This is a genomic window from Arthrobacter sp. NPDC057009, assembly GCF_042673905.1.
GTDB lineage: Bacteria > Actinomycetota > Actinomycetes > Actinomycetales > Micrococcaceae > Arthrobacter.
On sequence record NZ_JBHUSB010000002.1, the window covers coordinates 235,682 to 291,086 of the forward strand.

Genomic DNA, 55,405 nt, shown 5'->3' on the forward strand with positions numbered 1-55,405 from the left:
TCCGAGGCCATCAGGAAACTGGAGACTGAGCTGGCGCCCCGCTTTGCCGCCCACCAGGATGCGGTGTACCTCAACCGGGCCCTCTACGAGCGGTTCGCCGCCGTGGACACCGCGGGACTGGACGCCGAGCCGGCCAGGCTGGTGGAGGAGTACCTCAAGGAGTTCCGCCAGTCCGGAATTCAGCTGGACGACGCCGGACAGGACCGGCTCAGGTCCCTGAACGCCGAGCTGTCCCGGCTGGGCACGGAGTTCGGGCAGCGCGTCAAGGAAGGGATGAAGTCCGCCGCCCTGCTGCTGGACAGCGCCGACGAGCTCGCAGGCCTTCCCGACGACGAGATCGCCAGCGCCGCGGAGGCAGCGCGCGTGGCCGGGCATGACGGCAAGTTCCTGCTGACGCTCATCCAGCCAAGCAACCAGCCCGCGCTGGCGGCACTGGACAACCGGGATGTGCGCCGGCGGCTCTTCGAGGCGTCCGTGGCCCGCGGCAGCGCCGGGGGCGATCTCGACGTACTGGACCTCGTGAAATCCATGGTCAGGCTCCGGGGTGAGAAAGCGGCCCTGCTGGGCTTCGCCAACTACGCGGAACTGGTGGTGGACCGGCAGACTGCCCCGGATTTCGGTGCTGTCCGGTCCATGCTGAACCGGCTGGCGCCCGCCGCCGTCCGGAACGCCGATGCCGAGGCAGCAGCCCTGGCCGAAAGTGCCGGCCACCCGCTGGAAGCTTGGGACTGGGCCTACTACTCCGCAAAGGTGCGGCGGGAACGGTACACCGTGGACGAACAGGCCCTCAGGCCGTACTTCGAGCTGGACCGGGTACTGACAGACGGTGTGTTTTTCGCCGCGACCTCGCTCTTCGGCGTCACCTTCCATGAGCGCAAGGACCTCGCCGGCTACCACGCGGACGTCCGGATCTGGGAGGTGCGGGAAGCGGACGGAACAGAGCTGGGGCTGTTCCTGGGCGACTACTACACCCGCGAAACCAAACGGGGAGGCGCGTGGATGAATTCGCTGGTGGACCAGTCCGCGCTGCTTGGCACCAGGCCCGTGGTCATCAACAACCTGAACATCTCGAAGCCGCCCGCCGGTGAACCCACGCTCCTCACGCTCGATGAGGTCCGCACGGCCTTCCACGAGTTCGGCCACGCCCTGCACGGACTGTTCTCCAGCGTCACCTACCCCCGTTTCTCCGGCACGTCCGTGCCGCGGGACTTCGTGGAGTACCCGTCCCAGGTCAATGAAATGTGGATCATGTGGCCGGAGGTACTGGCCAATTACGCCCGCCACCACGCCACCGGGGAGCCGCTGGCCCAGGACGTCGTCGACCGGCTCAACGAGTCCCGCCTGTGGGGCGAAGGGTTTGCCACCACGGAATACCTCGGGGCGGCGCTGCTGGACCTGGCCTGGCATGTCCTGGAAGCCGACGGCGTACCGGAGGATGCCTCCGAGTTCGAGGCCAGGGCTCTGGCTGCGGCAGGGATGGCCCACCCCCTGATTCCCCCGCGGTACCGGACGGGCTACTTCCAGCACATCTTCGCCGGCGACGGCTACGCCGCGGGCTACTACTCCTACATCTGGAGCGAGGTGCTCGACGCCGAGACCGTGGACTGGTTCACGGAGAACGGCGGGCTGACCCGGGCCAACGGCGACCGCTTCCGTGCCGAGCTCCTCTCCCGCGGCAACAGCCGGGACCCGCTCGAGTCGTTCCGCACCCTCCGGGGACGCGACGCCGCCCTGGAGCCCCTCCTCAAGCGCCGCGGCCTCGAGTAGGGCTTAGTCGATTGCTCCGTAGATGCCCTTATGAGCGGCGAAAACGGCAGTTACGGAGCAACCGATGTGAAGTTAAACCACGACGACGGCCGGTCACCCAAAAAGGAGACCGGCCGTCGTCGTCGTTCTGAATAGGAACGCAGAGGATGGCGCCGACCGGCGCCCCCGAAGCGAGTTACCAGCCGCGCTCGGCGAGGCGGTGCGGCTGCGGGATCTCGTCGACGTTGATGCCGACCATGGCCTCGCCCAGGCCGCGGGAGGCCTTGGCGATGACGTCCGGGTCGTCGAAGAAGGTGGTGGCCTTCACGACGGCGGCGGCACGCTGGGCCGGGTTGCCGGACTTGAAGATGCCGGAACCGACGAACACGCCGTCGGCGCCGAGCTGCATCATCATCGCGGCGTCAGCCGGGGTGGCGATGCCGCCGGCGGTGAACAGCACCACCGGGAGCTTCCCGGTGGCGGCGACTTCCTTGACCAGTTCGTACGGGGCCTGCAGTTCCTTGGCCGCGACGTACAGCTCATCCTCGGGCAGGGAGGTCAGCTTCTTGATCTCGGCGCGGATCTGGCGCATGTGCGTGGTGGCGTTGGAGACGTCGCCGGTGCCGGCCTCGCCCTTGGAGCGGATCATGGCCGCGCCCTCGTTGATGCGGCGCAGCGCCTCCCCGAGGTTGGTGGCACCGCAGACGAAGGGAACGGTGAAGTTCCACTTGTCGATGTGGTTGGTGTAGTCGGCCGGGGTCAGGACCTCGGACTCGTCGATGTAGTCGACGCCGAGGGACTGCAGGACCTGGGCTTCGACGAAGTGGCCGATCCGGGCCTTGGCCATGACCGGGATGGACACGGCGTCGATGATCTGGTCGATCATGTCCGGATCGGACATGCGGGACACGCCGCCCTGGGCGCGGATGTCGGCCGGGACGCGCTCGAGAGCCATAACGGCAACGGCACCGGCGTCTTCGGCGATGCGGGCCTGCTCGACGTTGACGACGTCCATGATGACGCCGCCCTTGAGCATCTCGGCCATGCCGCGCTTCACACGGCTGCTGCCCGTCACGCTGTTGGCGGACGAGCCGGCTTCGTTGCTTACATCAGGTGTAGACACAAAAACCCCTATGGGTAGCTAGATGACCTTCGCCGGCAGTGCAGGCGGCAAGGACATGCCCTTTTGCACACACCGGAATACCGGATCCATTGACCGGCAGTCCTAATATACTAGTCCTACCGCGGCGGCGCGGCTTAATCAGTTTTGTTCGGAGTCTTCCAGCGACTGGACGCGTACCGCCAGGACACGCTGGATCACCGTAATAAGGCTCGCCGCCGCCAGCAGCACCAGGGTGGCCAGCAGCACGACGGGCGGCAGGCCGATCCCGGTGAGGCCGGTGACCACCAGGACGGAGACCAGCCGTTCGGCACGTTCGGCAATGCCCACGTTCGCCTTGAATCCCAGCGATTCGGCTTTCGCCCGGACGTAGGAGACCACCATGCCCAGGACTAGGCAGACGACGGCGGCAATGGCTATCGCGGTGTCCGCGCCGCCCGTGAAAAACCAGATGGCCACGCCGGCAAAGAGGGCACCGTCCGCCAGCCGGTCCAGTGTGGAGTCCAGGAAGTTGCCCCAGCGCCCGCCGACGTTCTGCATCCGCGCCATGATGCCGTCAAGGACGTCGGAAAAAATGAACGCCGTAATGAAGACGGTTCCCCAGAACAGCTGTCCCAGCGGATAGAAGACCAGGGCACCCAACACCACGCCGGCGGTTCCGACAATGGTGATGGCGTCCGGCGAGACACCCATTTTTAACAGCCAGCGGGCGATCGGGGTAAACAGCGCGGTGAAGAACCCGCGCGCATGCCTATTCAGCATGCGTCTCCCCGGGCCAGGCGTCGGCGACCTGCTGGCGGACTTCATCCAGCGTCTGCGTGATCGCCTTGGTCTGCGCGATGATGGGGAAGAAGTTTCCATCCCCGCCCCAGCGCGGAACGATGTGCTGGTGCAGGTGGCCCGCGATGCCGGCCCCGCCCACAACGCCCTGGTTCATGCCGAGATTGAAGCCGCCGGGATTCGCCACCTTCCGCAGCACCCGCATGGCGGTCTGCGTCAGGTCCGCGAATTCGGCGGTTTCCTCCACCGTCAGGTCCGTGTAGTCGGGGACATGGCGGTACGGGCACACCAGCAGGTGGCCTGGGTTGTACGGGAACAGGTTGAGCACCACGTAGCTCGTGCGGCCTCGGTACACGATGAGCGACTCCTCATCGGTACGCGCCGGCGCGATGCAGAACGGGCAGTCGTCCTGGTTCTTGAACTGGTGCTGCCCGCCCTTGATGTAGGCCATGCGGTGCGGAGTCCACAGCCGCTGGAAGGCATCCGGAACGCCGGCAAGGCCAAAATCGTCCGTCACCTCCGCGTCGCCCGGATAGCCCGACCCTGTGTTCTCCTGCACGTGTGCCCCCTCCGCCGCGGCTAGCTGGTCCGGTTGCGGACGGCGTCCACGATCCGCTGGACGGCCTCGGCCACGGGCACGCCGTTGTCCTGGCTGCCGTCGCGGAAACGGAACGAGACAGCGCCCGCCTCGGCGTCCTCACCGCCGGCGATCAGCACGAACGGGATCTTGTCCTTGCTCGCCGTGCGGATCTTCTTCGGGAAGCGGTCCGAGGAGATGTCCACCTCGGCGCGGATGCCGGCAGCCTTGAGCTTGTCGACGACGTCGAACATGTAATCGTTGAAGGCCTCCGCCACCGGGATGCCCACCACCTGCACGGGGGCCAGCCAGGCCGGGAACGCGCCTGCATAGTGCTCGGTGAGCACACCCATGAACCGTTCCACCGATCCGAACAGGGCCCGGTGGATCATGACGGGACGCTGGCGGGTGCCGTCAGCGGCCTGGAACTCGAGTTCAAAGCGCTCAGGGAGGTTGAAGTCGAGCTGGATCGTGGACATCTGCCAGGTGCGGCCCAGGGCGTCCTTGGCCTGGACGGAGATCTTCGGTCCGTAGAACGCCGCTCCGCCCGGGTCCGGGATCAGTTCCAGCCCGGACGCCTCGGCCACTTCGGCGAGAGTGCGGGTGGCTTCCTCCCAGGTTGCGTCGTCGCCGACGAACTTGTCCTCGTTCTTGGTGGACAGTTCGAGATAGAAGTCGTCCAGGCCGTAGTCCTTGAGCAGGCCGAGGACGAAGTTCAGCGTGGTGGTGAGCTCGTCCTTCATCTGCTCGCGGGTGCAGTAGATGTGGGCGTCGTCCTGTGTCATGCCACGCACACGGGTCAGGCCGTGGACCACGCCGGATTTCTCGTAGCGGTAGACCGAGCCGAATTCGAACAGCCGCAGCGGCAGTTCGCGGTAGGACCGGCCGCGCGAACGGAAGATGAGGTTGTGCATGGGGCAGTTCATCGGCTTCAGGTAGTAGTCCTGGCCGGGTTTGCGGACCGTGCCGTCCTCGTTGTGCTCCGCGTCGATGTGCATCGCCGGGAACATGCCGTCCCGGTACCAGTCCAGGTGGCCGGATACCTCGTAGAGGTGCCCCTTGGTGATGTGCGGGGTGTAGACGAACTCGTAGCCGGCGTCCACGTGGCGCTGCCGGGAGTAGTCCTCCATGGCCTTGCGGATGATGCCGCCCTTGGGGTGGAAGACCGGCAGCCCGGACCCCAGCTCGTCGGGGAAGGAGAACAGGTCCAGCTCGGCGCCAAGCTTCCGGTGGTCGCGGCGCTCGGCCTCGGCGATGCGTTCCTGGTAGGCCTTCAGGGCGTCCTTGGTGGGCCACGCGGTGCCGTAGATGCGCTGCAGCTGCTGGTTGTTCTGGTTTCCCAGCCAGTACGCGGCCGAGGACCGGGTCAGCGCGAAGGCGTTGGAGATGAGCTTGGTGTTGGGCAGGTGGGGGCCGCGGCAGAGGTCGCACCAGACGCTGTCCCCGCTCTTGCGGTCCACGTTGTCATAGATGGTGATGTCGCCGGCGCCCACCTCGACGTTCACGCCTTCCCCGGCGTCGGCGGCGTCGTTCTTCTTGCCCAGCAGTTCGAGCTTGTAGGGCTCATCCTTCATCGCCTCGCGGGCCTCGTCCTCGGAGACGACGCGGCGGACGAACTTCTGGTTCTGGTTGACGATCTTGAGCATCATCTTTTCCAGCTGGCGCAGGTCTTCGGGGGTGAAGGGCTCGGCGACGTCAAAGTCGAAGTAGAACCCGTCGGTGATGTAGGGACCGATGCCCAGTTTGGCGTCCGGACGCAGCTGCTGCACGGCTTGGGCCATGACGTGGGCGGTGGAGTGGCGCAGGACGTTGAGGCCGTCGGGGGAATCGATGGTGACGCCTTCAACCTCTGCGCCCTCGGGAAGGGGCTGGTCCAGGTCCTTGAGTTCGCCGTCGACCCGGGCCACGACGACATCGCGGCGCTCAAAGAAGAGTTCCGCGCCGGTGGTCCCGGTAGTCACCTTCATTTCTTCGCCATCGACGATGAGGGTGATCTGCTGGGCATCTGACACGGGTGTCTCCTATTCAAAGTTCAGGCTTCGTAGCTTGTGGCGTACGGGGACCACAGCCAGCCTCGTCAATGTTATCTGTTGCTGAAGTGGCGAGCCAAAGCGCCGCGGCGGCGGCGATGAGTGAATAGGAGGCACGGGTCAGCTTCCCAGCCCGGTGATGGCCAGGTTTCTGCTGATGCCGTCCAGCGGTCCCGGCTGCCTGACTTTCTCAGGAACGGCGGTCTGTCCGGCTTCAGGGAACGGCAGGGTGTCCACCTGGCTGAGGTCCCAGGCCATGCTGGCGCTGAGGCTGATGCCGCGCGGGCCGGTCCGCCGGGTGGTGCCCCGGATCAGCAGCAGCCTGGTGCCGAACAGCAGCGGGCCGGCGTGCTCCTGGGCCTCATGGAAGAACACCGAGTCAACGCACCCGGTGCCGTCGTCGATGCTGATGAAGACCACCCTCCTTCCCCCGCGCATGGGCGGGGTCTGGGTGGCGATCCTGACGCCGGCCACCAGGACCTCTGTGCCGTTGCGCAGCCCCAGGAGCTTGTCCGCGGTGGTGACCCCAAGCCGGTCCAGGAGCGGCCGGTGGCTGGACATCAGGTGTTCGCTGACATCAACAGCCATCAGGTCAAGTTCTGCCCGGACATTCTCCACCATGGTGGGCTCCGGCAGCCCTGCCTTGACGTTCCGCAGCTCGACATCGCCGAGGGGCAGCGCGAGCTGCCCGTCAATGACGTCCGCGCCTTTCTTCGATGGCTTGCCCTGCAGGCTTTGCAGGTGGTGGACGAGGTCTGCCCGGTTGGCTGTCCCGCCGGATTCCCGGTGCAGGGAATCGAAGGCGCCCAGCTGGGCGAGCCGTTTGATGCTGGGCTTACTCAGCCTGGAGCGGTCCCGCAGATCAGCCAGGGAATCATAGGGCTGTCCGGCGACGATCCGCTTCAGCTCGGAACCGGAAAGCCCGAAGATGCCGTTGAGGCTCAACCGGATGCCCAGCTTCCCCGTGTCCGGTCCTTCCGCGACACGCTCCACCCGGTATTCCGCACCGCTGCGGTTGATGTCCAGCGGCAGGATGGGGATGCCCATCCGCCGCGCCTCGGCAACAAGAAGACGCTTGGGGTACATCCCGGGATCGTGTTCCCACAGGCCCGCGAGGAAAGCTTCCGGGTGATGGGCCTTCAGCCAGGCCGACTGGTAGGTGGGCACGGCAAAGGCGGCGCCGTGGGCTTTGCAGAACCCGAAGCTCGCGAACGATTTCAGGGTTCCCCAGACCTTGTCCACGACGTCCGGCCGGTACCCCTTGGCCTTGGCCTCGCGGCGGAAAAACTCCTCAACCTGGGCTTCCCCGACCTCATTGCTGAGCGCCCTGCGGAACTCGTCCGCCTTGGCCAGCCCGCAGCCGGTCATCACGTCAAAGGTCCGCAGGATCTGCTCATGGAAGACCGTCACGCCGTGGGTTTCCTGCAGCACCGGTTTCAAGTCAGGGTGCGGGTAGGTCTCCGGCGCGAAACCGTGCCGGTGTTCGAGGAAGGGCCGGACCATGTCCGATTTCATGGGCCCGGGACGGAACAGCGAGATGTCGATGATGAGGTCGTTGAACTCACGCGGCGCCATCTTCCCCACCAGCTCCCGCTGGCCCGGTGATTCGATCTGGAAGCACCCGAGCGTGTGGGTGCTCCTGATCAGCTCATACGTCGGCTCGTCATCCAGGGGCACCGCATTGAGGTCGATGAGGCCGTCCTCCCTGATGTAATCCGGCCCGTTGCCGGCAGGGCCCACCGGATGCGCACCGGCAGCCACCACTTCAGCCTTCGAGGGATGGATGCGGATGATCTCCCGCACGGCAAAGGCCATGGCGCTTTGCATCCGGACCCCCAGGACATCAAGCTTCAGCATGCCCATGGGGTCCATGTCATGTTTGTCGAACTGGCTCATGGGCAGGCCAAGGCCGCTGGGCTGGACGGGGGTCCGGTCCAGCAGGGTGGCATCACCGAGGATCACACCGCAGGGATGCATGGAGATGTGGCGCGGAAGCCGGTCCAGCCGTTCGGTGAGATCCACCAGCAGGTCAAGCTGCTGGTTCTCGGAAAAGTTCCGCTGCTCCACCCTCCCGGCGAATTCTCGGAGTTCAGGTTTCTCCTCCAGCGCTTCCCGGAATTTCCGGGCGGAAAAGCGCCACAGCTGCTTGGCGATCTCCCCGACATCACCGTCGTCCATGCCCAAGGCCAGGCCGGCGTCCCGCACCGCACCGCGGGCGCGGTACCCGTTCTGCATGCTCATCAGCGTGACGCGCTGGGCGCCGAACCGGTCAAAGATCTTCCGGTAGACGTTGTGCCGTTCTGCGCTTTCGACGTCGATGTCGATGTCCGGCAACGTGGACCGGTCGCCGGAGAGGAACCGTTCGAAGATCAGGTCATGCTGGAGCGGGTTCACCTGGCTGATGTCGATCAGGTAATTGACCAGGCTGGAAGCCCCCGATCCCCGCGCTGCCGCCCTTACTCCCATGTCCAGGATCATGCGGGAAACCTCGGCGACGGTGAGGAAGTAGGAGGCAAAACCGAGCCGGGCAATGATCTTCAGCTCATGCCGGAGCCGGGCGCGCATGTCGGCTTCCGCCTGACCGGAGATTCCGGGGAACCGCCGAGCAATTCCGGCTTCGCAGCGCTGGGTGAGTTCCGCCAGCGGATCCCCCTCAATACCGATGACTGCCGCCTCGGGCACCACCGGCTGCTTCCAGCCCATGTCAGACACGGGATCCATGCGGCACCGGTCCGCGAGCGCCTCAGTCTGCGCAAGCAGAACATGGAGATCCGCGGTTCCGTATCCGGCGGCGTGGATGACTTCCTTGCCCAGCTCCACCATTTGGTCCGGCGATTTCAGCCATCCCTGCCCGTTAGGCTGGAGCAGCGGAGCATCGGAGAGTTCGGGAAGCGACTTGAGCGTGCGGGCAGAATCCAGGACGTCGGCGGTGGCTGCCCCGTCCTCCTCGCAGTAACGGACCGCATTGGTGAGCACGGCCGGTACGCGGTACTCCTGCGCCAGCTTGAGCATGCGGACAGCATGGGCCGTGCTCAACGGCTCACCCGGTGGGCTGAGGTGCGTGACGATCTCAGCGGCGATGCTTCCGGCCGGCATGGCGTCCAGCCAGCTCTTGAAAAGGGTGCGGGGGCGAAGGTAACGGCGCCCGCCCAGCGCGACGCCGACGTCGGAATCCGGCCCCAGCAGCACGGTGAGCACCGGTTTCAGGGTTTCCGGGTCCAGGACGCGCGAGGCGAGTTCCGCCCTGGTGACGGCAACGGGCACTGTTCCCCCGGCCTTGCCGGATGTGCGGGCATGAGCGTCGGAGATCAGCCGGCAGAGCGCTTTGTATCCCGCACCGTTGTTGTGCCCGTGGGCCAGGACCACAACTCGCCCTGTGACCCGGGCTGCGGCAAACCGGGCTTTGGATGACCGGGCTCCTGATGTCTGCTGGCCGGGCAGCCCTGCCTCATGGTCCGCCTCGTCGTCGAACACTGACAGATCGACGCCGACCACCGGGTCAATCCCGGCGGCCATGCACGCCTTGAGGTGCTTGACGGTGCCGTACAGGCCGTCCCTGTCAGTGCAGCCAAGGGCTGTGGCTCCCTGGGCAGCTGCCGCCTGGGCGAGTTCCTCGGGCCAGGAAACACCGTAGTGGGCGCTGAAGGCGGTGGAAACGTGAAGGTGAGTAAAGCTCATGCTGATTTGGGTCGGAGTGCGTCTTTGGGCCGGAGGGCATCGTGGATCCGGAGCAGCCGCCAGCGTCCGCTGCCGGCATGCCGGACCAGGTCGAGGGTCAGGGGTTCCTGTGGTTCTGCTGCCGGGGTTTCCGGCTGGTGGTTTTTGCCGCCGGGCAGAACCTGCACCCGCCAGATCTCATGGTCCACAAGGCCGGGGCCGCTTCCCAGCGGGGCACGGCGTTCTTCTGCCCACCACTGGCGGCGTTCGTACCAGCGCACCGGCTCAGCACAGACCCGGTAATCCCTGCCGCCCCACCGCAGCTCCGCAGGCTCCCCGGTAGGTGCGCAGACGACGTCGACAGACTCGCTGAACATGCCCATGGGTACCTCCGGAAACCAATCTCGCCCTGCAGAAAATACACGGTATTTTTTCACAGATTCGAATATGTATTCGAATGGTTCCAGTCTACGCCGGGCCACGGACAAAACCTAGATGGGTGTGGACGGACGGCGGCTCACAGGGCAGGATGGTCCCATGAGTTCCAATGACGCGCTCCTGAAGCAGGTAAGCATCGCCGCCAAAGAAAGCACATTGGTGGCCAAGTTTGATATCGACGGCAGCATTCCAGCATCGGGAGCCTTTGTTGTGGGGCTCGTGGCTGCCACTCCGGATTATTCGCATCAACGGAGGCTGGGAATCGAGTTCATGAACGGCGAGGCCGTCTCGATCTACTCCTTCAGCCATGACGGCACGGAGGAGAACTTCGATCTGAGCAGCGTCGAGCACTCGGGCAGCACCATCACGGGCAACTTCCCGATGAGCACGGTCCTGGGACTCGAAAAGAGTCACCTCATGTCCGCGTTCAGTGAGGCCGACGGGCGGGAATTCCAGTCCGGCGTTCCTGTCGAGGAGAAGCTCTAGAGGGCCAACGCCTTCGCGTGCGGCACCGGAACCAGCCCGGACCTGCCGCTACCGCGCCCCGGCGTGCCCGTCTGCGGACTGAACCTGCCGGCTGGCAGAAGCAGCAGCTCAGCTGTTGTCGTTGTGGATTTTCATCTCAAGCTCGATGAACTTCGAGATCATGGCCCGGTACGTGGTTTCCACGATGTCCGGGTCGATTTCTTTTTTCTCCGCGGCTGAGCGTACGTGTTCGATGACCCGCTCCACGCGCCCCGGGGCCCGCACTTCGGCGTCGTCACCCTTCAGTGTTCCGGCGATGCGGATCAGGCGCTCACGGCGGGCGATCAGCGTGACGATCTGTTCGTCCACCTCATCCACTGCGACCCGCACGGCGGCGAGCTGTTCCCGGTCAGCCTGGGCGGTTTTCTCGTCTCCGTGATTTGTGGGCATGTTCATGACAGTATCGAACCATGCAGCCCAGAGTCGATTTTATTTCATTGGGAGTGCGCAGCGTGGCCGCCTCCCGGCGCTTCTACGTGGACGGGCTGGGCTGGCCGGTCCACCGCGAGGTCCCCGACGAGGTGGTGTTCATCCAGGCCAACCACGGCCTGATTCTGTCCCTGTGGGATGCCGGGCAGATGCAGGCCGAGGCCGCCGTCGATGCGCCTGCGGCAGTACCCTGCATTACGCTCAGCCACAACGTCGGCAGCTCCGAGCAGGTGGACCAAGTGATGGCACAGGCAGAGTCTGCCGGCGCCGCCGTGGTGGCACCTCCCAAGACCCAGCCCTGGGGCGGGTACACCGGATACTTCGCTGATCCGGACGGCTTCCGGTGGGAGATCGCGTTCAACCCCACCTGGGCAGTGGACGACGGCGGCCAGGTCACCGTCTGACTGCGGGCAGCCCTAGAAGAGAGCCTCCACGGGTTCAATAAGGTCCGGGGAGTTGTTGCGGACGTTTCCCACCGCTTTGCCCACGGAATCCACCCGCCAGCCGGCGGCAACGTCCTTCACGCCGGACCGGACCAGGTCCACCAGGCTGGCAGCGTCATCAACCTGCGGATCAAGCCACGCAGCCATGGTGTCCCGGCTCATGGGCAGCGGGACGCGGTCGTGCAGCGCGGTCAGCTCGGCAAACACAGTGCCCTCGGTTCCCGCCGGCGGCGAGTCCGCCGTCATGATGGACATCGAGAGCATCCACTGGCCGGGTTCACCCGGCGGCACGGACGGGTCCTTCCACCACTCATACAGGCCGGCGAATGCCATGGCGGAGTCGTCCCGGGGGTGGACGTAGTACGGCTGCTTGCTGCGCCCCTCGCCCTGCTTCCACTCGTAGTAGCCGTCGGCCGGGACTGCGCAGCGCCTCGACTGCACGGCCTTGCGGAACGCCGGCTTCTCCAGGACGGACTCGCTCCTGGCATTGATCATCTTCGCGCCGATTCCGGGGCTTTTCGCCCAGGACGGCACCAGCCCCCAGCGCGCGACATGCAACTGGCGGACAGTGGCGCCGTCGATGAGCCGTTCCAGCACGATGGGAGCGCCGTCCGTCGGCGCCACGTTCCACGAGGGCGGGATTTCGGTTTCGTTCTCAAGTTCGGCATCGAATTCGGCCAGCAGATCCCCCACTGCCCGGGCCATGACGTAACGTCCACACATGGCACCAGCATGCCATCGCAACAGAGACGGGGGAATACCGGCGCCCGGGTTACGGTTGAGGAGAAGGAAACCGACAGGACCACATCAAATCTGAGGAGAGCCCGTGGACTTTACCCCCGAAGACGGCACCATCACCATGTTCTCGACCACCTGGTGCGGCTACTGCAACCGGCTGAAGAAGCAGCTGGACGCGCAGGGCATCGGCTACACCGAGATCAACATCGAAGAGGTGGAGGGCACGGCCGAACTCGTGGAGCAGATCAACGGCGGCAACCGCACCGTCCCCACCGTCCTTTTCCCGGACGGCACCGCTGCCACGAACCCGTCCGCAGCCGAGGTCAAGAGCCGGCTCGCCGCGTAGGGCCCGCCCGCAGGCATCAGTAAAGGCACCGGTTTGACCGGTGCCTTTACTATTTCCATCTGCCGTTGCACACGCCACCGGCGGGTCAGACTTTTTCGCCGATCCGGTCCTGTGTGCGGGTGTGCACTTCCGAACGGCGGGGCTCCTTGCGGCGGGCCAGGAACGCCCACAGCCTGGTGTCGTCCGGATGGGTCCGGGTTTCCGGATGGTCCACCGGCACCGGCTTCCCCGGCGCGGCTTCCGGCGGCGCCGGCTCACGGTGCGCCTCAGGCTTCCGGGCGGCATCCTTTCGGGTGTCCCAGCCAAAATCCGCCCGCGATGAATAGCACATCACCGACCTCCTTTTCAGCGGCTGTTCCTTAATCGTCCTCTTCTCCGCGTTTGAAAGCGACAGGCCTGGGTACGAAAAATCCGGGGCCGCCCCGCCCCTGGCGACGGCCAGTCCAGCGCGTCACCGGCCGAAGCTCTTCCCGCGTTCCAAAAGGATTGCTGTGAATCCAGTTTCCCCGCAGATCGGCACCGTCTTTGTCCCCGTCAGCGATATAGAGGAAGCCCACGACTGGTACTGCGGCATATTGGGCGTGCCCGCCGATGACAAGGTCCTGCTGGACCATCTCTACATACTCCCCATGGAGGGGGCGGGTCTCGTCCTGGACAGCGGGATCTACTCCCCCGGCGCCGTCTTCCAGGTTCCCGCGTTCCACTTCAACACCGCCGACATCCATGCCGCCCACGCGTTCATGAAAACCAGGGGCGTGGAGCTCACGGACGTCAAGGATGACCAATGGTTCAACTTCCGGGATCCGGACGGGAATGCCCTGATGATCTGCCAGATTCCCGCGACCACTGAATAGACACTTAAGAACGGATCGGTTTCATCGGACAGACCGCCGGCCCAGGGTGCCACCGCTAGGCGCGAAGGCTGCTGAAGTCCGCGTGCCCCATGGTGGCGTAATCCGCGTAGGTGCGGATCACGGCGTCCTCGACGGCCTGCACGTCGACACCGGGTACCAGGTCATTGACCGCACCGGCGGTTGCCGGATCCCAGTCCAGGCCCAGGGCCGCGTAACTGGCCGTGAGCACCTCGCGGATGGGTGCCGAGTTTTCCACCACGACGACGGAGCTGAACAGCCAGGCGCCGGACACCACACGCTGGGCTGTCCCAACCAGCTTGATCCTGTGGGCGGGGGCAGCCGGCGCGAAGCCGTGCACGCTGTATTCACCCGGGCAGTACTCCCCCGGGATCTCCCCGACGGCGGCGTGCACGCCCACGCTTTGCAGGGCCTCCGCCAGCATCTCCCCGAAAAATGCGAAACGGCCCTTGGCGCCGGCGATGGCGTCGCTGTGCGGCTCCACATGGTCGATGATGAGGGTGCCTTCGTGGTAGGCGGCAGCGCGGCCTCCCGCCTTGCGGATCAGCGGCTCGAATCCCAGTTCTCGGCACGCCTGGGCGGCGGCACCGAAGCCGGGCAGGCGGGTGTCGCGCTGGCCGAAGGCGACGGTGGGTGCGGGCCGGTACAGCCGAAGAGTGGGTCCGATGTCCCCCGCCCTGGCCATGCCGAGGAGTTCGATCCCGAAATCAAGGTCCCGGACGGCGCCGAGGGACTGCTCCTGCCGGACGAGGGTCAGAGTCCGTGAATCAGCCCCGGCCTGCTGCATTTTGCTAGCTCCCTTATGGTCGTGTTGCATCGGTGGATTGCTGGCCGGCAGGCCCCATCTAGGGTACGCCGCAGCCTTCTGTTTGATTACATTGCCGGGCCAGTCTGCCGCAGCGTGAGGATCTGTTCCGCCCGGCCGAAGGGGCCGGACAGGTCATGAAGCACCGTCGAGGTGAGCCCGATGCCGTCGGCACCAAAGGAGACGGCATTGTCCAGTCCCAGCCATTCGCCCTGCGGCTGCCGGTACATGTGGATCTGGAGGTCCAGGTTCGGGAAGGCGTAGCTGTCCTTGCCCGGGGGCACCCGCGCGGCAATGCCGTTGGCGGTGTCCACAAGTCCCAGCAGCCGGGCCATGTCCGAGCTGTCGTTTCCGTCCGTCAGCGGATGGTCTGTGCGGAGCCATACCTTCCCGGCACCGGGCCGGTGACCGTCCGCCACCCGCATCTCCAGGGAGCGGATATAGCCTCCCGGCCACACACTCGCACCGTCATAGGGTTTGCAGTCTTCCGGCAAGGGAATGGGGCCGTCCTCGACGGCGGCAACTGCGGACGTATCGCTGGTGATCATCCGCCAGGCAGTCGCCCTGATGGCCACCCGGCCGGCAGCCACCAGTTCGGCCTGCAGCAGCTCGATGGTCCGTCCCGGGCGCAGTGTCGTGGTAACGATTTCAAATTCGCCGCCGGGGATCAGGCCCAGGATTTCGTAGCTGAGCCGGGCCATCCGCATGTCGTCCCGGGGTTCGTGCCGGTCCAGCCGGTCCGCCATGAGCCCGGATGCCGGGGCCATGTGCTGTTCATGCGCGTTCCAGGCCCCCTGGGCGTGGATGGTGGAGCGGAAGCGGCCGCCGCCGAGGTCCTGATAGTAGAAGTCGCCGGCAGCCAGTTCCGGGAGTTCAGCAGTCAACGTTGACTCCTTTAAAGCGTGATGGGTAATCCCGGATTACCCTATCGCTTCACAGCTTCCTCAAATGCCCGGCTCACGGCCGGCATAAGTGCGGTTCATACAAATGATGCATGACCTCACAGCAGAACTGCCCCGCCGAAGACATTCACCACAGCGAGCGCAGGAAGGCCAGGCCGACGCGCCGCGCCATCCTCGCCGGAGCCCTGGCGCTGACACTGTCCGCGGGCGGGGCCACCGCATGGGCACTGGACAGGTTCGTGGTCCAGCACATCGAAATCGCCGACGTGTCGGCCTACGAGGCAGCGCAGGGCGTGTCCTCCGGCACCACGGCGGCGGACTCCACGGCCTCCGTCACGGACACCTCCTATGCGGACGACGGAACCAACATCAGGATCTCCACGGTGACCACCGGCAGCGGTGACAGCACCGTCACCTACTACGTTGCCGACGTCGTGCTTGACGACGCGACGACGCTCAAGTCCGCCTTTGCCAACGACAGCTTCGGCGAGAACATCACCCAGACCACCTCGGAAATAGCTGCCGCCCACAACGCCATCTTCGCCGTCAACGGCGACTACTACGGGTTCCGGGACACGGGCATCGTCATCCGCAACGGCGTTGTCTACCGGGACGAGGGCGCCCGCCAGGGGCTGGCGTTCTACCGGGACGGAACCGTGAAGGTCTACGACGAAACGTCCGCAACCGCAGAACAGCTGGTCGCGGACGGCGTCTGGAACACCCTCTCTTTCGGGCCGGCAATTGTCCAGGACAGCCGGATCGTGGACGGCATCGAGGACGTCGAGGTGGACACCAACTTCGGCAACCACTCCATCCAGGGCGAGCAGCCGCGGACCGCCGTGGGGCTCATCGGCACCAACCACCTGGTCTTCGTGGTGGTCGACGGCCGCAGCCCGGGATACAGCGCGGGCGTGACGATGACGGGTTTGGCGCAGATCATGAAGGATCTCGGCGCCCAGACGGCGTACAACCTCGACGGCGGCGGCTCCTCCACCATGTATTTCAACGGCTCCCTGGTCAACAACCCGCTTGGCGCCAACCGCGAGCGCGGCACCTCGGACATCCTCTACATCGGCGAGTGAGGTCCCGCCATGATCATCCTGATCCCCGCCTATGAACCGGACGCCCAGCTCCTTGAAGTGCTCGGCGCGATCCGGGCAGCCGACCCCTCCCTCAGCGTCGTCGTCGTGGATGACGGCAGTGGTCCGGCTTACCGCCAGATTTTCGACGGCGCCCGCCGGGCGGGTGCGCACGTCATCAGCCATCCGGCAAACCAGGGAAAGGGCTCCGCCCTGAAAACGGGTTTCAGCTTCATCCTGGACCGCTTCCCCGGGCGGGACGTGGTGTGCGCCGACAGCGACGGCCAGCACAGCGTCGTGGACATACTCCGTGTGGCGGAGCTCGCCGGCAGGGACCCCGCCTGCATGATGCTGGGAGCGCGCACGTTCGCCGGCGACGTTCCCGCACGCAGCCGCATCGGCAACGCCGCCACCAGGCTGCTGTTCCGGCTGGCCACCGGCGAGCGCATCGCCGACACCCAAACGGGGCTGCGCGGCTACCCGGCCGCCATGCTGCCCTGGCTCCTGACCGTGGACGGCGAGCGCTACGAATACGAACTGAACCTTCTGCTCGAGGCCAAGGCTGCCGGATACAGGATTGCCGGCGTGGGCATCGCCACCATCTATCTGGATCGCAACTCCGGATCCCACTTCCGGCCGCTCGCGGACTCGGTGCGGATCTATGCCCCGCTGCTGAAGTTCCTGCTGGCGTCCTTCGCCGGCTTCCTCATCGATACGGCCGCTTTTCTCGCCCTTAGTGCTGCCACCGGCTCTGTCCTGGCAGCCGTCGTCGGAGCACGCTGCCTGAGCGCGACTGCCAACTTCCTGATCAACCGCAGGCTGGTGTTCCAGCACGGCCGCGAGAAGCCGGCAGGAGCCACTGCCGCCCGGTATTGCGCCCTCGCTGTGGCCCTGTTGGCGGCCAATTACGCACTCATTGCAGCGCTCGCAGGGGCGGGCGTCGCGGACCTTCCGGCGAAGCTGCTCACCGAAACCGCGCTGTTGGCCGTGAGCTACGCCGTCCAGCAGCGGTTCCTGTTCGCCGCAGGTCATAAACCAGACCTTGTTCCGGCACAGCCCCCGCACAGCTTGGCCGTGAATCGTAACAGGTAGCCCACTACGAAACCCGGAGAATTCCCATGAACCACCTGATCCTCATCGGCGCAGACGTCATCGCCATCTGCGTCCTCACCTTCGCCCTTTACGTCCGCCGCCACCGGCGCCGGGACCTGGCCGTGTCCTACCTCGGGATGAACATCGGTGTCCTGGCCGTGGCCACAGCGCTCTCCGGCTCTGCCGCCGGCCTGGGACTGGGGCTGGGCCTCTTCGGGGTCCTTTCGATCATCCGGCTCCGTTCCACCGAACTGGCCCAGCACGAGGTGGCCTACTACTTCTCGGCGCTCGCCTTGGGCCTGATCTCGGGCGTCGGCGTCGAACCGGTCTGGCTGCCCCTCTCCCTCATGGGCCTGGTCCTTGGGGTGATGTTCGTGGGCGACCACAAGCGGGTCCTGCCGGCCTACCGGCACCAGACGGTTGTCCTGGACCGCGCTATCTCCCGCGAGGACGAGCTCACCGCCCGGCTGGAGGAACTGCTCGCCGCGAAGGTCCATACGGTCACCGTGCAGGAACTGGATCTGGTGAACGACAAGACCACTGTGGACGTCCGCTACGCCGGCCTCCCCGCCCGCGGGACCCGCCCAGGACAGCGGCGGCCGGGACAGCGGCACCGGAAATCCTGCAGGGTGGCACGAGGCACTCCCCGCCCCCGCTCCCCAGACTTACGGTCCCCAGGCCTACGCACCGCAGGTTCCCGCCGCCCAGCACGCTCCGGCACCGCAGTCCACTCCAGCCGTGGCAGGTGCAGCATGAACGCAGCACACCTGACCGCCGAAGCCGGAATCATCGATGTATCCGCTCTTCCACCGATCGGCCTCGCGGAGCTGAACGCCGAAGCCGCCCTGCAGACCCGCGTGGACCGGAAGTACGTGGTTCCTGTTGCAACTGCCCGGCAGGTGCTGGCGGACTTCGGTGGGCAGCCCCGCGTCCTGGAAATGGACGGCCTCCGGTCCTTCGCCTACGACTCCGTCTATTTCGATACCCCGGGACTGGACAGCTACCTGCTGGCGGCACGCGGCCGGCGTCGCCGCTACAAGATCCGCACCCGGACCTACACGGACACCGGCACCAGTTTCCTCGAGGTCAAGACCGAGGGGGCGCGGGCGGCCACCGTCAAGGAACGCGTTCCCTACGACATAGCGGACCGGTCCCGGCTCACTACTGAAGGCCTCGAGTACGTCAAGGAAACCCTGGCCACAGCCGTTGGAGATGTTCCGGCCGGCGCCCTCGGTCCTGTTCTGGAATCCCGGTACCGCCGGACCACCCTGTACCTCCCGGAGTCCGGCAGCCGGGCAACGATCGATTCGCACGTCACCTGGCAGGGCAGCGACGGCCAGCCGTGGGTATTGGAGGGCAGCGTGGTTCTCGAGACCAAATCCGGATCGGCAGCCGGACCGCTCGACAGGCACCTGTGGCAGCACGGTGTGCGGCCGTGCAGGATCTCCAAGTTCGCCACCGGGATGGCCGCGCTGCACCCGCACCTGCCCGCCAACCGCTGGAACCGGACGCTCAGGCACAGCCTGCGGCTGGCACCCGTTGCCTGACGTGCCCGTCTGATCCGCCCCTCCCTCTGCCCCCATCCCGGGACCCCGAAAGTCCCCAGTTCTCCAAGTCCCCGTTCTTCAAGTCCCCAGTCCTCCAAAGGAACCACCATGCGCAAATTCAGCAAGACCTTTTCCGTGGCCGCCTTCGCCCTGGCGCTGACCCTCGCCGGCTGCTCGGCGCCGGGCACCACGGCCTCCACCGGAAGTGCCGGCGCGGCATCGAGCACCCAGATGGTGACGGCAGCCTCCATTTCCGAGGACACGCATTACGACGCCGACGACCTCGCCTGGGACGCTGCCACGGAAGTTGCCGTCACGCTCAAGGACGCCGCCACTGCGGCGGACAATGCCGCCGGGGTAAAGGTCGACGGCGAGACCGTCACCATCACGGCGGCCGGAACCTACCGGCTTTCCGGCACCCTCAGCGACGGCGAGGTGGTCATCGCTGCCGGCGAAGAGGACGTGGTCCGGGTGATCCTCGACGGCGTGACCCTCACCAGTTCAACGGGCTCACCCTTCATCGTCCAAAGCGCCAACGAAGCTGTCGTGTTCCTTGAGGAGGGCACCACCAACACCGTCACCGACGCGGCCACCTACGCGGACCAGGGCACTGATTCGCCGAACGCGGCCCTCTACTCGATGGCGGACCTGACCGTGGCCGGGGCAGGCTCACTGGAGGTCAACGGCCAGTACAACGACGGCATCGTGTCCAAGGACGGACTGGTCCTCGCCGCCGGAAACGTCACGGTGAAGGCCACCGACGACGGCATCCGCGGCAAGGACTACGCCGTGCTGCTGGACGGCACCTACCAGGTCACCGCCGGCGGTGACGGCTTCAAATCGGACAACGACACCGACGACGGCCGCGGCTGGCTGCTCGTCAACGGCGGCAAACTGGCCGTCAGCGCCGGGGATGACGGCGTCAAGGCGCAGAACCAACTCGTAATCGCAAACGGTTCTGTGACGGTGTCGGAATCGTCTGAAGGCCTCGAATCCCAGCACATTGCCATCAGCGGTGGCACGGTGACGGTGACGGCGTGAACGCCTCCGGCGGGGCAGCAACCGCAACGCAGGGAGGCGGCGGCATGGGCGGCGGGCCCGGCGGCGGGGAAACCGTGGGCGACGACTCCGTGGACGTCTCCGGCGGCTCCCTCACCATCAACTCGGAGGGTGACGGCCTGGACTCCAATGGCAACGCCGCTATTTCGGGCGGCACCGTGGTGGTCAACGGTCCGGAGAGCAACGGCAACGGTGCCCTGGACGTCAACGGCGAGCTGGCAGTCAGCGGGGGAACCGTGGCCGCGGCTGGAAGCGCCGGCATGGCGGTCGCCCCGGGAACGTCCTCCACCCAGTCCGGCGTACAGGTCACTTTCGCCTCCATAGTGCCGGCCGGGAGCACCGTGCAACTGGCCGGCGCCGACGGAAAGCTTGTGGCCACCTTCGTGACCACCAAACCTACGGGCTCGCTCGTCCTTTCGTCGCCGGGCATCGAAGCGGGCCAGCAGTACACCGTGTACACCGGCGGTACGGCAACAGTGGAGTCAGGACTGGGCGAAGGCTCCCTCGAGGGTGCCACCGAGCTCGGCACGGTTACCGCCGGAGAGTACACCCAGGGACACGGCCCCGGCGGAAGGTAAACGGACCGAAAAACACAGGCCCCGGGTTGCCAGGAGCACGTACTGGTCCCGGCATACGTCCGGCGCGGCATATTTTTGCCGCGCCGGACGCGCGCTTAACGTGCCGACCTCCATATGATGATCTGGGTAGACTCGGAGACCGGTCCTTCTAGCAGCCCTCGGAAGAGGTGTTCCAAACTGATGCGAGTTATTAGCTACAACCTCCGCAAGCACAAGGCGAGTGGCGAACTGATGAGTCTGGCCCGCAATTTCGGGATAGACGTCCTCTGCCTTCAGGAATGCGACTCATCCGATCTGCCTGAGACGCTCGGCCCGCTCCACCTGGCCGACTACACCAAGGGCAACCGGCTCGGCCTGGCCATCTACTACCGGACAGACCGCTTCACGGCCCTGGATACCCAGACCTTCGCCCTGAAGAAGTCCATGCACGACCGCGTGATGGCGCCGGCACACGAGCGGCTGATCGGCACGCGGATGGTCGACAACGAAACCGACCATGAACTGGTGGTGGGCTCGTTCCATGCCGCCCCGCTCACTGCATCAAACTCACTGCGGCGCAAGCAGATCCACGCGGCGCATGCCGAGCTCCTGAGCATGGGCACCGGGCTCATGACACTGATGGTGGGCGACTTCAATTACCCGTTCTTCACCAAGAGCCTGCACACGCACATGAAGAACTCCGGCTACGCCCTGTCGCTGAGCAACCGCCGGACATACACCCGCTACAAGGTATTCAAGGGCCACTTCGACTTTGCGACGTCGTTGGGCCTGGACATTGAAAGCGTGGAAACCCTCCCCCGCGGGAAGTCGGACCACTTGCCCATCCTGGTGACAGCGGAGTACGGCGTGGACCGGGCTCCGATCAAGGGACAGCCCGTTTCCTGAAGCTTGTGTCGTCGGGTTCCGGCCCCGGGGCGGCGTTCTCCCGTACCGCGCTGTCCTGTTCCGTGATCTCCCGCGCTGTGTTCTCCCATACTGGGATGGCATCGATCCGGGCGCCGGGTCCGATGACGACCAGCACCCGCTCACCAGCCACGCCCTCCAGCGCCGCCACGAGGGCTGAAGCGTCCGGCCCGCTTCCGCCGGGCTCTCCGGGTTCCGAAGATGAGCCGGACCGCAGCCAGACCGTTACGTCCGCCCCAGTGGCATTCCGGATGGCGTCTGCCAGCAAACCCGGATCGGAACCGGTCACCAGAACCACCTGGCCGATGGCGCGCTCCGGAGCGGCGGGGGCCGCCGGCGGTACCCCGCGCTCCCGTCGCCAGACGCTGTAGTGATAGCCGGCCACAAGCGCCGTGGCCGCCAACAGTCCGAGCGGTGCCCGGATCCGTCCTACCAGGCTTCCGGAGCGCGCCGGGTCCAGCAGGTACTCAAAGGCCTGGTAGCCGACAACCAGCAGGGCAATCAGGGCCACGAGGGCGCTGATCCCGAAAACGGCCACCAGGTAGATTCGCCGTGCACCACCGCCGCGGGACGGCGCGCCGGGCGGATCACCGGCGCTCGCCGGACCGCTGCGGCCTGCCGGCTGCCAGGTCCTCCACCACGCAGCCCCGCCCACGGCCAGGGCACCGAGACCGCCCAGCAGCAGTGTGCGCGTTCCGGTTCCTGCGAGCGTTGTTTCGGCAAAGCCGAGGGCTGCGTTGACAACAACTCCCACCCCTGAGGCCGCAGCGGCCAGCGCCACCCCGGATGCCAGCAGCCGCGCCGTCTCCCGCATTTTGTCCGACCGATCGGCTGTCAGCACCGAGTGGTAGCGCCAGATCAGTGATCCGACGGCGGCCGCGGCCAGGCCCGGGCCAAGGGGATCCACCAGCCGGACCGTCTCTTCAGTGCGGTCAAGGACCAGCCGCAGGAGGACGAACACGGCCGTGACGGTGCCGGCCAGTGCCGTGATACAGCCGCCGAGCACACCGAAGACAGCCGCCGCCACGTTGGCCAGCGGTGAGGACAGGTGCCGGGCGCCGCCGCGGACCCAATGCCACCACCAAACCAGGAATCCACCGCCGGCCCAGATGAGTGACTGCAGTATGGGGATCCACCACGGCTGTCCGACCTCGGGTGCATTCGCCAGCCCCTGCAGGGCCGCGCCGAGAAGGCTGCCCAGCGCGGTCACTGCCCCGCCGGCGCCTATCAGCAAGCCGAACACGGTCCCCGCGAGCGCCGGGACGGTGTCCAGCCGCCGCGGTCCCTTGCCGCGGTGCTGCCACATCCACCTGTGCCACGCCCAGATTGCAGCCCACACCAGTGCGGTGGCGAGGGACGAGCGCCATTCCATGCCTTCAGTCCCCCGGGGCGCGCCGCCCGTACCGGATGCGGCACGAAGCAGCAGTCCCGCCAGCTGGGATGCGGCGCCGAGCAACGCCGTGGCAGCGGCGACCAGCGAGACGGTGTAGACGCCGGCGACGTACAGGCCCCAGGCAACCGCGGACCGCTCGGCTTCCGCGCCCTGCCGGCGCCAGACCAGCCACCACAGGACCGCGGCGAGCGTTCCGCCCACCAGACCAAATGCGAGGGACCGGGCGAGGCTGCCGACGTCGTTCCCTGCCACCGGGGTGCCGGAGGCAAAAAGCCGCTCAAGCAGGCCGCCCACGCCGGATGTGCCGATCAGCACGAGGACAAACAGGAGCGAAAATACCACCAGCCGCCGCACAGCCGTAAGGGCGGACGGCACCGCCCGGGCGTGGCCGGTCCGAACTGTGCTCACGGCTTCGCCGCCGGAACGGGGCAAATGGTGAACTGCCAGGGGGCAGTGGCAACGAGCCAGTTGCCATTCACCCGTTCGAGGCCAAACACGGCCTCGGACTCGTATTCCGAATTCCCGAACGGCCCGCTCCCGTTGGACGTGGCCAGGACGACGTGCACCTCCGCTGTGTCGGCACGCTCGACCGTGGAAACCAGCGTGACCCGCAGTGCGCCCGCCGGAGGACGTTCCGCCCGTGTGCAGGGTGCGCCCGGCTGACCGGTGCCGAAGCGGCCGTCAGTCGAGTAGCGGCGAGCCGCCGCCTCGTCGCCGTCGATGACGGCAGCCGCGTACCGCTGGACCACCCCCGCGGGCGTGCTTTCGGGAAGCGGGTCCGGCTGCCCGCGGAAAAAGACCACAGCGAGCGCCACGGCCACGAGACCGGCGATGATGGCAAGGACTGCCATCAGGGTTCGGTCGGGCCGTGGACGTGTGGTCATCCGGGCAGCTAGGTGGTGTGGTGCTCTACAGTGAAGTCGCCGCCGGGATAGAGGATGGTCTCGTGGCCATCGTCAAAACGGACGTGGTACGGCGGTGTTCCGTTGGGGCCTTTGACCTCCAGAATCTCACCGTGCCGGTCCGAGGACTCCACTGTCCTGCCCCGGATGATGATGCGGTCTCCCTGGGTTGCCTGCATGGCAATCACCTCCCAGCCCTAGAGTACGATGCTCTTCCCTCCGGCGGAACAGGCGCTGGCTGAGGTTCCGTGACGGAGGCCGATTATGCCTTGCCGCCCGTGTGACGGATGCAGTAGGGGGTCCAGGGACGGGCCTCCAGCCGGCCCTCGGCGATCTGTTCGCCGCACACCGTGCATATCCCGTAACTGCCCGCCGCGATCCGCTCAAGCGCTGCATCCACTTCCGCCAGGCCGGACCGGCTTTGGTCCAGGAGTGCCGACGCCTGCGACAGTTCGAAGGCGATCGTTGCACCTTCGGGGTCGTGCTCGTCATCGACGTTGGAGTTCTGCCGGGCGGCGTTGGCCGAGGCAATGTCTGCGCGGAGGGCAGGCAGGAGGGCGACCTTCCTCGCCCGCTCCTCCTCCAGCAGCAGCCGGAACTTCTCAGTGTCGATCATGGCTAGACCTCACCGGCGCCGGAGCCGTTCAGCAGCCTGCCGCGCAGCTCCGGCCAGGAGGCGGCAAAGGAAGGATGCAGGTCAACGCCTGCCACCTCGTCGAGGGGAATCCACCGCAGTTCAATACTCTCGGGGTCGCTGATGGCCGGCTCGAAGGGCTCCAGCACCCGGGCCGCCACAGTGGTGTAGGACCAGTAGCCGACGTCGAACACGGACGTGAAGAGCACCTTGACGTTTTGTTCGGGAACGGCCGCCTCCTCAAACGCCTCCCGCAGGGCGCCCGTCACGGCGTCCTCGCCCTGGTGCAGTGCGCCGCCGGGGAGTCCCCAGGTTCCGCCGTGATCACTCCAGGTGGCCCGGTGCTGCAGCAGGACGCCCTTCTGCTCATCATGGACCAGGAGCCCGGCCGATCCGAACCGGCCCCAGAAGCGGCCGCGCTCGCCCTCCACCCACGCGTCGCCCGGGTCACGGGGGCCAAGCGGACGACGGGGCTCACCGGCTGAGGGCGGAACTATTTTCTCCATCGTCCCAGTCTGCCTCATGGGAAGATGCTTCGATGAGCCTTCGCCTGGTCCTTGTTGCCGACACCCACGTCCCGAAGCGCGCCCGGGTGCTCCCTGACCAGGTGTGGTCCGCCGTCGACGGCGCCGACGTGGTGTTCCATGCCGGTGACTGGGTCAGCGAGGGGCTGCTCGACGAGTTCGAACAGCGCAGCCGGCGGCTGATCGGCGTGTACGGCAACAACGACGGCGATGAACTCCGGAAGCGTCTGCCCGAAACGGCCAGTGTGACGCTCGACGGACTCCGCTTCAGCATGATCCACGAGACCGGACAGGCCAAGGGCCGCGAGCAGCGCTGCGAAGCGCTGTTCCCGGACACCGACGTGCTCGTTTTCGGCCATTCCCACATTCCCTGGGACACAGTGGCGCCCGGCGGAATGCGCCTGCTGAACCCCGGCTCCCCCACCGACCGCCGCCGGCAACCTGCGTGCACGTACATGACCGCCGCCGTCGTAAGCGGCCGTTTGGAGGACGTCCGGCTGGTGGAGCTGTGAACGGGCTTTCGCAGGCCGGGCCCCCGCGCTCCCGCTAGCCGTTGGCCATGCTCAGGAGAAGTGCCTTGAAGGCCTGGCCCTCGGCGCCGGCGAGCCAGGCCTTTGCGGCGTCGTCGCTGGCGAAGGGTTTCTTGAAGTGGGCTTCTGCCACGAGATCGTCCTCCCCAACGCGGATGGTTCCGTCAAGCGCGGTGGAGTTACCGGGGGCGGGCGCGCCGGCCGTCAGGTGCATGCGGTAGGTCGGCTTGCCGTCCGTCCGGTCCACATAGAAGGAGTAATTGGGGGCGGGAGCAGGCTGCCCGCTAAGACCCGGCACCGGCTCTGACTCGAAGACGGTCCTGCTCACCGGAACGCTGACTGTGTCTGCCGCCTGGCCCAGGTTCACGGTGACGTTATTGGTGCTCTGCGGGTCAGAGAAGGTCGCAGTGCCCGCCCCTGTCGGCATCCCGGCCCCAGTGCGATAGTCGGCATGCCATTCGACCGGGTACTGGACGGAAAGCGGGCGGTCAGGGAACGTGAACGGGATCAGCTGACCGGAGTAGCCGGGAGCGGCATTGCCGGAATCTGTTGGGGCGACGGCGGACGGCGGGGCCTCGCCCCCAGCGCCCGGCGTGGCACCGGAACCGCAGCCAGCCAGCGTAACGGCGGCGGCCGCCGCGAGGGAAACGATCAGGTGGGGGCGGCGGGCTCGGCGCACAATGGTGCCTTTCGATCCTGGAGAGTCTGTGACCCCACTTTGCACCCTGGCAACTATCCCCGGCTAGGGACGGACACGTAAATCCATCGATTTGTTATGTGTGGGCAAAGAGAAAGGGAGTCCTGCCGGGTTCGGCGGGACTCCCCTTCGAATCTCCGCTGCAGACGGAGGTTCAGGCGTGGTGATCGTGAGTGGTCAGTCCCTCTTGAAGGCGTCCTTGACCTTTTCACCGGCCTGCTTCAGGTCGGCCTTGGACTGGTCAGCTTTACCCTCGGCTTCAAGCCCCGGATCGTCGCTGGCCCTGCCCGCCCCTTCTTTGGCCTTGCCGCCAAGTTTCTCTGCTGCATTGTCGATTTTGTCGTCCAGACCCATGCCACTGTCCTTCCGTCTGCGCAGCCCGCTGGGTGCAGGCCGGCTCGTGCTCCCAGTCTAGAACCGCCGACAATCAGGGTGAAGGGCAACCCCGACTCACGCGCGAGGGCCTTCCAGCAGCCTGTCGGTGGCGGGGTCGGCTTCGCCGTCGAAGTAGTGGTCCAAAACGCGACGGAACACCTGTTCGTCCGGGGCCGCGCGCAGGAACAATGTCATGGACGACTGCAGCTTCCGGGCATCGATGCCGCCGAAAATCTCCGCGGCTCCGCGGTTGCGCACGTTGTCCACTGCGGTGGCGCATTCAATCAGCCGTGGCCCCAGAACGGGATGCTGCAGGTAGGCCCGCGCTTCGTCCAGGGATGCGATGGCGTACCTCCTGGAGGTGGCACTTTGCCCCAGACCGGAAATCTGGGGAAAGACGAACCACATCCAGTGGCTGCGCTTGCTGCCGGCGCGCAGCTCGTCCAAAGCCTGATCGTAGGTTCCGCCCCCATTCTGCGCGGTGACAAACCGTTCCAGATCATGCGGGTCATTCATGGCAGGCCCTAGCTGGAGACGTCCCGCTCGATGTCCTCGGCGAGGTCGTCCACATCTTCAGGGCGCATGCTGATGCCGGCGCCGTCCAGCCGCTCCTCGAGGACGTGGCTCACCTCGTCGTCCACGTGGCCCAGCCGGATCTCGTCGCGCACTTCCTCGGCGATATCGTCGACGGTGTCGGGGCTCTGCGCGTCTGCCGGGGATTCCGGCGCAACATCCGCGTGGGGATTCTCAGTGAAGTAGTCGTCGCCAGTTGCTGCTGATTCAGTCATACCCCATGGTGACGGGGCGCTCGCACGCGGTCAACAGGTCCGGCAGCGGAACCAGACGTCCGGGCGTTGCGGACAAGGAGCCGGCGCATTGCGGGACAAGGAGCCCGGGCATGGATATGTTTCATTCATGCGCTTGTAACGCGGCCCGGCACCGGCCGCCTTCACGGTGCCGTTCCGGACTTTCCCCGCTACTTCAGCCAACCGGGCGCGCCGTCCGCAGAAACCGCCCCCGGCGAACAGGCGCCGTTAACAAATCCGAAACACGGAAGTCATGCGGGCTTTACGTGAACACGATTTTTGAAACTCCTGTGTAACTTGCCACGCCCAGACCCGAAACATACGGCCACCAATATCAATGAGGGGCGTGGCGCCGGCATCAGCGGTCCGCGGAGAGGAAGAGTTCCTGGGAAGGGAAAGCGCGTGGAAATCACTGCGGCCAACGTTTGGATGATGGTCTCGGCGGCAATGGTGCTGCTCATGACCCCGGCACTGGGCCTCTTCTATGGCGGCATGACCCGGGCCAAGGCTTCCCTCAACATGATCATGATGAGCTTCGTGTCCGTCGGTATCGGCGGCGTCGTCTGGGTCCTCTGGGGCTACTCCATGAGCGCCGGTGAAGGCGTTCTGGGCCTGTTCGGCAACCCGTTCGCCAACTTCGGCCTGAGCGGACTCACGGGCAGCCCGGACCTGATCAAGGCCGGCTTCGCCGGAACCTTCGCGATCCTGACCGTTGCCCTCATCAGCGGCGCTGTGGCCGACCGCGCCAAATTCACCGCCTGGGTTCTCTTCGTACCGCTCTGGCTCACCGCCGTCTACTGCCCGCTCGCCTTCATGATCTGGGGCGGGGGCCTCATGAGCCAGGGCGGCGCAGTGACCGCGATGTTCGGCCAGGTCATCGACTTCGCCGGGGGCGCCGTCGTCGAAATCAGTTCCGGCATCGCCGCGCTGGTACTCGCCCTCATCGTCGGCAAGCGGCACGGCTTTGGAAAGGACCCGGGGCACCGCCCCCACAACGTCCCGTTCATCATGCTCGGCGCCGCACTCCTCTGGTTCGGCTGGTTCGGCTTCAACGCCGGCGCTGCCACCACCGCCGAGCAGGCCGGACTCATCTGGGTGAACACGCTGGTGACACCCTGCGCGGCCATGCTGAGCTGGCTCCTCACGGAGAAGGTCCGCCACGGCCACCCCACCTCCCTGGGCGCAGCGTCCGGTGCCGTCGCCGGCCTCGTGGCCATCACGCCGTCGTGCGCCAACATCAGCCCAGTGGCCGCCATCGGCCTGGGCCTGGTGTCCGGCGTGGCATCGGCGCTGTTCGTCGAGCTGAAGTTCAAGTACGGCTTCGATGACTCCCTGGACGTCGTCGGCGTGCACCTGGGCTCCGGCCTCGTCGGCACACTCGCCCTCGGTTTCATCGCGCTCCCGGTCAACGGCGAAGGCGGAGGCCTGTTCTACGGCGGCGGTGTCCAGCAGCTCATCGCCCAGACCGTGGCAGTTCTCATCACGCTTGCACTCTCGGGACTGATGACGGCGGTCATCGGTCTCGCGATCCACAAGACCATCGGCTTCCGGGTCAGCCATGAGGCCGAAGTGGCCGGGGTTGACCGGTCCGAGCACGCCGAGAGCGCGTACGAATTCGGCGGCATGGGCCAGAGCCAGTTCCACCCGCTCCGCCAGCACGTCCACGCTGACCCGGCTGTTACGGTTGTCCGCCCGGCAGGCGCCGCGGGCAACCCGGGCGCGGAAGACGCCGTCGGAACCGTCCCGTCAGAGGCGGCGGAAGAGCTGCAGCCGGCGCCGGCTTCCGTCTAGCCGGTCCCCCGGATCTTAGCGGGGAAAGGAGAGCCGGAGCTCCGGGCGCCGCTCCGCCACAGCCTCCAGCACGGCGGTTATGGCTTCCCGGTCCGGGCTGCTGTCCGCTGTTGACGGCAGGTCCGCCACGGTCCTGGCGCGGCGGACGAAGCCATCCCAGTCACCGCCACCGGTTCTCAATGCCCGCAGGGGCGCCAGCAGCGCCGCACGGCGCAGCCAGACGTCCGGGTCTCCCGCCCACCGGTCCAGCACGGCGCCGGCACGCATCCGCGCCTGGCCGGCAAGCCCGTCCAGCAACGGACCAACGACGTCGACGGCGATCGGGTCGACGAGCGTCGGCAGGTGCGCCTCCCGCACAAAGCCCTCGATGCGCGTCAGGTCGGAGTTGGTCAGCAGTCCCACCTTGGACTGTAAAAGGACGACGGCGGCCAGGCGCCGCTCGTATACAGGCACCTCCCAAAGTTCTGAACTGAGGGCGGTGATTTCGTCGTGGGTCAGTCCGGCATGGCGGCGGAGCGCGTCCCGGACTGTGCCGCGCACGGCGCCGACGGACGCGCCGTAGTACTCCATCCCGGCGCCGAACCGGTGCCGCATCTCCTCGGCCCGGTACCAGGAGGCCTCACGCTGCAACGTGTCATCCACAAAGTCGCTGGCAGCAGTCACCCGCCCATTCTTTCGGTCCGGGCGCCACACAGTCCAACTCCTGCCCTTGGCCATAAACGCCTGTTGGCTGAGCTTCCGCCGCTGGCTGAGTCTTCCGCCGTTGGTCAGCCTTCCACCCCTGGTTGAGCCTTCCGCCGTTGGTCGAGCCTGTCGAGACCCAGGCTTGCCGAACTGGCTGCCCCTCTGCGTGCCGGCAGGCCCAACTAGGTAGCAGATCAGGGTGTTTTTTCATGGCTGGAAACCCCCTGTGCTGCTGCCCAGTTTTCGTTCCGGGACGGCTCCAAAAAAAAGTTTTTTAGATCCGTCTCCATCTGGGTCCTAACGGCCCCTTTAATGTCAGTCCCCCACGGCAGACTGTGTGCATGGAAGTTCCCGGGAATTCAGCACTGACAGGAGCAGCGCCGCGCGGCGGCGACCTGCATGCTGCCGCTGTTCCCGAGGTCCTTGTTCCGGACGCAGTCTTACCGAGTGACCCGGTTGGCGACGGGTGGTTCACTGGCGAGGTTTTCCCCTTTGATGAGTTTGCGGACGGCGGGTTGCAGTATGACGATGACCCCAGGTTCGTGGATGCCGAGGATTTTTTCCCGGAGGACCCTTTCCTCGATACCCTGCTTGATGACGACAATCTCCCGGAGGACCCGTTTCCCGAGGCCCTGTTTTACGACTCCGTGTTCACCGGGACCGCCGCCTCCGGCGCTGCCGGGCCCGGGCCGGCTGCCGGGGAGCGGATATTGGCGGCCCCTGTCCTTCTAGAGGCCGATCTCACGGCTGACGGTCCCGGGCTGATGGACCAGAACCGGGCGCTGGAGAAGGTCAAGTGCATGATTGCCGGGCAACAGGCGAGGCTCGCCGTCGAGTTCGAAGCCAGACAGCGGCAGGAACAAACCGAACCAGGAATGGAGAGCAGCCCGGGGATGGCCGATCCCGGGCAGACTGCTCCCGCGCTGGCCAAAAGCAGCTCACTGCCGGCTGGGGATCTGGGCAGGAAACGCCCCAAGGAACACACCCTGGGCGTGGCTGAGCAGATCGCCCTGTCCCGGGGCGAGTCCCCGCACCGCGGTGGCCGGCTGCTCGGGATGGCCAAGGCCCTGGTCATCGAAATGCCCCACACCCTCGCGGCCCTGGATGCCGGCCAGCTCAATGAAGAGCGCGCGATGTATTTCGTGAAGGAAACAGCCGTCCTGACCGTCGAAGACCGGGCCGCTGTCGATGAGGAACTCGCCGCCGACACCGGAACCCTTGACGGGGTCGGGACCCGCGGAGTTATCGCCGCGGTCAAAGCCGCCGCGACCCGGCGTGACCCGCGCTCGGTCACCCAGCGCGTCAGCCATGCCGCGTCCGAGCGGGGCGTGAGCCTGCGCCCGGCCCCGGACTGCATGACCTACCTGACAGCCCTGTTGCCCGCCCACGAGGGCGTCGCAGTGTACGCCGCCCTCACCCGGAAAGCCGATGCCCTCCGCTCCGCCGGGGACCCGCGCTCACTCGGTCAGATCAAGGCCGACACTCTGGTTGAGTGGACCACAGGCACGCCCGGCGGAATCAGCGGCATAGACGTTAACCTCGTCATGACTGACCGCACGCTCCTCCAAGGTGACAGCGAACCAGCCCGCCTCACCGGCTACGGCATCGTCCCCGCCGCCTGGGCCCGGGAACTTCTCAACCAGGAAGAAGGAGCGCAGCAGCCCGTCCAGCCAAACAGTGGCAGCACAAACGCGTCCGGCTCGAATACAGGCAAGAACGAGGCGGTGACCGGCCGCAAGGACGCCGTGAAAGACCTGAAAGTCTGGCTCCGCCGGCTCTACACCGCCCCGGACACCGGCGACCTCGTGGCCATGGACTCCAAACGGCGGCTCTTCCCGCCACCGCTACGCCGCTTCATCCAGGTCCGCGACGACACCTGCCGGACGCCCTACTGCGACGCCCCCATCCGCCACCACGACCACATCGTTCCCTGGCACAACGATGGCCCAACCAGCCTGTCCAACGGCGCCGGACTGTGCGAAGCCTGCAACCACACCAAAGAACTCCCGGGCTGGAAAGCCCAACCCCGACCGGGGCCGCGGCACACCATCGAAATCACCACTCCAACCGGCCACACCTACCGCTCAACTGCACCGCCGCTGCCGGGAACGAACCGGCCGGCCGCGGTGTGCCTGTGAGACACTCGGTGTCATGCGTGAATTCGTTGTCCTCGGAACCGCATCGCAGGTCCCGACTCGGACGCGCAACCACAATGGGTACCTGCTCCGGTGGGACGGCGAGGGTCTGCTCTTCGACCCCGGTGAGGGCACCCAGCGGCAGATGATCCATGCAGGTGTTTCGGCCAACCAGATCACCAGGATCTGCCTCACCCATGTTCACGGAGACCACTGTTACGGGCTTCCCGGCGTGCTCTCACGCATGGCCCTGGACGGCGTGAAGCACCCGGTGCACCTGCACTACCCAGCCTCTGGAGAGGACGTTGTCCGTGCACTCGTATCGGTCGCCTCGCCCGGCATCGACCTTCGTCTGCAACCCCACTCGGGCCCCGGAGAAATCGCAACCGGGCTGGAGGTGAAACCACTGCGTCACCGCATCGAGGCCTACGGCTACCGGCTGACCGAGCCGGACAGCCGCACCATGCTGCCTGAGCGGCTGGCGGCGGCGGGTATTTCCGGACCGGACGCCGGGCGGCTGCAGCGCGAGGGAGAGCTCCACGGCGTGCGGCTGGAGGACGTCAGCGTGCCGCGCAAGGGCCAGGGTTTCGCCTTCATCATGGACACCGCCCCGTGTGAGGGCGCCGAGGGGCTCGCCGACGGCGTCGACCTCCTCGTCACCGAATCAACGTTTAGCGACGACGACGTCGCTTTGGCTGCGCAGTATGCGCACCTGACGGCGGGCCAGGCCGGGGATTTAGCCGCCAATGGCGGCGCCGGGAAGCTGGTTCTCACCCACTTCTCCGCACGGTACGGCGACGTGACCATCCTGGCCGAGCAGGCCCGCGCTCGCTCAGGAGGAACCGCCGTCGTGCCCGCCAACGACCTGGACCGGATCAGCCTTCCCAAACGGGAGCGGCCGTCCTCCTGACCGGCGGCCAAACGAAGCCGGCAGAAAAAGTAGAATTAACCAGACATGCAATGTTCCTACTTCGATGCCGCCCGCTGCCTCTCCTGCACCCACATGGGCAAGCCGTACGGCGACCAGCTCGCCGGCAAGCAGCTGCACTGCCAGACGCTGCTCTCCGACCACACCTCCCTGGAGTGGCTGCCGCCTGTCGCGAGCCGCGAGTCCGGCTTCCGCAACAAGGCCAAAATGGTGGTGGGCGGAACGGCCAGGAACCCCACCATCGGGATCCTTGACGCCGAGGGCCGGGGCGTTGACCTTCGCGAGTGCGGCGTCTGCTCGCCCGGACTGCTCGCCTGCTTTCCCGTCCTGGCGGCCTTCATCACCCGCGCCCATCTCACGCCCTATGATGTCCCGCGGCGCAGCGGCGAGCTCAAGCACCTGATCATCACCGAGTCCCCCGACGGCGAGATCATGCTGCGCCTGGTTCTGCGCTCGGAAAAGCTGTTGCCGCGCATCCGGCAGCACCTCCCCGCGCTCCTGGCCGCCCTGCCGCAGGTGAAGGTGGTCTCAGTCAACCTGCATCCGGAACACAAGGCAGTCCTGGAGGGCGACCGCGAGATACTCCTCACCGAGCAGTCCACGCTGCGGATGCGCGTCAATGACCTCGACCTCCACCTTCGGCCGCAGAGCTTCTTCCAGACGAACAGCGACATGGCAGCGGCCCTGTACCGGCAGGGGCGCGAGTGGGTTAACGAACTGGCGCCGGCGTCCGTCTGGGACCTGTACTGCGGCGTGGGCGGCTTCGCCCTGCACTGCGCCGACCCGTCACGTGAGGTCACCGGCATTGAAACCAGCAGTGAAGCCATCGTTTCGGCAAGGCTCAGCAGCGACGAGGCCGGCCTGCAGCGCATGAGCTTCCAGGCCGGAGATGCCACGGCGTTTGCCCTCGCCGCGGAGCAGACGCCCGAGTTGGTGATCGTTAATCCGCCACGGCGGGGCATCGGCAAGGAGCTGTGCGGCTGGCTGGAATCGTCCTCCGTGCAGCATGTGGTCTACTCCAGCTGCAACGCGCAGTCACTGGCCCGGGACCTGGCTGCACTCCCCTCGTTCACGGCGCGGCGGGCGCGGGTCCTGGACATGTTCCCGCAAACCACGCACTACGAAGTGATGGTGCTGCTCGAACGGGCCTGACCGGCCAGCATTTCTTGATCCGAACATCGGCAAAAGTTTCTTCTGTCTTGAGGTCCCCGCGCGAAAGTGTCCGGTAAGCCGCACAACGAGGTCGCGGCCCGACCGATGGGCGAGGCATGCAGGGGACAGCAGCAGGCGGTGCGAAGTGAACAGCACAGAAGACACACCCGTGCTGGACACCGGCCCGCTGCAGGTCCTTGCCACGGAAGTGGGTCCCGCCTTCGCAGAGGCCTTCATGGACGACTACCTTCAGATGTTGCCCGAGCGGGCGTCGAAAATCCTCCGCGCCCTGGCCAGCGGTGACCCGCGGATGGCGGCCGACGCCGTCGTGAGCCTGAGGGCGACCTCCGCCATGGCGGGAGCCCTGCGGCTGGAGCGGTGCTGCAGCGAGCTGGAAGCACGCATCCGAAGGGGCCAGCGGCTGGAACCGGATGCCATCAGGGCGGTGCTGTACGCAAACATCCGCCTGCTGGTGCGTGAAGCCGGCCGCCAGGGGCATCTGCCGCGGCCCAGGCCGAAGGGCCAGGACCCAAATTAAGCAGGCCGGACTAGACACGGGCCGGACTAGAATCGTCGGACAAGATCGCCTGAAGAGCAGCCGCATGGCTGAACCGTTCACAGGAGGATTCACATGAGCCGCACGAGCACCAGCCCAGTCGCCCCGGTGGCCGCCACAGCTGCACAGACCATTTTCCGCGTCGGCCTGGGCAGCGTCCTTTTCGCCCACGGCACCCAGAAGCTTTTCGGCTGGTTCGGCGGCGGCGGGATCGAAGGCACCAGCAAGGGAATGCACGCCATGGGGTTCCGGCCCGCAAAGCCAAGCGCAGTCCTGGCCGGCCTCGGCGAAGCGGGAGCCGGCCTCGCCCTGGCCCTCGGGTTTGGGACTCCGGCGGCCGGTGCGGCGGCCGCCACCACCATGGGCGTTGCGGCCAGCGTGCACGCCCCCAACGGCTTCTTTGCCACCGAAGGCGGCCTTGAATACCCGGCTGTCCTCGGCCTTGCGGCAGCCTCCTTCACGATCGGCGGCCCGGGCAGCTTCTCGCTCGACTCCGTCACGGGCCACGTCCTGGACCGCCCCTGGATGCGGGCCGTTGCCCTGGCTGTCATTCCGACGGCGATCGCCATCCAGGTCTTCCGCCGCCGGCAGGCGCTGGCCGGCGACGCGTCGGGCACGGACGCCGCGAGCGCCGCAGCCCCGGACAGCGCCGCGGGGACGGACACCGCGGTTTAGCAAAGGCTAGACGTACTTCTTGAACCACGCCAACGTGTCGTTCCAGGCCGCCGTTGCCTGTTGCTCGTTGTAGCGGTCACCTGTGTCGTTGTGGAACGCGTGGTCGACGCCGGGATAGACCTTGAGCTGGTTGCGCACACTGGTAGCCGCGAGGGCATCCCGCAACTGCGGCATGGGACCGGTAATCCGGTCGTCCTGTTCAGCGTAGACGCCGAACACCGCAGGCTTGATAGAGGGCACCTTGTCCAGATCAGGCGCGGGTCCGTAGAAGGCCGAAGTGGCTTTGAGGCCGGTGATCTCCACCGCGGACTGCCAGGTGATGCCGCCGCCGAAGCAGAATCCGGTCATGGCGATCCGGCCCTGTTCCACGAAGTCCTGCTTCTGGAGGTAGTCAAACCCCGCGGCGAAGTCGGAGACGTGCCGCTGGGCGCCGGCCTGCGTCAGGGCACCGGGAACAGCATCCCGGTCCAGGCTTGCCGTGCCGCCTTCCCTGCTCAGCAGGTCGATCGCCAGGGCGGCATAGCCTTCCTTCGCGAAGCGCCGGGCCACATCCTGTATATGCGGAGTCAGTCCCCGGTTCTCATGGCAGACCAGGACGGCGGGTCCAGGCTTCCCGGACCCGGGCCGGGCGAGGTAAGCGCTGATCTCGGTGCCGCCGGACGGGAACTTCACTGTCGACGTCGTAATTCCTGCTGCTCCCTCGGGAACGGAAAGCGGGCTCTTTGCCCCCGGAACAGCGCCGCCGGAGGCGGTGCCCGTGGCCGGACCCGACGTCGGGGTGGGGGTTGGCATGGGATCGGTGCTGCGCGGCACTTCCTGCGGCGTGCACCCGACCAGGAGCATTGCGGCGGCCGCAGCTGCCATGCTGCCGGTAATGAAGGCCACCCGGCGGGTGAAGGTGTGCTGGGTCAGGGCCCCGGCCCGGTAATCGTCGAAAAATTCCTCGATCAGGTACTTCTCAAACTTCCCAAGCTGGGTCACTGCGGCCTCCTGGAGTTTTTGCCGCTTATCCTCCTCCGACCGCCAAGGCCAGGCAAGGGCATCGAGGTCTGTCAGGCGTGGACGCCGCCTTTCAGGCCCCTCGCGTATGCGGCCTGCCCCGCGTGCTGGAGGCAGTCGGCAATCGTGCTGACCAGCCGGACACCGAAGGTGACCGGCGGGTCCCAGTGGGTATCGACGACGCGGTCAAGGCCATCATCATCAAGGCTGTTCAGAACTTCCCTGGTCTGCCGGTGGACCGCCTCGTAGTAATCAGCGAGCAGCTCCCGCGGAGCCCGCACGGCGTCGACCTTGTCGGACGAATGGCCGTAGCCGGTGTCCCGTTCCGGAAGCGGCAAACCAAAACGGCCGGCAAAGTCCTGCGCGGTCCAGATCTGCGGCAGCCCGGCCGCCGCAGCGACCTGCGCGTCTTCCACACGGCTGAGGTGCCAGATCAGCCATGCGATGGAATTTCCGTTGCCGGCAGGACGGCGGACCAGGGTGTCGTCATCGATCCCGTCGAGCGTGTCTTCCACGATTTCGCGGATGCGGCCAAAGGCGTCCAGCAGCACTTCATTGGATTTCATCGGGTCCCCTTACATTTGACTGTGGGCGGCGACGGCGGGGTCGGAACCGATGCGGGCACCCGACTCGAGGGCGGTGATCCCGCTAATCTCCTCTGTCGTGAGCACGACGCCGGCGGCCGCCAGGTTGTCCCGCATACGGGCGCTGTTGGCTGACTTTGGAATGACAATGGTGCCGTGCGAGAGGTGCCAGGCCAGCACGACCTGGGCCGGGCTGACGCCGTACTTTTCAGCAGCGGCCGCCACTGGCTCAGCGTTCAGGTCGGCACCCTGGCCGAGGGGGCTGTACGCCTCCACGGCGATGCCCAGGGAGCGGCTCTTCGCCGCCAGTTCGGACTGCTGGAATGTCGGGTGCAGCTCGAACTGGTTGACAGCCGGAACTACGTCCGCCGACTGCAGGAGCGTGTCCAGGTGGTCCGCCAGGAAGTTTGATACGCCGATTGCGCGGATCTCACCGTCGGCGTGCAGGGTCTCCATGGCTTTCCAAGCCTCGGGAAAAAGGTTCCGGGATGGCACCGGCCAGTGGATCAGGTACAGGTCGACGTAGTCCACGCCCAGTTCACGGCGGCTGTTCCGGAAGGCTTCCCGGGCCATGCCCTGCTCGCCGTTCCGCAGCTTGGTGGTGATGAAGATGTCCTCACGGGGGATCCCCGTTGCGGCGATTGCGGCGCCGACGGCGGCCTCGTTGCGGTACGCCGCTGCCGTGTCGATGTGGCGGTAGCCGGCCTCCAGGGCGTCCTCCACAATGCGCTGGGTCTCTTCCGGCGGGACCTGGAAGACTCCGAAGCCCAGTTGGGGGATCTCGACGCCGTTGTTCAGGGTGATGTTCGGGACGGCAGTGTTTGGCGTCATTGGCTTCTTCCGTTGCTGGGGCGGGTCATCCTAAGTATGCCCCGCACAGGGGACGACGGCGGAGCAACGTGAGGGTGGGCGGGCCACCTGGACCATTGGTATGACTCCAAAGAAGACATGCGCCCAACACGGCCAGCGCAATAGTCCAGGTTGTTCTCTGCCGTTTCAGGCCCGCTGCGGACAATTATCCTCGAGATCGTGTCACATCACGACGCCGACCCCGCGCCATACTGGTGTCGGGGCCTTATGGCAGGGCCGATGCAAGGGGGAAGCCATGAGCAGGGAGACAAGCCAGGCCGGGCCGCACTGGCGCCGCGTCATAGCAGCGCTCGCCAACCACGATGCGCGGACGGCCTACGCACAGATTGTGCTGGGTGCCACGCTCCCGGATGCGGGTGCCGGGCAGGCCAGCCGACGGCGGGACCGGGCCATCGCCGTCCTGCTCGAGGCAGGCCTGGTGGAGCGCAAAGCCGGCAACGAACTGAAGGCTTCCGACTCCATCTTCCGGGACCTCCTCACACAGCAGCCCAAGCGCCAGGCCAAAACTGGTGTGGCCCGCTTCATGCGCCTGGGCCGGATCGACAGGTATCCGGCCAACCAGGCGGACCGCCGGGAACTCCTGGCCTGGATTGCCGGCGAATCCTTCCAACCAGGCGAGAAGCTCACCGAGCGGCAGGTCAACGAGCGCCTCCTGAGTTACACGGACGATGTTGTGCTGCTGCGCCGCTACCTGGTTGATTTCGGCGTGCTGGACCGGACGCCGTCGGGATCTTCCTACTCTCTGCCTCAAGAGGGATAGGCGAGATTCCTAACCCAGACCTCGCCGGTCAGACCCCGCCGGTCAGTCGCCGCGCGCCTTCCGGGTGGCGGCGTCGTTGGCTTTCCGCAATGCCTCGACAAGTTCGTTCTTGTCCATCTTGGAACGGCCCTCGATGTTGAGCTCCTGGGCCCGCTGGTAGAGGTGCTCCTTGGAAGCGTTCGCATCCACGCCTCCGGCGGTCGGTGCCGATGAATCCACACCCTCCTCGGCGCGCTCGTCGGACGGGCCGCGCTTCTCCTTCGGCTCCCAGTGGTCGCCCACCTTTTCGTAGCTGTGCTTAAGGGAGGCGTAGGCTGTCCGGGCAGCACGGCCCTCGTCGTTGTCGTAGGACTCGAGGGCTGAATCGTAGGTCTTCGCGAAAGTGTCCTGGGCTTTCTGCTCGGAACGCTGCAGCGTCGAGGGAAGCTCTTCCTTCCGGGCGTGATCGTTCTTGCCGGTCTTGGGCATGCCACCCACGCTCCTTCATCAACAGACTGGCCCTGCCGATGGAACCAGCTTAGGCATTTGCCTCGCCCATATCGAGGCCTGTCTTCGTTGCCGGGAGCACTGCTGTGGCGGGGTACTGATGTGGTTGAGTTAGCACATGGCCTCACCGATTGAGGAATACGGCTTCATATCCGACCTGCACACCGGCGCGCTGGTTTCGCGCGAGGGCAGTATCGATTGGCTGTGCCTCCCGAGGTTTGACTCCGAGTCGATTTTCGCTGCACTCGTCGGAGACGAAAGCAATGGCCGGTGGCTGCTGGCCCCTTCCCGCAACATCGGACACAGCTTCGAGCCCGTCGCGGTGCGGCGCCGTTACAGGCCCTCTACGTTCATACTCGAGACTCTTTGGAAAACCGAAGAGGGTGAAGTTCTGGTCACCGAATTCATGCCGGTGGGTGGACACGGCAGTCTGTTGATCCGCAGGGTGCATGGGTTACAGGGTCAGGTTGTGATGCGCCAGGAACTGGAGTTGCGCTTCGGCTACGGAAAGATTCTGCCGTGGGTATGCCGGATTCACGACGACGACGGTGAGGCGCTGCTCGCCGTCGCGGGACCGCAGGCTGTCCTTCTCCGGGCAGCGCACCTCCCCCGCGCGGCCGGCTATTCCCACGTGGGCGAGTTCCCGGTGGCGGCCGGCCAGACTGTTGACCTGCAGTTGCACGCCTTTCCCTCGCACAATGTCCCTCCGCCCGCGATTGACGTGGACCAGGCACTGCAGACGACCAGCGCCTACTGGACGAACTGGTCACGTAATTTCATCCCGCAGGGAAGCTACGACCGGGAGGTGGAACGCTCGCTGCTCGTCCTGCGTGCACTGACTCATGCGAGGACCGGCGGCATCGTGGCCGCTCCCACCACCTCCCTGCCGGAAGAATTCGGCGGGGAACGTAACTGGGACTACCGCTATTGCTGGCTCCGGGACGCCGCGCTGACGCTGGAGGCCATGATGACCCACGGGTTCCGGCAAGAGGCGCTCTACTGGCGGAACTGGCTGCTTCGGGCGATTGCCGGAGACCCGCACGATCTGCAAATCATGTATGGAATTGCCGGTGAGCGTGAATTGCCCGAGCGGGTCCTGAACCACTTGCCGGGTTACAAGGGTTCTGCCCCCGTGCGCGTCGGCAACGGCGCGGTCAATCAATACCAGGGGGACGTGGTTGGCGAAGTCATGGTTGCCCTCGCGAAGCTCCGGGACCAGGGCGTGCACGAGGATCACTTCTCCTGGCCGCTCCAGCGGAACATGCTGCTCTACGTCGAGAACAACGCAAGCCGCAAGGATCATGGCATCTGGGAGATGCGGGGTGAGAAACGGGATTTCACTCATTCCCGCGTCATGATGTGGGCTGCTTTGGACCGCGGGGTGCGGGCCGTGGAGCAGCACGGTCTCGACGGTCCGGTGGAGCGGTGGGCGGAGCTGCGGGACCACCTCCGTTCGGAAATCCTGGAGCGGGGTTTCAACAAGGAGATCAACTCCTTCACCCAGACATACGGACGCACCGACGTCGACGCGTCCCTTCTTGTCCTGCCCCAGGTGGGCTTTCTGGCTTACGACGACGACAGGATCCTCGGCACGGTGTCCCGCCTGGAACGCGACCTCCTTGACGGGAACGGCCTGCTTTTGCGGTACCGGACGGAAACCTGCCTGGACGGGCTTGCCCCAGGGGAACACCCCTTTCTTGCCTGCTCCTTCTGGCTCGTGGAGCAGTATTCCCGGACCGGCCGGGTGTCGGAAGCAAAGTCACTCATGGACAAGCTCATCGGCTTTGGCAATGACTTGGGGCTGCTGAGTGAGGAGTACGATGCAATAGAACATCGCATGGCGGGAAATTACCCCCAGGCATTCTCACACCTGGCTCTGATCCGGGCTGCGGACGCCCTTAACGGTGCGGTCCGTCATCTCAAACGCACGATGGCGTAGGCAACCCGCATAGCTGCCTTGCCCCGATGCCGCGCCGTGTTCCGCTTCATGCGGGTGGCAGGTCAAAGGCGGTGCCGAAATCAGCGGCACGCACATCCCGTGCTGCAGCCAGCCTGCCCAGCCGGTGGAGAGCTTCCATGTTCTCCGGGACATCCATGGCACTCAGCGAAGCCACCTCCTCCGTTCCGGCAAGCGTTTCATCCAGGGCGCGGACACTGTCCGGGCGCAGGTCCACGTTGTAGCGCAGGTAACTCATCAAGGGGACGCCGTTGAGAAGATCGCCTGTCAGTGTCCCAAGTTCCCGGTCGATTACCCTCGCCGTCGGGCTTTCGGACATCCACTGCAGCATTGTTTCCTGCAGCACTGCACAGTCCTGCAGCACCGACTTCAGCGCTCGCAAGGCGTGGCTGGCAGCCAGCTTCGCCCTGCCGACAGCAGGATCAGCCACACCGGTCCCCACCGACACCAGCAGGAGCTTCTCACCCCCGGTCTCCCAGCCCACGCGGTAGCCTCCCAAGGTGGCGTACATCAGTGCCTGCAGTGCAGGGTTGTTGAATGGACTCACTCCCCCGTCAACAAAGCTGCCTGTCACAGGGCTCAGGTCAGGACCGCCGCTGATGGTGATGGATTCCGGTTCGAAGTACGACGGCGCGGCAGTGGAGGCCCGGACAACCTGCCACAGAGGATAGTCTCCGTTGCCCATTCTGCCGCTGGCGCCGGCAACGAAATACCGGCCCCTCGGGTTGTTGCTCACCGGCCACGGGCTGCCGCTGTCCAGGCGTTTGATGACAACCAGCAGTCCGGTCAGCAAGTGCGGACCGCCCAGTGTGGTGTCCACGCCAAAGAGATCCTTCAATTCGGAGACCAGGACCCGCTCGTCGTACCTGGCGCGCAGTAGCTCCTGGCGGAACAGGCTACGTTGAAACACCCGCTGGCCGAGGCTGAAATATTTGTCACTGACTTCCTGGACACTCCGGCCCTGGGCAAGAGCCGCCGCGATTATGGCACCGGTCGACGTCCCTGCAATCAGGTCAAAGTAGTGACACAGGCGGAAGCCTTCCCCGCAGCCATGGCGCTCGCGCAGCAGTTCCTCGATCCTGCCCAGAATGCCGAGGCTCAAAACTCCGCGAAGTCCCCCGCCGTCAAGGGCAAGGATCCGTTTCGGCCTGCCGTCACTGCGGAAATGATCGTCTCTGGTCAGAATCTGGTACGGCATCTGGATGCCTCTTCTCATGTGGAGCGGCACTAAGGCCATGGTAGTCGCAGAATGCGTGCTGGCACGGATCCGGATCCGGTCCGTCGGCGGGCACCATGGAAGGGCGCGCAGCTCAGGAGAGCGGCCCGTTCAGGATCGGCAAGAGGCCCAAGGAGCACCCAAAGTGTTGTCCACGCATGAATCGATGAGCACCATCGACCCGGCACATGGCACTGATGCAGAAGACCCTGCCCAAACGCTCGATCAGCACTGGACCCGCATGCAGTTGCAGGCTGCGGCGGAAATGGACAGGAAGGTCCAGCGGCATCCCCAGCACATGCTCGCTCGGATGGCCCTGGCCAATCTCGGCAGCACGTCGAGCCTTGAATACATCCGGACCAGCGTGGTGCGGACACTCGGAGGAACCGCGGGTACGCATTACATCGTTGCCGCCCTTCACCTGGCCCACCTGGCGCGGACCTTTCCGCAGTCCCTGTCCGCCACGCAGCGGGCCCTCCTCCTGGCCCCGCTGGAGGCAGCGGAAAATGCTCAGGCTCAACTGGTTGTCAGCTGATGCCGCATGCTGACTACTGTGAGCCGCGGCCCTGACCGACCCCGCGCAGATACGTGAGAACGGCCAGCACCCGCCGGTGGTCCTCTGGCTCAGGCCGCAAATCGAGCTTCAGGAAAATACTGCGGATATGCGCCTCGACCGTGCGTTCTCCCAGGAAGAGCGATTTTCCGATGGCCTGGTTGGTTCGCCCTTCGGCCATCAGTTCAAGGACGCTCTTCTCCCGGTCCGTGAGGTCATCGCCTGGGGAGTGGCCTTTGTGCGGGCGGCCGATCAGGCGTGTGACCAGGTCCGGGTCGATCGCTGTGCCGCCGGAAGAGACGCGGTGCAATGCGTCAATGAATTCGTCGACGTCGGATACCCGTTCCTTGAGCAGGTAGCCCAATCCTTTGGCACCGCTCTTTAGGAGGGACATCGCGTTTTCCGTTTCCACGTACTGGGAGAGCAGGAGAACGCCTACGTCCGGGTGTTTGCTCTTTATCGTTTCAGCCGCCTGGATGCCCTCAACGGTGTAACTGGGGGGCATGCGGATGTCCACGACGGCCACATCCGCGCCGTGCTCGTCAATCACTTCCAGTAGCTGCGCCCCGTCAGAAGCCTCACCCACGATCTCCAGGCCCTCCGATTCCAGCAGGGCGGCTAGCCCGCGGCGCAGCAGAGCAGAGTCATCAGCAATGGCAACCCGCAGTGTCATGGCAGGCCGCGTTCCGGGTCTGCGGAGAAGGGTAGGACGGCACGGATCGTCGTCCCCTTGCCTGCGGGACTGTCAATTGCCAGCGTACCGCCGAGTGCCGCGGCGCGGTCCGCTATCCCCAGTAGGCCCCCATCGGGTCCCGGCTGTGCACCACCGATTCCGTTGTCCGTTATCTCCATTCGGATCTCTCCTTCGTTTCCGTCGATGCAGATTCCTACCAAAGAGGCATTGGCGTACTTCGCAGCGTTGGTGGTGGCCTCAGCGCAAATGAAGTAGGCAGCCAACTCCACGTGGGCCGGCAGCCCGTTGCATCCCTTGATGTCCAGCTTTATGGGCAGCGGCGACCGTTCCGCGAGCGCGGTGATGGAGCCGGCCAGCCCCCTCTCCCGCAGCGAAGGCGGATAGACACCCCTTGCGAGTTCGCGGAGTTCCTCAAGTGCGTCCGAAAGATCGGCCTGTGCCTGCTCGACCAGGCTTCGTACCTCCTGCGAGTCCCTGGCCCGCTGGGCACGTGCCAGCTCCATTGACACCGCAACCAGTCGTTGCTGGGCTCCGTCGTGCAGGTCCCGTTCCAGCTGGCGGCGACGGGAGTCTCCGGCGGTAACTATCCGCTCCCTGGAGCGGCGGACCTCAACGAGCTGGTCCCGGAGCTGTTGTTCCATCTGCTGGTTTTCCAGCGCCAGCGAAGTCGCACTGCGGACTGCTGCCAGCAGCTGCGGCTGATCCAGGAGCGCCTCATCGAAGACCAAAGCACCGACTGGTGTTCCGTGGCGTTCCAGAATCATGGAGGCGCGTCCATTTGCGCCATCCGGCAGCGCCTGTGGACTCCCCTTGCTGTCAACAAAAGACGCCTGGCCGGGCAGGCAATAATACAAAGAGAGGGTGGGGTCATGGACTGATCGCCGAAGCGCGCCGATAAGTCTCTCGCTGACGGGGGCTGAGCCCACTTCCACCATGAGGTCACCGAGGGCGCCCCGCGCGAACCGGTAGCGCCACAGCCCAAACAGGACTGCCAGCGGCACCACGGCGGTCGCCGGGTATTGCCAGAGCAATGCTTCCGAGGACAGGGATCCGGACAGTTGGGCCACCGCCAGTGATACCCATATAGTGGCCGCAGTTTTGACGATCACGGCGAGCCACAGGGGCAGGAATGCCGACCGGTAGGCCTTTGTTCCAGCACGCAATCGGCGGATCAGGACCACTACGATCCCGATTCCCACCGAGATCTGGAATGTGCGGACGGCATTTCCGAGGGCCGCCACGAGCGGCGGGCTGTCCCATAGAAGCAGCAGATTGCGGGACGTGGATTCACCTACGGTGGCATGCAGACGTGGGTCCAGGAAGGCCCAGGCTACTACGGGGGCAAGCAGCCAGGAAGCGTAAAAGCCGGCCACGGCGGCCTTCTCGATTCGAGTTCTAAGGGCACCCGACGGAAAGCTGAGGGCCAACTGCAACAGGGGCGGCTGATACATCAGCGTCAGAGTCACGCCAAGCGTAAAGGCCACGGGGTCGCTGGAACGGCGGATCCCCGACGCCAGCCAGAGCCAGCCGGCCACCACCAACAGCAGCCCGGGGTTCCGGAATGGCCGGCTCCGCCAGGCCGTCACGCCGGCGAGAACGAATGCCAGGCCGACGAGCAGGAACAACGTCAACTCAAAAACGGTGAACGGAATCCGGTTCGGGTTCTCCCCCCAGCGGAGTACGCCTTGGGCGTTCAAACTCAATGTCCGGGCAGGATCCTGCAGGGCTGTGGGGGACCAATCGATACACACCAGGACCAGGACTACGAAGCCCGCCGTCACCCCGATGACTGCAGTGAGTTGCCGCGGAGTCATTTGTCTCTCCGACGGTTTCCTGGCGCGTCAGGGGGAACTGGAAGGTCGGGGCAGACCTTGATGTAGTCGATGCCCGGAGACACCCAGTCACGCCACTGTCTGTGGCTGATGTTTTGGGAAAGCTTCGTGCACAATGTATCGGACGGGGTGAGGGGCGAGGGCCATAGCCTCACCGTGCTGTCGTCGCCCGCGGTGGCGATCCGCCGCCCGTCAGGGCTGAACGCCACGCTGTACACCGGGCCCTCGTGTCCGCGCATTGGTTTGACGAGGGGTTCGCCGGTCTCGGCGTCCCACAGCCGAACGGTGCCATCATCACCCCCGGTGCTGATTCGGAGTCCGTCGGGGCTGAACGCCACGCTGTCTACCGGCCCCTCGTGTCCGGCAATCGGCTTGACGAGGGTCTCGCCCGTTTCCGAGTCCCACCGCTCCACCTTGCCATCGGTACCGCCGGAGGCGATACGGCTCCCGTCTGGGCTGAACACAACGCTCGTCACCGCATCCTTGTGCCCCGTCAAAGGATCCCCTACCGCGCCGCCTGTTTCTGTGTCCCACCGCCTGACCGTCCCATCGGCGCCGCCGGAGACAATCCTCCGGCCGTCGGGACTGAACGCCACGCTCGTCACGGCATCCTTGTGGCCGGTCATCGGATCGCCCAGGGCCCGGCCCGCTTCTGCGTCCCACCGTCTCACCGAACCGTCTGCACTGCCGGAGACGATCCAGCGGCCGTCGGGACTGAACGCTACGCCCGTCACGGCATCCTTGTGGCCGGTGAGAGGCTTACCGACAGCCCGGCCGGCCGCGGCGTCCCAGCGCCTCAGCGTACTGTCGGCGCCACCGGAGACAATCCTCCGGCCGTCGGGGCTGAACGCCACGCTCGTCACCGCATCCTTGTGGCCGGTGAGAGGCTTACCGACAGCCCGGCCCGTGTCCGGGTTCCATACCCGGAGTGTGCCGTCGTTACCCCCCGAAAGGATCCGGCGGCCATCGGGGCTGAACGCCACACTCCCCACTGCATCCTTGTGTCCGGTCATGGGTTGCCCGACGCCCCGCCCCGGGTCCGGCTCCCACAGCCGCAATGTGGTGTCGTTGCCCCCGGACGCGATCCGGCGCCCATCCGGACTGAAGGCCACACTCGTCACCGCACCACGGTTGTTTCCGACCATCGGTTCGCCAACGGCCCGGCCCGTCTGCGGGTCCCACACCCGGACCGTCCCGTCAGCACCGCCTGAGACAGCTCGGCGCCCGTCGGGACTGAACGCCACACTCGTCACCGTGCCCTTATGCCCCTGCATCGGTTTGCCGGCTGCACGGCCCGTCGTCGAGTCCCATGGCCGCACCATTGCGTCACGGCTTCCGGAGAGTGCCCGGCGGCCGTCGGGGCTGAAGGCGACACTTGTCACGGCTTCCTTGTGTCCGGTTAGCGGCTCGCCGAATGCCCGGACGGTCTTCGCATCCCACAACCTCAAGGTTGCATCGCTACTGCCGGAAAGGATCCGGCGGCCGTCCGGGCTGAACGCCACACTCGTCACCGCATCCTTGTGCCCGGTCAGGGGCTTGCCGAGCGCCCGGCCGGTCTTCACGTCCCACAGCCTCAAGGTGCCGTCGTCGCCACCGGAAACCATGTGGCCGCCGTCGCGGCTAAACGCCACACTCGTCACGGCATCCTTGTGTCCGGTTAGCGGGTCACCGAAAGCGCGGCCGGTCTTCACGTCCCATAACCTCAAGGTGCCGTCGTCACCGCCGGAAACCACGTGCCGGCCTTCGGGGCTGAACGCGACACTCGTCACGGCATCCTTGTGTCCGGCCATGGGCGCGCCCGCAGCCTGGCCAGTCACAACATCCCACAGCCGCACCGTCCCATCTGATCCCCCGGTGAGGATCCTGTTGCCGTCCGGGCTGAACGCCAAACTGCTGATTCTTGTCCGCGTTTCAATGACCTTTTGCAGGTCGCCCTTCATGTTGACGGCGCTCAGCAGTGCGCTTTCGCCTTCTGCGGTCGAGGCAATCGCCTGTGCGGCGAGGATACGCTTAAGACCGTTTACATCGCCGCCATTGCGGGTCCCCTCCAGCATGGCCAGGCCTTCCGTTACAAGACGAAGGGCTGTGGCTTCGCGGTCGCGTGCAATGGCCTCGCGCTCTGCAAAGGAGGCCCAGATGAAGGCAGCCGCGGCAACCATGGTGATGACCACCGCTGACGCCAGGACGATCCTGAGTATGCGGGCCCGTTTACGTATATCCTCTGCGTGCGTCGCGGCCACTTCCTGTTTGTCGCGGGCAGCCTGCAATTCGGCATCCTGCCGCCGCTTCTCAGCTTCAAGCCGTTCCTCTTCCCGGTTTCGCGAGGCGCGGAGGAAACCACTGGCAGTGTCCAGCCGGTCACGGAACCCGGGCTTATCGAACAGTCGCTCGGCACCACTCAGCCTTTCTCCTTCGAAGAGCCATGCCTCGTTGCGGCCGCTGCGTTCCCAGGCAGCTGCGGCGCGTTCCAGGTTGTCGGCCTCCTTAAGATCCTCCTGCTCGGCGGCCAGCCACCCGGTCAGGTCCTGCCATTGGCGCAGCAGGCTCTCCAGAGCTACTTCGACGACGGTCTCCCCACCCCGCTCATCCCCAACCAGCAGGCGCCGGCTCACCATGGCAGTTATGAGTGGCCGGGCGTCGGCCGGCAGATCGGACAGGCGGGCCATCCGGCGAACCGGCTGGTCGTTGTCCGGGTTGATGGTTGCCAGCCAGGGGATAAACGCCGATTTCAGCCGCTCCAACTGGCCTCGCCGCGTTGCCGGGTCCGGGGAAAGCAAGGTGTCGATTTCGTGCTGCACCACCTCCTGCATTCCACCCATCGCGTGGTACTCCGCCAGACGCAGGTCCCCGTCGCCGCCGTAGTCCCGGTACAGGCGTGCCAAGGTCAGTGAGAGCAGCGGCAAGGTATCCGCACCTTGAACGGAATCCTCCAGCAGCCGATCCACGAGGACGGGCTCGATGTCCAGCGGTCTCCCGGCCCCGGTGGCCCGTGCTGCCGGCCCAAGAATGACCTCCCTGAACCGGGCGACCGGCATCGGTTTGAGCTCGTCGAAGACAACGCTCTTAACTCCCGCCAGCTCAGGTGCGGTCTGTAATGGCTCGTAGAAATCCGAACGGACCGTTGCGGCAACCATTAGTGCCGGCGTGGTCCCATATTCGTGCTCCAGCAAACCGGCCAGCAGTTCAAGGAACCGGGAAGCCTGGGGGCCGGCGTCGGCACTGAAAAGTTCCTCGGCTTGATCCAGCGGCAGGACGAGGGTGGGCGGCGCAGTCCCGGCCGGCACCTCCAGCAGCCGCTCGGCGGCGACTCTCCGGATGTCATCCAGCCATTCCCCGACCTGCAGCGTATCCACTCTGCTGCACGCATCCTTGATGGCCCCGAGAGTAGGGGTGTCCAGTCCCAGATGCGTGCGCTGGGCGTGGACCGCGCTGGCAAGGCCCCGGTCCCCGGTGAGGGGGCTGCGCTCCGGGCGTACCGTATCCAGCACCAGGAACTGCCGGTCCTCACGCCGCAGCCGCGGCACGAGGCCTGCCCGCAGGAACGACGACTTGCCGGCGCCGGAGGGACCCAGGATCACAAAAAGCGACTCGACGCCGGAGCTGCGCATGGTGCGCAGCGCATCCAGGCCGCGGACGATCTGTCCGTCCCGGCCGAAGAATACGGCCGCGTCCGCTTCCTCGAAAGGTTCCCATCCCCGGTAGGGGGACCGGTCAGGATCGTGCGGCGGGGGCCAAACGAAGTGCTCCGCCCCAATCCCTGCACGGCGCAGCCCCTGGTGCAGCCGCCGCAGGCCCTCCGTGAGAAAAACTACAGGACCCACTTCGCCGCGAAGTGGAATTTCGGTGGCGGGTCCGTTGCCGAAGAGGTCGCAACGCTGCCATTCTCCGGTGACGCCTTCCTCAGCCAGAGGCTCAAGCCGGGCGCACAGGATCAGCTTTCCCAAATTCTCCGCGGTCCGGTACTCGGCCATGCACTCGCGGGAGTCCTCCCAGCTGGTGGAGAGCAGGCAGATCACCACCTCGCACCGCTCGTTGGCCCGAAGCAGCGCTTCCTTCCACCGCTCCCCCGGCGCAATGCCCGTCACTGGGTCAAGGTCCAGGAAGATCTCCTCGGCAAGGCCGGGGTCCTGCTCTACCAGCCACTGCTTGAGGGCGACCGCTTGCCGGGTATCCCGGCTGGAATGACTCAGGAAAACACGTGACATGCCGTCTCCTGCCCGCGGAAGCCAATCTCCCAGCCGCACGGAAGTTCGCTGCCCCAGTTCCCCGGCCCTACGCCAGCATCCGTCCCTTCGGTCTGCGTGAATATCACCGATCCGGTGGCTGTTTACAGTCAATATTCCACCCGGGCGTCACCGGCTTCAAGGGTCACGGGGCCTGCATGCAGTGCCTTATCCGTGCACCAAAAATCACGTGCTGGTCGCGGTACGGGATGTGAGGGACACTGATCTCGACACCGCATTTAACCTGCCTCTTGCCTGACGGGAGGGACTGCTTTGAGTGAGCTCCGCCGCTACAGGCGCAGGCCGGACCACTATGTGGTCGCCGTACCGCTGCGCCTGGACACGGAGGGGTTCACGTACCGCAAGTGGGGCGGCGAACAGACGTGCAAGCCCGGGGACTGGCTGGTGGACGACGACGGCGACATCCACACTGTCGACGCGGAAGTTTTCGCCGCCACCTACAGGCAGGTCCACCGGGGTGCCTACGTGAAAAGCACACCTGTCTGGGCCGAAGTTGCCTCCGAAGCCGGCAGCGTGCCCACCAAGGAAGGCCGCTCCCACTACAGCAGGGGTGACTTTGTGGTGTTCAACAATGAAGACGGCACCGATGGCTATGCCATGACCGCCGAAAGATTCCAGTCCCGCTACGAAGCCGACGAATAGGACGCCAAGACCCCGCCCGCAGAATGCGAACGGGGTCTCGTCACGGCTGATGAACCAGCGACAGTAGAACTAGAAGTCCCAGTCCTCGTCTTCGGTGTTCACGGCCTTGCCGATGACGTAAGACGAACCCGAGCCCGAGAAGAAGTCGTGGTTTTCGTCCGCGTTCGGCGACAGGGCCGAGAGGATGGCCGGGTTCACGTCGGTGACTGAGGCCGGGAACATGGCCTCGTAGCCCAGGTTCATCAGTGCCTTGTTGGCGTTGTAGTGCAGGAACTTCTTGACGTCCTCGGCCAGGCCGACGCCGTCGTAGAGGTCGTGCGTGTACTGGACTTCGTTTTCGTACAGTTCGAAGAGCAGTTCGAAGGTGTAGTCCTTGATCTCCTGCCGGCGCGCCTCGGAAACCGTCTCCAGTCCCCGCTGGAACTTGTAGCCGATGTAGTAGCCGTGCACGGCCTCATCGCGGATGATCAGGCGGATCAGGTCTGCGGTGTTCGTAAGCTTGGCGCGCGAGGACCAGTACATCGGCAGGTAGAAGCCGGAGTAGAACAGGAAGCTCTCGAGCAGCGTGGAGGCCACCTTGCGCTTCAGCGGATCGTCGCCCTGGTAGTAGTCCATGACGATCTGGGCCTTCTTCTGAAGGTATTCGTTCTCGGTGGACCAGCGGAAGGCGTCGTCGATCTCCTTGGTGGAGCACAGGGTGGAGAAGATCGAGGAGTAGCTCTTGGCGTGCACAGCCTCCATGAAGGCGATGTTGGTGTACACGGCCTCTTCATGCGGGGTGAGCGCATCCGGGATCAGGCTGACGGCGCCGACGGTGCCCTGGATGGTGTCCAGCAGGGTCAGGCCGGTGAACACGCGCATGGTCAGCTGCTGCTCGGCCGGGGTGAGCGTATGCCACGACTGGACGTCGTTGGACAGCGGCACCTTCTCCGGGAGCCAGAAGTTGTTGACCAGGCGGTTCCAGACCTCCACGTCCTTGTCGTCCTGGATGCGGTTCCAGTTGATGGCCTCGACGTGGCTCAGCAGCTTGACCTTCTCGGTCATGTCATCCCCTAAATGTTTTGGGTTCTTGTTTACGTTAAGCCTACGACGGAGAGGCACCACCTACTGCCCTGCCCCTGCCTTGTGAGGCCTTGTATGAGACCAGAGCCAGAGCTCTCCAATCACGCTGGGTCGCTCCGGCCTGGCTCGTCATCTAATTACGTGTTCCTAGTGGTAAGACCGCAAGCAGGGCTCAGGGCCGCCGCAGGTCAAACATCCATCATCGGAATCCTCTTCATGGCTCGTGCTGTGACGTTCCAAACGAGGTTCCTGATAAGAGTCGTAGCTCATAGAACCCGACCCCTTCCGGTGATAAAACCGATTTTAGTGGCGTGATCACGTCCTACGGTGTCGGCCCGCCATCTGGCTGATGACGTCTCCGGAATCGTGTTAGAGTCTCTGTATTCAATTGAAGAATCCTCGCGCCGGACCTTTTCCGACTGTGAAGGTAAAATCACGTAGGGTCGAATGTTGGCGCATTCGGCCCTATTGCTTTCTCCACAGGCGATTTCCCGCAGGCTACGACGGCGGGCGGGCACCCGCCGTCGTACTCTCACGATTTAGTTGAAACTACAACATGCAGCTGACGCAGCCCTCCACCTCGGTCCCTTCCAGCGCGAGCTGGCGGAGGCGGATGTAGTAGAGCGTCTTGATGCCCTTGCGCCAGGCGTAGATCTGGGCCTTGTTGATGTCGCGGGTGGTTGCGGTGTCCTTGAAGAACAGCGTCAGCGACAGGCCCTGGTCCACGTGCTGGGTGGCAGCGGCGTAGGTGTCGATGATCTTCTCGTAGCCGATCTCGTACGCGTCCTGGTAGTAATCCAGGTTGTCGTTCGTCAGGTACGGCGCCGGGTAGTAGACGCGGCCGATCTTGCCTTCCTTGCGGATCTCAATCTTGGCCGCCACCGGGTGGATCGAGGAGGTGGAGTTGTTGATGTAGGAGATCGAGCCCGTCGGCGGCACGGCCTGCAGGTTCTGGTTGTAGATGCCGTGCTCCATGACGGAGGCCTTCAGCTCGCGCCAGTCATCCTGCGTGGGGATGTGGGTGCCGGCGAACAGCTCGCGGACGCGCTCCGTCTCCGGGGCCCACTCCTGCTCCGTGTACTTGTCGAAGAACTCACCGCTGGCGTACTTGGACTTCTCGAAGCCGCCGAAGGTCTGGCCGGTTTCGATGGCGAGCCGGTTCGAAGCACGCAGGGCGTGGAACAGCACGGTGTAGAAGTAGATGTTGGTGAAGTCCAGGCCCTCTTCGGAGCCGTAGTGGACCCGCTCACGGGCCAGGTACCCGTGAAGGTTCATCTGCCCAAGACCGATGGCGTGCGACTGAGCGTTGCCCTCGGCCACGGACGGCACCGAGTTGATGTAGGACATGTCCGACACCGCGCTGAGGGCGCGGATGGCGGTCTCGATCGAGGCACCGAAGTCGGGGGAATCCATGGTCTTGGCGATGTTCATCGAACCGAGGTTGCAGGAGATGTCCTTGCCGACGGTCTGGTACGTGAGGTCCTCGTTGTAGATGGACGGCGTGGAGACCTGCAGGATTTCCGAGCAGAGGTTGCTCATGGTGATCTTGCCGTCGATCGGGTTGGCCCGGTTTACGGTGTCCTCGAACATGATGTACGGGTAGCCGGACTCGAACTGGATCTCCGCGAGGGTCTGGAAGAACTCGCGGGCACTGATCTTGGTCTTCTTGATCCGGGAATCGTCCACCATCTCGTAGTACTTCTCGGTGACCGAGACCTCCGAGAACGGGACCCCGTAGACGCGCTCGACGTCGTACGGCGAGAACAGGTACATGTCCTCGTTCTTCTTGGCCAGCTCGAACGTGATGTCCGGGATCACGACGCCGAGGGAGAGGGTCTTGATGCGGATCTTCTCGTCCGCGTTCTCCCGCTTGGTGTCCAGGAAGCGGTAGATGTCCGGGTGGTGGGCGTGCAGGTACACGGCACCGGCACCCTGGCGGGCGCCGAGCTGGTTGGCGTAGGAGAAGCTGTCTTCGAGGAGCTTCATGACGGGAATGACGCCGGAGGACTGGTTTTCGATCTGCTTGATCGGCGCGCCGTGCTCACGGATGTTGGTCAGCGAAAGGGCAACACCGCCGCCGCGCTTGGAGAGCTGCAGCGCGGAGTTGATGCCGCGGGCGATCGACTCCATGTTGTCTTCGATGCGCAGGAGGAAGCAGGAGACGAGCTCGCCGCGCTGGGCCTTGCCGGCGTTAAGGAACGTGGGCGTTGCCGGCTGGAAGCGGCCGTCGATGATCTCGTCCACGAGGCGGGTGGCAAGTTCCTCGTTGCCGCGGCCCAGGTGCAGGGCCACCATGCAGACGCGGTCCTCGTAGCGTTCCAGGAAGCGCTTGCCGTCGAAGGTCTTCAGCGTGTACGAGGTGTAGAACTTGAACGCGCCGAGGAAGGTCTCGAACCGGAACTTCTTCTTGTAGGCGCGGTTGAACAGGTCACGGATGAAGTTCATCGTGTACTGGTCAAGGGTTTCGCGCTCGTAGTACTGGTTCTTCACCAGGTAGTCGAGCTTCTCCTCGAGGTCATGGAAGAAGACCGTGTTGTTGTTCACGTGCTGCAGGAAGTACTGGTGGGCGGCCTCGCGGTCCGCCTCGAACTGGATCTCGCCGTTCGGACCGTAGAGGTTCAGCATCGCGTTCAGCTCGTGGTAGCCCAGGCCCTTGTAGGCAGCGGGGAGCACCGGCTTCTCCTGCTTTTCAACAGCCGTGTCCATGGACGCGTCCTTTCCTTCGGGCCTGGTTACTTCTGTGTCTGCGACAGTCGTGTCCAAAACTCTTCCAATCCTTCTTGTACACGGGAAACGTCTTCCGGCGTACCCATGAGTTCGAACCTGTAAAGGTGGGGGACCTTGCACTTGGCGGCAATGATGTCGCCCGCCATGCAGTAGTTGTCCCCGAAATTCGTGTTTCCGGCCCCGATCACGCCTCTGAGCAGGCGGCGGTTGTCCGGGTTGTTCAGGAATCTGATGACCTGCTTCGGCACCGAACCCTCGCCGCCTGTCCCGCCGTAGGTGGGAACCACGAGCACGAACGGCTCACAGGCAACGAGGGGTTCATCCTTCGCATGCAGGGGAATCCTGGCGGCGTCCGCACCGAGCTTCTCGATGAAGCGCCTGGTGTTTTCGGAGGCCGAGGAAAAGTAGATGAGGCGGCTGTGGGTCTGGTTCACGGGCGGTGTCTGGTTGACGGGCGTCGTGTTCGCAGCACGGGCTGCGGCCGGCGCATCGGCAAGTGCCGGCGCAGCCATGGGAGTCACCTCACCTAGTTGGGAATTCTTTGCCGGAAATGGCGTGGGCGCAGCCTTAGGCCACAGAAGCGGAGGCGCTCAGCGCCAGCTCCTCGATCTTGTCCGGGCGGAAACCGGACCAGTGGTCCTGGTCCGTGACGACGACGGGCGCCTGCATGTAGCCGAGTGACTTCAGGCGCTCGAGGGCGTCCGCGTCCTGGGAGATGTCCACGCTCTGGTAGGCGATGCCCTTCTTGTCCAGCGCACGGTAGGTAGCGTTGCACTGTACGCAGGCCGGCTTGGTGTAAACCGTAACGGTCATGGTTCCTGTCCCCTTTGTTGAAGTCACTGCTGCACTCTTCTGAGACCTTGCTTGTGTCTCTTGTATTCAGATCTCTGGCATCGTAGCGGTGGACTCTGCCCGGACCTACTGTCCGGTACTGGCTGCGCCGGTCTCCCGCTCAATCTGTATGTCGATACTACATGTAGTGCGCGGCCCCGAATGGGACCCCAAGATGATGTATTACAAGTATGTCATTTAATGCACTTTTAATCCACAGGCAGGGACCCTCAAATTGTCCGGATTTCCGGCATTTTGGCGGACGGAATCCACACCCTGTGGAGTAGTTAGACACATTTAAACGCCAGCGTGTCGTCCCGAAGACGGCGTGTCGCGGCACCCTGGAAAGCCCCGCTTAAGTGGCCGCGCACACAACCCGGCCGCCCTTTTAACCCGCCGCCGGGCCGCCGGAGTAAGGTTGGCTGGTGGTAAACCCCGTGCATTTGAGGACCCTCCTTGAGGTCACGCGGCTGGGATCGTTCGCAGCCGCCGCAGCCCGT

Annotated in this window: 56 protein-coding genes and 1 pseudogene (2 of these 57 cut by a window edge); 24 read left to right on the forward strand and 33 right to left on the reverse strand. The window is 65.4% G+C overall.

The window, feature by feature from the left end; genetic code table 11:
• Positions 1-1,767, forward strand: the 3' portion of a protein-coding gene (locus tag ACFTR6_RS04260) for a M3 family metallopeptidase (RefSeq protein ID WP_377956975.1). It extends 246 nt beyond the left edge of the window; the window shows 1,767 of its 2,013 coding nt (coding positions 247-2,013); its start codon lies off the left edge, out of view; the stop codon is at positions 1,765-1,767.
• 175 nt (positions 1,768-1,942) lie between these two features.
• On the opposite strand, the gene pdxS is transcribed toward ACFTR6_RS04260, so the two are convergent.
• The 6 genes from pdxS to ACFTR6_RS04290 form a co-directional block, all read right to left on the reverse strand.
• Positions 1,943-2,869, reverse strand: coding sequence for a pyridoxal 5'-phosphate synthase lyase subunit PdxS (gene pdxS / locus ACFTR6_RS04265; protein WP_087874676.1), 927 nt, complete (start codon positions 2,867-2,869; stop codon positions 1,943-1,945).
• 138 nt (positions 2,870-3,007) lie between these two features.
• Positions 3,008-3,628 carry a phosphatidylinositol phosphate synthase gene (gene pgsA, locus ACFTR6_RS04270; RefSeq protein WP_377956976.1) on the reverse strand — a complete coding sequence of 207 codons (621 nt, stop codon included), beginning with the start codon at positions 3,626-3,628 and terminating at the stop codon, positions 3,008-3,010.
• Positions 3,618-4,205 (reverse strand): HIT domain-containing protein, encoded by a 588-nt coding sequence (locus ACFTR6_RS04275; protein WP_076802698.1) that lies wholly within the window; start codon positions 4,203-4,205, stop codon positions 3,618-3,620. Before ACFTR6_RS04275 ends, pgsA begins: the two co-directional genes overlap by 11 nt.
• Before the next feature lie 20 nt (positions 4,206-4,225).
• Positions 4,226-6,190, reverse strand: coding sequence for a threonine--tRNA ligase (thrS, locus tag ACFTR6_RS04280; protein WP_377957027.1), 1,965 nt, complete (start codon positions 6,188-6,190; stop codon positions 4,226-4,228).
• A gap of 183 nt (positions 6,191-6,373) precedes the next feature.
• On the reverse strand, positions 6,374-9,931 hold the full coding sequence (locus tag ACFTR6_RS04285; RefSeq protein WP_377956977.1) for a DNA polymerase III subunit alpha: 3,558 nt from the start codon (positions 9,929-9,931) through the stop codon (positions 6,374-6,376).
• A complete protein-coding gene (locus ACFTR6_RS04290) occupies positions 9,928-10,293 on the reverse strand; it encodes a DUF6504 family protein (protein ID WP_076802691.1) in 366 nt (121 codons plus the stop codon). Before ACFTR6_RS04290 ends, ACFTR6_RS04285 begins: the two co-directional genes overlap by 4 nt.
• 154 nt (positions 10,294-10,447) lie before the next feature.
• On the opposite strand from ACFTR6_RS04290, the gene ACFTR6_RS04295 reads away from it, so the two are divergent.
• Positions 10,448-10,834, forward strand: coding sequence for a hypothetical protein (locus tag ACFTR6_RS04295; protein WP_076802689.1), 387 nt, complete (start codon positions 10,448-10,450; stop codon positions 10,832-10,834).
• Positions 10,835-10,942: 108 nt separating this feature from the next.
• Here ACFTR6_RS04295 and ACFTR6_RS04300 read toward each other — a convergent pair whose 3' ends face one another.
• Complete coding sequence (locus tag ACFTR6_RS04300) at positions 10,943-11,269, reverse strand: chorismate mutase (protein WP_076802686.1); 327 nt, start codon at positions 11,267-11,269, stop codon at positions 10,943-10,945.
• A gap of 14 nt (positions 11,270-11,283) precedes the next feature.
• On the opposite strand from ACFTR6_RS04300, the gene ACFTR6_RS04305 reads away from it, so the two are divergent.
• Positions 11,284-11,706, forward strand: coding sequence for a VOC family protein (locus ACFTR6_RS04305; protein WP_377956978.1), 423 nt, complete (start codon positions 11,284-11,286; stop codon positions 11,704-11,706).
• A gap of 12 nt (positions 11,707-11,718) precedes the next feature.
• Here ACFTR6_RS04305 and ACFTR6_RS04310 read toward each other — a convergent pair whose 3' ends face one another.
• The gene (locus ACFTR6_RS04310; RefSeq protein ID WP_377956979.1) at positions 11,719-12,468 is read right to left on the reverse strand and encodes an SOS response-associated peptidase; all 750 of its coding nucleotides are present in this window, start codon (positions 12,466-12,468) and stop codon (positions 11,719-11,721) included.
• 103 nt (positions 12,469-12,571) lie between these two features.
• Between ACFTR6_RS04310 and ACFTR6_RS04315 the strand changes: the two genes are divergently transcribed.
• Complete coding sequence (locus tag ACFTR6_RS04315) at positions 12,572-12,829, forward strand: mycoredoxin (RefSeq protein ID WP_377956980.1); 258 nt, start codon at positions 12,572-12,574, stop codon at positions 12,827-12,829.
• Positions 12,830-12,914: 85 nt separating this feature from the next.
• Here the strand turns inward: ACFTR6_RS04315 and ACFTR6_RS04320 are convergent, their stop codons facing one another.
• A complete protein-coding gene (locus ACFTR6_RS04320) occupies positions 12,915-13,160 on the reverse strand; it encodes a hypothetical protein (RefSeq protein WP_377956981.1) in 246 nt (81 codons plus the stop codon).
• 160 nt (positions 13,161-13,320) lie between these two features.
• Here ACFTR6_RS04320 and ACFTR6_RS04325 point away from each other — a divergent pair, with 160 nt between their 5' ends.
• Entirely contained in the window at positions 13,321-13,683 is a 363-nt protein-coding gene (locus ACFTR6_RS04325) for a VOC family protein (protein ID WP_377956982.1), read from the forward strand.
• A gap of 55 nt (positions 13,684-13,738) precedes the next feature.
• Here the strand turns inward: ACFTR6_RS04325 and ACFTR6_RS04330 are convergent, their stop codons facing one another.
• Positions 13,739-14,488: a lipoate--protein ligase gene (locus tag ACFTR6_RS04330; protein ID WP_076802673.1), complete on the reverse strand. Its 750-nt coding sequence runs from the start codon at positions 14,486-14,488 to the stop codon at positions 13,739-13,741.
• A gap of 86 nt (positions 14,489-14,574) precedes the next feature.
• Positions 14,575-15,390, reverse strand: a complete 816-nt coding sequence (locus ACFTR6_RS04335; RefSeq protein ID WP_076802670.1) for a thioesterase family protein — start codon at positions 15,388-15,390, stop codon at positions 14,575-14,577.
• Positions 15,391-15,500: 110 nt separating this feature from the next.
• Between ACFTR6_RS04335 and ACFTR6_RS04340 the strand changes: the two genes are divergently transcribed.
• The 7 genes and pseudogenes from ACFTR6_RS04340 to ACFTR6_RS04370 all read left to right on the forward strand — a co-directional run bounded on the left by ACFTR6_RS04340 (position 15,501) and on the right by ACFTR6_RS04370 (position 21,648).
• Complete coding sequence (locus ACFTR6_RS04340; protein ID WP_377956984.1) at positions 15,501-16,490, forward strand: phosphodiester glycosidase family protein; 990 nt, start codon at positions 15,501-15,503, stop codon at positions 16,488-16,490.
• Positions 16,491-16,499: 9 nt separating this feature from the next.
• On the forward strand, positions 16,500-17,579 hold the full coding sequence (locus tag ACFTR6_RS04345; RefSeq protein WP_377956985.1) for a GtrA family protein: 1,080 nt from the start codon (positions 16,500-16,502) through the stop codon (positions 17,577-17,579).
• Positions 17,580-17,605: 26 nt separating this feature from the next.
• A pseudogene (locus ACFTR6_RS04350) lies at positions 17,606-18,076 on the forward strand (DUF4956 domain-containing protein); the annotation flags it as partial.
• A 255-nt stretch (positions 18,077-18,331) separates the two neighbouring features.
• On the forward strand, positions 18,332-19,126 hold the full coding sequence (locus ACFTR6_RS04355; RefSeq protein WP_377957028.1) for a polyphosphate polymerase domain-containing protein: 795 nt from the start codon (positions 18,332-18,334) through the stop codon (positions 19,124-19,126).
• Positions 19,127-19,234: 108 nt separating this feature from the next.
• Complete coding sequence (locus ACFTR6_RS04360; protein WP_377956986.1) at positions 19,235-20,167, forward strand: carbohydrate-binding domain-containing protein; 933 nt, start codon at positions 19,235-19,237, stop codon at positions 20,165-20,167.
• Positions 20,164-20,763 carry a hypothetical protein gene (locus ACFTR6_RS04365; protein WP_377956987.1) on the forward strand — a complete coding sequence of 200 codons (600 nt, stop codon included), beginning with the start codon at positions 20,164-20,166 and terminating at the stop codon, positions 20,761-20,763. The genes ACFTR6_RS04360 and ACFTR6_RS04365 overlap by 4 nt, the downstream gene beginning before the upstream one ends.
• A 180-nt stretch (positions 20,764-20,943) precedes the next feature.
• Positions 20,944-21,648 (forward strand): endonuclease/exonuclease/phosphatase family protein, encoded by a 705-nt coding sequence (locus ACFTR6_RS04370; protein ID WP_076802659.1) that lies wholly within the window; start codon positions 20,944-20,946, stop codon positions 21,646-21,648.
• Here the strand turns inward: ACFTR6_RS04370 and ACFTR6_RS04375 are convergent.
• From ACFTR6_RS04375 to ACFTR6_RS04395, 5 genes are all read right to left on the reverse strand, one after another.
• On the reverse strand, positions 21,626-23,467 hold the full coding sequence (locus ACFTR6_RS04375; RefSeq protein ID WP_377956988.1) for a DUF5671 domain-containing protein: 1,842 nt from the start codon (positions 23,465-23,467) through the stop codon (positions 21,626-21,628). The two genes, ACFTR6_RS04370 and ACFTR6_RS04375, sit on opposite strands and share 23 nt — an antisense overlap.
• The gene (locus ACFTR6_RS04380; protein ID WP_377956989.1) at positions 23,464-23,943 is read right to left on the reverse strand and encodes a hypothetical protein; all 480 of its coding nucleotides are present in this window, start codon (positions 23,941-23,943) and stop codon (positions 23,464-23,466) included. The genes ACFTR6_RS04375 and ACFTR6_RS04380 overlap by 4 nt, the downstream gene beginning before the upstream one ends.
• Positions 23,944-23,951: 8 nt before the next feature.
• Positions 23,952-24,140, reverse strand: coding sequence for a DUF1918 domain-containing protein (locus ACFTR6_RS04385; RefSeq protein WP_076803859.1), 189 nt, complete (start codon positions 24,138-24,140; stop codon positions 23,952-23,954).
• 83 nt (positions 24,141-24,223) lie between these two features.
• Entirely contained in the window at positions 24,224-24,577 is a 354-nt protein-coding gene (locus tag ACFTR6_RS04390; RefSeq protein ID WP_087874689.1) for a TraR/DksA C4-type zinc finger protein, read from the reverse strand.
• A 2-nt stretch (positions 24,578-24,579) separates the two neighbouring features.
• Entirely contained in the window at positions 24,580-25,119 is a 540-nt protein-coding gene (locus ACFTR6_RS04395) for an NUDIX domain-containing protein (protein WP_377956991.1), read from the reverse strand.
• 14 nt (positions 25,120-25,133) lie between these two features.
• Here ACFTR6_RS04395 and ACFTR6_RS04400 point away from each other — a divergent pair, with 14 nt between their 5' ends.
• Positions 25,134-25,631, forward strand: coding sequence for a metallophosphoesterase family protein (locus tag ACFTR6_RS04400; RefSeq protein WP_377956993.1), 498 nt, complete (start codon positions 25,134-25,136; stop codon positions 25,629-25,631).
• Between the two features lie 34 nt (positions 25,632-25,665).
• On the opposite strand, the gene ACFTR6_RS04405 is transcribed toward ACFTR6_RS04400, so the two are convergent.
• From ACFTR6_RS04405 to ACFTR6_RS04420, 4 genes are all read right to left on the reverse strand, one after another.
• Positions 25,666-26,328 (reverse strand): hypothetical protein, encoded by a 663-nt coding sequence (locus tag ACFTR6_RS04405; protein WP_377956994.1) that lies wholly within the window; start codon positions 26,326-26,328, stop codon positions 25,666-25,668.
• A gap of 195 nt (positions 26,329-26,523) precedes the next feature.
• Positions 26,524-26,700, reverse strand: a complete 177-nt coding sequence (locus ACFTR6_RS04410; protein ID WP_076802642.1) for a CsbD family protein — start codon at positions 26,698-26,700, stop codon at positions 26,524-26,526.
• Between the two features lie 96 nt (positions 26,701-26,796).
• Positions 26,797-27,237: a DUF1810 domain-containing protein gene (locus tag ACFTR6_RS04415; RefSeq protein WP_377956996.1), complete on the reverse strand. Its 441-nt coding sequence runs from the start codon at positions 27,235-27,237 to the stop codon at positions 26,797-26,799.
• 8 nt (positions 27,238-27,245) lie between these two features.
• On the reverse strand, positions 27,246-27,509 hold the full coding sequence (locus ACFTR6_RS04420; protein ID WP_087874691.1) for a hypothetical protein: 264 nt from the start codon (positions 27,507-27,509) through the stop codon (positions 27,246-27,248).
• 420 nt (positions 27,510-27,929) lie between these two features.
• On the opposite strand from ACFTR6_RS04420, the gene ACFTR6_RS04425 reads away from it, so the two are divergent.
• Positions 27,930-29,318 carry an ammonium transporter gene (locus ACFTR6_RS04425; RefSeq protein WP_377956997.1) on the forward strand — a complete coding sequence of 463 codons (1,389 nt, stop codon included), beginning with the start codon at positions 27,930-27,932 and terminating at the stop codon, positions 29,316-29,318.
• A gap of 15 nt (positions 29,319-29,333) precedes the next feature.
• Here ACFTR6_RS04425 and ACFTR6_RS04430 read toward each other — a convergent pair whose 3' ends face one another.
• Positions 29,334-29,981, reverse strand: coding sequence for a DNA alkylation repair protein (locus tag ACFTR6_RS04430; protein WP_377956998.1), 648 nt, complete (start codon positions 29,979-29,981; stop codon positions 29,334-29,336).
• Positions 29,982-30,343: 362 nt separating this feature from the next.
• On the opposite strand from ACFTR6_RS04430, the gene ACFTR6_RS04435 reads away from it, so the two are divergent.
• The 5 genes from ACFTR6_RS04435 (at position 30,344) to ACFTR6_RS04455 (ending at position 35,448) form a co-directional block, all read left to right on the forward strand.
• Complete coding sequence (locus ACFTR6_RS04435; RefSeq protein ID WP_377956999.1) at positions 30,344-32,140, forward strand: HNH endonuclease; 1,797 nt, start codon at positions 30,344-30,346, stop codon at positions 32,138-32,140.
• Positions 32,141-32,153: 13 nt separating this feature from the next.
• Positions 32,154-33,047, forward strand: a complete 894-nt coding sequence (locus tag ACFTR6_RS04440; RefSeq protein WP_087874696.1) for a ribonuclease Z — start codon at positions 32,154-32,156, stop codon at positions 33,045-33,047.
• Between the two features lie 45 nt (positions 33,048-33,092).
• The gene (rlmC, locus tag ACFTR6_RS04445; protein WP_076802625.1) at positions 33,093-34,217 is read left to right on the forward strand and encodes a 23S rRNA (uracil(747)-C(5))-methyltransferase RlmC; all 1,125 of its coding nucleotides are present in this window, start codon (positions 33,093-33,095) and stop codon (positions 34,215-34,217) included.
• Between the two features lie 145 nt (positions 34,218-34,362).
• Complete coding sequence (locus ACFTR6_RS04450; RefSeq protein ID WP_076802623.1) at positions 34,363-34,755, forward strand: Hpt domain-containing protein; 393 nt, start codon at positions 34,363-34,365, stop codon at positions 34,753-34,755.
• Positions 34,756-34,848: 93 nt separating this feature from the next.
• The gene (locus ACFTR6_RS04455) at positions 34,849-35,448 is read left to right on the forward strand and encodes a DoxX family protein (protein ID WP_377957002.1); all 600 of its coding nucleotides are present in this window, start codon (positions 34,849-34,851) and stop codon (positions 35,446-35,448) included.
• A gap of 6 nt (positions 35,449-35,454) precedes the next feature.
• Here ACFTR6_RS04455 and ACFTR6_RS04460 read toward each other — a convergent pair whose 3' ends face one another.
• The 3 genes from ACFTR6_RS04460 to ACFTR6_RS04470 all read right to left on the reverse strand — a co-directional run bounded on the left by ACFTR6_RS04460 (position 35,455) and on the right by ACFTR6_RS04470 (position 37,862).
• Positions 35,455-36,429, reverse strand: a complete 975-nt coding sequence (locus ACFTR6_RS04460; RefSeq protein ID WP_377957004.1) for a dienelactone hydrolase family protein — start codon at positions 36,427-36,429, stop codon at positions 35,455-35,457.
• A 71-nt stretch (positions 36,430-36,500) separates the two neighbouring features.
• A complete protein-coding gene (locus ACFTR6_RS04465) occupies positions 36,501-37,013 on the reverse strand; it encodes a DUF664 domain-containing protein (RefSeq protein WP_377957006.1) in 513 nt (170 codons plus the stop codon).
• Between the two features lie 9 nt (positions 37,014-37,022).
• A complete protein-coding gene (locus ACFTR6_RS04470) occupies positions 37,023-37,862 on the reverse strand; it encodes an aldo/keto reductase (RefSeq protein WP_377957008.1) in 840 nt (279 codons plus the stop codon).
• A gap of 274 nt (positions 37,863-38,136) precedes the next feature.
• On the opposite strand from ACFTR6_RS04470, the gene ACFTR6_RS04475 reads away from it, so the two are divergent.
• Positions 38,137-38,661, forward strand: coding sequence for a DUF2087 domain-containing protein (locus ACFTR6_RS04475; RefSeq protein ID WP_377957010.1), 525 nt, complete (start codon positions 38,137-38,139; stop codon positions 38,659-38,661).
• A 42-nt stretch (positions 38,662-38,703) separates the two neighbouring features.
• On the opposite strand, the gene ACFTR6_RS04480 is transcribed toward ACFTR6_RS04475, so the two are convergent.
• The gene (locus tag ACFTR6_RS04480; RefSeq protein WP_076802611.1) at positions 38,704-39,129 is read right to left on the reverse strand and encodes a ChaB family protein; all 426 of its coding nucleotides are present in this window, start codon (positions 39,127-39,129) and stop codon (positions 38,704-38,706) included.
• A 136-nt stretch (positions 39,130-39,265) separates the two neighbouring features.
• Here ACFTR6_RS04480 and ACFTR6_RS04485 point away from each other — a divergent pair, with 136 nt between their 5' ends.
• Positions 39,266-41,086 (forward strand): glycoside hydrolase family 15 protein, encoded by a 1,821-nt coding sequence (locus tag ACFTR6_RS04485; protein WP_377957012.1) that lies wholly within the window; start codon positions 39,266-39,268, stop codon positions 41,084-41,086.
• A gap of 46 nt (positions 41,087-41,132) precedes the next feature.
• On the opposite strand, the gene ACFTR6_RS04490 is transcribed toward ACFTR6_RS04485, so the two are convergent.
• Positions 41,133-42,341: a patatin-like phospholipase family protein gene (locus tag ACFTR6_RS04490; protein ID WP_377957015.1), complete on the reverse strand. Its 1,209-nt coding sequence runs from the start codon at positions 42,339-42,341 to the stop codon at positions 41,133-41,135.
• 124 nt (positions 42,342-42,465) lie between these two features.
• On the opposite strand from ACFTR6_RS04490, the gene ACFTR6_RS04495 reads away from it, so the two are divergent.
• Positions 42,466-42,855, forward strand: coding sequence for a hypothetical protein (locus tag ACFTR6_RS04495; protein WP_377957016.1), 390 nt, complete (start codon positions 42,466-42,468; stop codon positions 42,853-42,855).
• 13 nt (positions 42,856-42,868) lie between these two features.
• Here ACFTR6_RS04495 and ACFTR6_RS04500 read toward each other — a convergent pair whose 3' ends face one another.
• From ACFTR6_RS04500 to ACFTR6_RS04510, 3 genes are read right to left on the reverse strand one after another with little or no spacing between them, the layout of a single operon-like run.
• Positions 42,869-43,546 carry a response regulator gene (locus ACFTR6_RS04500; RefSeq protein ID WP_377957017.1) on the reverse strand — a complete coding sequence of 226 codons (678 nt, stop codon included), beginning with the start codon at positions 43,544-43,546 and terminating at the stop codon, positions 42,869-42,871.
• Complete coding sequence (locus ACFTR6_RS04505; protein ID WP_076802599.1) at positions 43,543-45,381, reverse strand: histidine kinase; 1,839 nt, start codon at positions 45,379-45,381, stop codon at positions 43,543-43,545. Before ACFTR6_RS04505 ends, ACFTR6_RS04500 begins: the two co-directional genes overlap by 4 nt.
• Positions 45,378-49,604 (reverse strand): TIR domain-containing protein, encoded by a 4,227-nt coding sequence (locus ACFTR6_RS04510; RefSeq protein WP_377957019.1) that lies wholly within the window; start codon positions 49,602-49,604, stop codon positions 45,378-45,380. Before ACFTR6_RS04510 ends, ACFTR6_RS04505 begins: the two co-directional genes overlap by 4 nt.
• Before the next feature lie 291 nt (positions 49,605-49,895).
• On the opposite strand from ACFTR6_RS04510, the gene ACFTR6_RS04515 reads away from it, so the two are divergent.
• Positions 49,896-50,285: a hypothetical protein gene (locus ACFTR6_RS04515; RefSeq protein ID WP_076802593.1), complete on the forward strand. Its 390-nt coding sequence runs from the start codon at positions 49,896-49,898 to the stop codon at positions 50,283-50,285.
• A gap of 69 nt (positions 50,286-50,354) precedes the next feature.
• Here ACFTR6_RS04515 and nrdF read toward each other — a convergent pair whose 3' ends face one another.
• The 4 genes from nrdF to nrdH form a co-directional block, all read right to left on the reverse strand.
• Positions 50,355-51,329 (reverse strand): class 1b ribonucleoside-diphosphate reductase subunit beta, encoded by a 975-nt coding sequence (nrdF, locus tag ACFTR6_RS04520; RefSeq protein ID WP_076802591.1) that lies wholly within the window; start codon positions 51,327-51,329, stop codon positions 50,355-50,357.
• Positions 51,330-51,896: 567 nt separating this feature from the next.
• The gene (gene nrdE / locus ACFTR6_RS04525; RefSeq protein ID WP_087871830.1) at positions 51,897-54,053 is read right to left on the reverse strand and encodes a class 1b ribonucleoside-diphosphate reductase subunit alpha; all 2,157 of its coding nucleotides are present in this window, start codon (positions 54,051-54,053) and stop codon (positions 51,897-51,899) included.
• A 26-nt stretch (positions 54,054-54,079) separates the two neighbouring features.
• Complete coding sequence (gene nrdI, locus ACFTR6_RS04530; RefSeq protein ID WP_253250231.1) at positions 54,080-54,586, reverse strand: class Ib ribonucleoside-diphosphate reductase assembly flavoprotein NrdI; 507 nt, start codon at positions 54,584-54,586, stop codon at positions 54,080-54,082.
• Between the two features lie 55 nt (positions 54,587-54,641).
• On the reverse strand, positions 54,642-54,887 hold the full coding sequence (gene nrdH, locus ACFTR6_RS04535; RefSeq protein WP_076802586.1) for a glutaredoxin-like protein NrdH: 246 nt from the start codon (positions 54,885-54,887) through the stop codon (positions 54,642-54,644).
• A 443-nt stretch (positions 54,888-55,330) separates the two neighbouring features.
• Here nrdH and ACFTR6_RS04540 point away from each other — a divergent pair, with 443 nt between their 5' ends.
• Positions 55,331-55,405, forward strand: the 5' portion of a protein-coding gene (locus ACFTR6_RS04540; protein ID WP_377957021.1) for a LysR family transcriptional regulator. It continues 843 nt past the right edge of the window; the window shows 75 of its 918 coding nt (coding positions 1-75); the start codon lies at positions 55,331-55,333; the stop codon falls past the right edge of the window.

Bases quoted from the DNA above. Each gene is read 5' to 3' on its own strand.
- pgsA (WP_377956976.1), bottom strand. From the start codon at position 3,628: ATGCTGAATAGGCATGCGCGCGGGTTCTTCACCGCGCTGTTTACCCCG.
- thrS (WP_377957027.1), bottom strand. From the start codon at position 6,190: ATGAAGGTGACTACCGGGACCACCGGCGCGGAACTCTTCTTTGAGCGC.
- ACFTR6_RS04285 (WP_377956977.1), bottom strand. From the start codon at position 9,931: ATGAGCTTTACTCACCTTCACGTTTCCACCGCCTTCAGCGCCCACTAC.
- ACFTR6_RS04290 (WP_076802691.1), bottom strand. From the start codon at position 10,293: ATGGGCATGTTCAGCGAGTCTGTCGACGTCGTCTGCGCACCTACCGGG.
- ACFTR6_RS04295 (WP_076802689.1), top strand. From the start codon at position 10,448: ATGAGTTCCAATGACGCGCTCCTGAAGCAGGTAAGCATCGCCGCCAAA.
- ACFTR6_RS04300 (WP_076802686.1), bottom strand. From the start codon at position 11,269: ATGAACATGCCCACAAATCACGGAGACGAGAAAACCGCCCAGGCTGAC.
- ACFTR6_RS04305 (WP_377956978.1), top strand. From the start codon at position 11,284: ATGCAGCCCAGAGTCGATTTTATTTCATTGGGAGTGCGCAGCGTGGCC.
- ACFTR6_RS04310 (WP_377956979.1), bottom strand. From the start codon at position 12,468: ATGTGTGGACGTTACGTCATGGCCCGGGCAGTGGGGGATCTGCTGGCC.
- ACFTR6_RS04320 (WP_377956981.1), bottom strand. From the start codon at position 13,160: ATGTGCTATTCATCGCGGGCGGATTTTGGCTGGGACACCCGAAAGGAT.
- ACFTR6_RS04330 (WP_076802673.1), bottom strand. From the start codon at position 14,488: ATGCAGCAGGCCGGGGCTGATTCACGGACTCTGACCCTCGTCCGGCAG.
- ACFTR6_RS04340 (WP_377956984.1), top strand. From the start codon at position 15,501: ATGACCTCACAGCAGAACTGCCCCGCCGAAGACATTCACCACAGCGAG.
- ACFTR6_RS04345 (WP_377956985.1), top strand. From the start codon at position 16,500: ATGATCATCCTGATCCCCGCCTATGAACCGGACGCCCAGCTCCTTGAA.
- ACFTR6_RS04355 (WP_377957028.1), top strand. From the start codon at position 18,332: ATGAACGCAGCACACCTGACCGCCGAAGCCGGAATCATCGATGTATCC.
- ACFTR6_RS04360 (WP_377956986.1), top strand. From the start codon at position 19,235: ATGCGCAAATTCAGCAAGACCTTTTCCGTGGCCGCCTTCGCCCTGGCG.
- ACFTR6_RS04370 (WP_076802659.1), top strand. From the start codon at position 20,944: ATGCGAGTTATTAGCTACAACCTCCGCAAGCACAAGGCGAGTGGCGAA.
- ACFTR6_RS04380 (WP_377956989.1), bottom strand. From the start codon at position 23,943: ATGACCACACGTCCACGGCCCGACCGAACCCTGATGGCAGTCCTTGCC.
- ACFTR6_RS04385 (WP_076803859.1), bottom strand. From the start codon at position 24,140: ATGCAGGCAACCCAGGGAGACCGCATCATCATCCGGGGCAGGACAGTG.
- ACFTR6_RS04390 (WP_087874689.1), bottom strand. From the start codon at position 24,577: ATGATCGACACTGAGAAGTTCCGGCTGCTGCTGGAGGAGGAGCGGGCG.
- ACFTR6_RS04395 (WP_377956991.1), bottom strand. From the start codon at position 25,119: ATGAGGCAGACTGGGACGATGGAGAAAATAGTTCCGCCCTCAGCCGGT.
- ACFTR6_RS04400 (WP_377956993.1), top strand. From the start codon at position 25,134: ATGAGCCTTCGCCTGGTCCTTGTTGCCGACACCCACGTCCCGAAGCGC.
- ACFTR6_RS04410 (WP_076802642.1), bottom strand. From the start codon at position 26,700: ATGGGTCTGGACGACAAAATCGACAATGCAGCAGAGAAACTTGGCGGC.
- ACFTR6_RS04415 (WP_377956996.1), bottom strand. From the start codon at position 27,237: ATGAATGACCCGCATGATCTGGAACGGTTTGTCACCGCGCAGAATGGG.
- ACFTR6_RS04420 (WP_087874691.1), bottom strand. From the start codon at position 27,509: ATGACTGAATCAGCAGCAACTGGCGACGACTACTTCACTGAGAATCCC.
- ACFTR6_RS04435 (WP_377956999.1), top strand. From the start codon at position 30,344: ATGGAAGTTCCCGGGAATTCAGCACTGACAGGAGCAGCGCCGCGCGGC.
- ACFTR6_RS04440 (WP_087874696.1), top strand. From the start codon at position 32,154: ATGCGTGAATTCGTTGTCCTCGGAACCGCATCGCAGGTCCCGACTCGG.
- rlmC (WP_076802625.1), top strand. From the start codon at position 33,093: ATGCAATGTTCCTACTTCGATGCCGCCCGCTGCCTCTCCTGCACCCAC.
- ACFTR6_RS04455 (WP_377957002.1), top strand. From the start codon at position 34,849: ATGAGCCGCACGAGCACCAGCCCAGTCGCCCCGGTGGCCGCCACAGCT.
- ACFTR6_RS04465 (WP_377957006.1), bottom strand. From the start codon at position 37,013: ATGAAATCCAATGAAGTGCTGCTGGACGCCTTTGGCCGCATCCGCGAA.
- ACFTR6_RS04470 (WP_377957008.1), bottom strand. From the start codon at position 37,862: ATGACGCCAAACACTGCCGTCCCGAACATCACCCTGAACAACGGCGTC.
- ACFTR6_RS04475 (WP_377957010.1), top strand. From the start codon at position 38,137: ATGAGCAGGGAGACAAGCCAGGCCGGGCCGCACTGGCGCCGCGTCATA.
- ACFTR6_RS04480 (WP_076802611.1), bottom strand. From the start codon at position 39,129: ATGCCCAAGACCGGCAAGAACGATCACGCCCGGAAGGAAGAGCTTCCC.
- ACFTR6_RS04485 (WP_377957012.1), top strand. From the start codon at position 39,266: ATGGCCTCACCGATTGAGGAATACGGCTTCATATCCGACCTGCACACC.
- ACFTR6_RS04490 (WP_377957015.1), bottom strand. From the start codon at position 42,341: ATGGCCTTAGTGCCGCTCCACATGAGAAGAGGCATCCAGATGCCGTAC.
- ACFTR6_RS04500 (WP_377957017.1), bottom strand. From the start codon at position 43,546: ATGACACTGCGGGTTGCCATTGCTGATGACTCTGCTCTGCTGCGCCGC.
- ACFTR6_RS04505 (WP_076802599.1), bottom strand. From the start codon at position 45,381: ATGACTCCGCGGCAACTCACTGCAGTCATCGGGGTGACGGCGGGCTTC.
- ACFTR6_RS04510 (WP_377957019.1), bottom strand. From the start codon at position 49,604: ATGTCACGTGTTTTCCTGAGTCATTCCAGCCGGGATACCCGGCAAGCG.
- nrdF (WP_076802591.1), bottom strand. From the start codon at position 51,329: ATGACCGAGAAGGTCAAGCTGCTGAGCCACGTCGAGGCCATCAACTGG.
- nrdE (WP_087871830.1), bottom strand. From the start codon at position 54,053: ATGGACACGGCTGTTGAAAAGCAGGAGAAGCCGGTGCTCCCCGCTGCC.
- nrdI (WP_253250231.1), bottom strand. From the start codon at position 54,586: ATGGCTGCGCCGGCACTTGCCGATGCGCCGGCCGCAGCCCGTGCTGCG.
- nrdH (WP_076802586.1), bottom strand. From the start codon at position 54,887: ATGACCGTTACGGTTTACACCAAGCCGGCCTGCGTACAGTGCAACGCT.